The organism is Clostridia bacterium (genome assembly GCA_028698525.1).
Lineage (GTDB): Bacteria > Bacillota > Clostridia > JAQVDB01 > JAQVDB01 > JAQVDB01.
Genome location: JAQVDB010000001.1, coordinates 1 through 57,671, shown reverse-complemented (window position 1 = coordinate 57,671; position 57,671 = coordinate 1). Strand labels below are relative to the sequence as shown.

Sequence of the window (57,671 nt, the reverse complement as noted above, 5' to 3'; positions counted from 1 at the left end):
CATAGTGAAATGACAGCCCCTGAATTGGGCATGACCGATTTATGTTATGCTCCACCCTTTTCAGGGGCTTGGGATGCTGTAAATATTGCTTGTAATGCGGTGAAATAGATGGGTTTATAAGGAGCTTACTAAATTATGAAGTTAAAAATTGTAATTTTTCTAGTAATTTTTATGTCAATAATTGCTGTATTTTTAGTTTTGCAAAACAACTGGGTAAAAGTATCCAGATATAGAATAAATGTTCTTGGATTGCCTAAAAAGATCAGCGGATTTAGGATAGTGCATATCAGCGATTTACACGGTAAATATTTTGGGGTGAATAATAAGCGTTTAGCGAATATCATAAAAAAGCAGAATCCGGATATGATAATCTGTTCAGGCGATATGATCAATTCTCAAGGTGATGATGGTTCAGCTTTTATAGATTTATTGGATTGTTTGGCAGGCAGCTGCCCGGTTTATTGTTCGCTAGGGAATCATGAACAGATGGTGAGATATAGAAACGTTCAATTATATGACGAATTTGCAAAAAGGATAGAACAGACAGGAGCTTGTTTATTGGATAACACCGAGGTTCAAGTGAATATTAAGGGATATAATATCAAAATATATGGTTTTACCTCCAGGTTATACCATTATTCAAGTAGTGATACTATATATTTGGAAGGAAGTGCATTAAATAGAGGATTTATAAGAGACAGCTTAGGTGAGCGGGACTATAAAGATACAACTATATTGCTAGCCCATGACCCTAAATGGCTGGGTGCATATGCTGACTGGGGTGCTGATATTATATTTTCAGGGCATATACATGGCGGGGTTATAAGAATCCCCTTTAAAGGAGGTCTTTTATCCCCTGATATAACTTGGTTTCCTAAATATGACAGTGGCATATATCAACTAGGGCAAAGTATTATGCATGTGAGCAGGGGATTGGGCAATTCCATAATACCTTTTAGAGTTTTTAATAGGCCGAATGTTGGTGTTGTTATATTGGAATCAAATTAAACTATATATGATTTTGAAAAGGATGATATGAATGAAAAGGATAGTTGCATTTACAGGAGCGGGGGTATCCAAGGAAAGCGGGATACCTACATTTCAGGAAATGGGAGATATCAGAAATAAGCTAACCAGAGGTTATTTTAATGAAAATCCTGTTGAATTTTATAAGCTGATGCTAAAAATGAAACAAACAATTGATAAGGCCTATCCTAACAAAGCGCATAAATCCATTGCAAGACATAAAATTCCTGTTGTGACAATGAATATAGATGGTCTTCATAAAAAAGCAGGTAGCCAACAAGTGATAGAAGTACACGGTAATTTGGATTTTTTATTGTGTAAAAGGTGTAGAAAGAAGTATGATTTTTCTTATCTAAATAATTCAATTTATTGTGAAGATTGTAATTCGTTGCTCAATCCTAATGTGGTATTGTATGGAGACATGATATATAGATATATTGATGCTATAGATTTGATAGGTTCTGCCGATGAGCTTTTGGTGGTAGGTACTTCTTTTTATACATCTACTTCGTCTGATTTTGTTGGGAGAGCAGAAAGGGCTGGAATAAAGGTGAAATTGATAAATAAGGATGCACAAAAACAGGTGCCCGAGTATTTAGAAAAAATCTTTGGCTGATAAATTGATTTTTAAATGTAAATAAGGGTAGAAATGATGTAGCAGCAGACTAAATAAAAGAAAGGGATGAGGTTATTTTGCAGATTAATGCTTTGACAAAACTCAATTATGGGGTGTATATTGTAAGCTCGGCTAAAGAAGATAAATTAAACGGACAGATTGCTAATTGTGTTTTTCAAGTAACTGCGGAGCCGGCAGTTGTTGCAGTGAGTATAAATAAGGATAATCTTACTCACGAGTACATCCATGAAAGCGGATGTTTTTCATTATCAGTACTCAATACAGAAGCTGATTTTAAGTTTATTGGCAAGTTTGGATTCAGGTCGGGAAGAGATATCGATAAGTTTGAGGATACTGAATTCAAGGAAGGTGTTACAGGATGTCCTATAGTTACTGAAAGATGTTCAGCTTGGTTGGAATTTAAGGTGGTTGATACTATGGATGTTGGAACTCATACTTTATTTTTAGGGGAACTGGTGGATGCGGAGATTTTAAAGGATGTCCAGCCAATGACTTATCAATATTATCATGAAGTAATCAAAGGTAAATCGCCTAAAAGTGCACCTACGTATATAGACAAGTCGCTGTAGTTAAATAGATGCATAAGTTTTATAAGTAATAAACGATCCCTAAAGAAGGCAAATATGCGGGAAATCTAGAAGAGATATAGAGTTTGAAGTTAATTTGAATGCAATAGGGTGCGTGAAGAGCAAGGGGCCAAGACACGGAAATATGTTCTTAATATGAGAGTTATGTTTCTGATATAATAAATTCAAGATAACTTTAAAGGAGGAGGAAAGAGGATGAGCTATAATTTGAATGTAATTGATGCTACCCCGGAGAATTTTAAGAGATTTGGCTTTTTACTGGAGAAGCCTGAAAGGGAACCGGATGGCGGTGACGACACCTTTAATTGGTGGAGGGATGTGATAAACTATCAATTGCCCGACAATGTTTTTTATGGTTTTTTAGAGTGTTTTCCCCAAGACAAAAAGACTGTGAGCAAATTTGAACGTCATTTAAACACATCAGAGACCTTAGTAGTATTAGAAGGAGATGTAATACTTGCTCTTGTAGAGGCGGATAACGAAAAAGAAGAGCCGGATTTGGATAAACTCTCTGCCGTAAGGGTAAAACAGGGAACGGTTGCTGTTTTGGGTAAAGGCGTTTGGCACTTTGCTCCTATTCCTGTGGACAAAGTGAGCAGGGTTATGGTTATATTTGAAAAGGATACCGACAAAAACGATTTATATTTGGTGGATTTAAAAGAGCAAAAAGGAATTGAATATGAGATAGTATAATAAAAACGCACAGGCTTTTCCAGTCTGTGCGTTTTTATAGCTTTCATTTTTTAAGCAATCCGATAGAATTAAATAATTTCAATAGTTTATCCCCTTGAGGCATAAATTCAAAGTCTTCTCTAGTTATTGCTCCTATTATAGGTAGTAATAATATATAAATAATTATTCCTATTACTATAGATAATATAGTGGCCATTGTATTGCTATTCAACGTGTTGAAGAATAATTTGTAAGAATAAATAACTCCCAATGTCATTATAAAAGCAGAAATAAGTGGCTTTATTATCAAATTCACCAAATTAAATTTGATATTTATGCTTTTTGCTACATCTATAAAATTCAATAGGGCGTAAACGAAATAACACACTACAGTACCAATTGCAGCCCCGTTTATATTAAGTGAAGGGATGCCTACCAGTATGTAATTTATGATTATTTTTGCAGCTCCGCCGACAGCTAGATTTTTCACGGGATTTAAAACTTTTCCCACTCCCTGAAGGATGGCTGTAAGAGTTTGCGCTATGCATAAGAATATCACTCCTAAAGAGAGGTATTTTAGCAGTTTGGTGTTTATTAAAAGAGGATTCTCTACCGCTTTTTCAATCTCAAATGCCCTGCTGTAAAGCAGAGTCAGTATTGGTTCAGCCAATACAAAAAGCCCTAAAGCTGCAGGTATGGCAAATAATACTGCTATTCTTGTACCTTTCTCTGTTCTGTCCTGAAGGCTATCATAATCTTTGAGTACATTTGCCTCAGATATAGCAGGTACCAGGCTGACGCCTAAAGCGATGGTAAATACCGGAGGAAAGTTTATCAAAGTGTTTGCATATCCGGTTAAAAATCCATATAATGTAGTTGCTGTTTTCTGACTATATCCTATTGAAAGCAGCCTTTTTGGGATTACCATCAGATCGATGATGTTTACCAATGGCATGATCGCTCCCCCTAAAGTAATCGGTATAGCAATTTTTAAAAGGTTATATATAATTGTTTTTGTCTCTTCACGATAGGAAGTTCTGTCATTTTTATTTATGTTTTTATATATTTCATTTCTTTTTTTGTTGTATATTATAATCAATACTACCAGTGCGAGAAACTCACTTATTATTATACCTATTACAGCTCCTGTAGCACCAAATTCTGGACCTTTTGGCAGCATAATATATGCTAAAAGCAGACCAAATATAACTTTTCCAATCTGTTCGGTTATTTGTGAAATAGCGGTGGGAGTCATTATTTGCATTCCCTGAAAATATCCCCTATATGCAGACATTGTGGAAACAAAGAATAAAGCAGGCCCCATACCCATTATCGGATAAAGGGGTTTCCAACTTCCTATATAAATACAATATAATGGGGCGATAATACCGATTAACAGCACTGACCCAATTAATCCTAACAATGTCAGAAGTTTAAATGATACCTTAAAAACTCTGTGTGCTTCTCTATTTTTATTTAAAGCGATATTTTCTGATACTAGTTTTGCTATAGCTGTGGGCAACCCGGAAATATTGAGCATCAATAGGGCAACATAAAAGGGATATGCCATCTGATAAAGGCCTATACCTTCCCCACCCAGTATATTGGCTAGAGGTATCCTAAACGCAACCCCTATGATTTTTGATATTATTCCTGCTGCAGCTAATATAAAAGCTCCTTTTAAGAATGATTTTTTTGCCATCGAATTGTTTCCTCCTAATTATCAAATAGGCTGTTTACATTATATCAGAAAATAGAATTTAGGGTAACAGCTTTATTTATTATTAACCAGAATTTAGAAGTTAATACAGCTCAAAAGGATATGGTATTTGATATTATCTTATTTACCATAATATTAAAGTTAAAGCATAGTCAATTTGATTTTTGATCTAGTTTTCATATAATATAATTAAAATATGTTTTTCAGATGTTGGTACCTAATGAAAGGATTAAATGTATATAAAATAAATATATGGAGGTGCTTTGAATGAAAAGTTATAGAAAAGAACTATGGTTTAGCACTAGCAAGAGGAGGGAGTTTATAAATATAACTCCTGAAATTGAAAATTGCCTCCAAGAGAGCGGCATAAAGGAAGGGTTGTTATTGTGCAATGCCATGCATATAACTGCAAGTGTATTTATCAATGATGACGAATCAGGGCTACATAGAGACTTTGAACGTTTTCTGGAAAAATTGGCACCGGAAAAACCATATGATCAATATGATCACAATGGGTTTGAGGATAATGCGGATGCCCATCTAAAAAGGACAATAATGGGCAGAGAAGTGGTGGTTGCTGTAACAGAAGGTAAGTTGGATTTTGGGCCCTGGGAACAGATCTTTTATGGAGAGTTTGATGGAAAGAGGAGGAAGAGGGTCCTTGTAAAAATTATAGGGGAATAGCTACATTAAATAAAAAAGCGAACTTTATTTTTTAAAGTTCGCTTTTTTTATGCTTGATTACAAATTTAATCAGTTAGTGTTGTTTCCACTATTTGGATGCATTATGAGTTAATGTTAAGCAAATAATTATATTAGAGCTTGACTACTACAAAAATGCAGAAATGGAGATGGATTATGTTATACATAATTCTTGTTGTTTTATTAGCAGTTTTTGCGATGTTCCTATTTATATTTAATTATATAAACACTAGAAAGAATATAATATATGAAAATAGTATAGAGCAATCTATTAAAGATATACAGCTAAACCTGGATGAGCTACAGGTTCATGCAAGGCAATTGGGTCAAAAGCACAAAGTATCTAAAAATATAAGGACTAAGGTTAATCTTTTAAAGAAGATATCCAGCCTGAAGAAGGTCCTTATAAATACATACAGGCATATCAATAAAGATGTTAAAAATGAGAAATATATAGTTCCTGCAGCAGAATGGTTTTTAGATAATTTCTATGTCATTGAAGAACAGGTAAACCATATAGAGCAGAGTCTGTCGCAACATTATTACAAAGAACTGCCCAAATTAGTATCTGGTCCTTTCAGAGGATATCCTAGGGTATATGCTATAGCTACTGAAATTGTCTCTCATACTGATGGACATATAGATGATGACATCCTATCCTGTTTTATAAATTCTTATCAACAGGAAAATGTGCTTATAAGCAGTGAAATATGGGCTTTTGCCATTATGATTAGGATAGCTTTGGTGCAAAACATAAAGGTAATATCTGATAGAATAGCTAAAATGCAGGACCAGAAAAGAATTGCAGATGAGCTGATAGATACAATACTCAACAATGCAGGCGATGATGAACACAAATTAAAAATTTCCATTGAACAACATGTAAGAGATATAAAAAAGCTGGATTCTGCTTTTGTTGAAAGACTGCTTCAGCATCTGAGGGATGAGGGATCGGAAGCAGCCCCGATATTAGAATGGTTGTATGATAAACTGACTGATCAGGGTATATCAGCCGAATATATAATAAAGTCGGAACACAAAAAACAGACAGAAGATCAGATTTCTATAGGAAATTCAATTACCAGTCTAAGATTTTTAGATTCTATAGATTGGCATAAATATTTTGAAAAGTTTAGTACAGTGGAAAAGATATTATGTAAAGATCCTGATGGAATTTATTCCAACATGGATTTTGAGAGTCGCAATTATTACAGGAGTAATTTGGAGAAGATATCTAAGAAGGCCGGGGTTTCTGAAATACAATTGGCTAGAAAAGCTATAGAATGTGCTGCATCAGCCCATGAACACCAAGACATAGAAAATGGGCGAGGGCATGTAGGGTATTATATTATAGGTGATGGTAGAGAAATACTAGAGTCAGCTATCGGATATTTACCGATATGGCCAGTCAGAGTTTGGAGAAGTTTTTCTAAACATATGGACATCATATATGTATTATCTATACTTTTACTTACCAGTTTTATAACTTTTATTATGGCAGACTATGCCTATAAAAATAATGTAGGTAATAATATATTGGTTGTAATTGCTGCTATAGTATGTTTGATACCTGCCAGTGATATTGGGGTGAAACTGATAAATTGGCTTGTAACCTCTATATGTCAACCTTGTTTTTTGCCTAAGTTGGAATTGAAGGATGGAATACCCGAAGAGCTGGCTACAATGGTAGTTATACCTACTTTGCTGTCTGATAGAAATAGGACATTAGAACTTATGGGACAGATGGAAACTTATTACTTATCAAATAGAGAGGATAATTTATTTTTTGCTATTCTGGGAGACTATTTAGATGCTCCGTGCAAAGATATGGCTGCTGATCAAAAGATAATAGACACGGCCATGAGTCAAATAAAAAGGCTTAATGATAAATATGCTAAAGACGATAAAGATATATTTTATTTGTTCCATAGAGAAAGGCTATGGAATGATTCAGAAAATATCTGGATGGGCTGGGAGAGGAAACGAGGCAAGTTGATAGAGTTCAACCGATTGATGAGAGGTGATAATACTACAACCTATACAATCAAGAGCGGTGATATAGAGAAGCTTCCTAAGATAAAATACATCATAACTCTAGACTCAGACACACAATTACCCGGAGAGACTGCAAAGATATTGATTGGAACATGCGCACATATATTAAATAGACCTGTTTTGAACGATGAATCAACCAGGGTTATTGATGGATATGGCATTTTACAACCTAGGATAAGCATATCCATTACAAACGCCTATAGTACAAATTTCTCTAAAATATATTCGGAACAGGCGGGTGTTGACCCTTATACTACTGCAGTTTCAGATGTGTATCAGGACCTTTTTTGCGAAGGAATATTCACAGGGAAAGGCATCTATGATATTGATGTATTTCAAACAGTATTGGATGGTAAATTGCCTGAAAATGCTATATTGAGTCATGATTTGCTGGAAGGTTCTTATGCAAGGACGGCTTTGGTAAGCGATATAGAGTTGGTGGATGGATATCCTTCAAAGTATAACTCTTATTCAATGCGTTTACATAGATGGGTAAGAGGCGACTGGCAGGTTTTACCTTGGCTTTCAAGGTGGGTAAGGGACGAAAAAGGGAAAAAAATAAGAAATCCAATAAACACGATAAGCAAATGGAAGATAACGGATAATCTAAGAAGGAGCTTACTATCCCCTACATTGGCTTTGCTTATCATATTAGGCATTGTTTTGCTTCCAGGATCACCATATGTTTGGGTTATCTTTGCATTGGTTACTGTGGCAATGCCTATTTTTAGCGGAATGTTAAACGCAATGAAGGTTAAAGAAAACAGGATGGGATTTTTCGAATTAGTATCAGAAGTTTTTTCTGATATTAAAAATGTTCTGATTCAAGTTATATTGAGTATAATTTTTCTGCCTTATCAGTCATATTTGATGGTGGATGCAATAATTAGAACAATCGGAAGATTGTATTTTACAAAAAAGAATATGCTTGAATGGCAGACTGCAGCTGATGCAGAGAGAAAACTCAAAAATGACTTGCCATCCTTTATATACAAAATGTGGCCTGCTCAAATTATAAATGCAATATTTTTAGTTCTAGCTTATTTTTCAGGAGGGCATAAATTTCAAGTTGCATTACCTATATCGGTGTTGTGGGCAGTTTCGCCCTACATAGCTTATTGGATCAGTCAACCGTTAAAGGAGCAAGAGGTTAGACAACTTAATAAGGAAGAAGTGGAGCTTGTCAGAAGGCTGAGCAGAAAAACATGGAGATATTTTGAAGACTTTGTGGGAGAGCAAGATAATTGGCTTCCTCCCGATAATTATCAGGAATATCCTAATGTAGGAGTAGCACACAGGACTTCTCCTACCAATATAGGTTTATGGCTTACATCTATATTAAGTGCCAGAGATATGGGATATATCAATACTACTAAAATGGTGGAATTGCTTGAAAATACTTTTAATACCTTGGGCAAACTTAAGAGATGGAGAGGACATTTTTATAATTGGTATGACACTGTCAGTATAGAGCCTATGAGGCCGTTTTATATATCTACAGTGGATAGTGGCAATTTGGTAGGCTATCTGATTGTACTAAAAAATGCCCTTAAGGAATATATGGATAAACCATTGTTGGACGATTCATTGATAAAAGGAATTCAAGATGCTGAAATGATTTTGGCGCACCAATCCGATGATCAATCATTTGACCACACAATAAGTTGGGATTTTTTAAAAAGAGAAGGTAAGAGTATCGGTGATTGGTATCAATATTTAGAAGATCTAGACCATCATTATAGAACAATCGATGTACAGGGCAATAGCCAGATATGGAAAGATAAGATTTTAGAATCTATAGATGCTATAAAACAAGAGATAGATTTATTTTTTAATTGGATAAATGAAATTGAGCAGCTGCCAATGGAATTGATTGAAGCCAAAGCCATACTGGAAGATTTAAGCAAGCAAACATCCTTAAATATAATATCAGAGGATCTAGAGTGTGCTATACAGAAAATAGAAGAATATGAAGAACAAAAAAAAGATTTAGTTCCGTTTAAAGATGGATTAAAACTGTCTTTAGGACGGGCAAAGCGCATAAGACAGCATATGAATGCTATAATTGGTAAGATAGAGGCGATAGTTGAAAGCACAGACTTTAGGAGTCTATATAATGGGGAAAGGCAGCTTTTTTCTATAGGCTATAACCTTGAAAACGAACAATTGACCGATTCATATTATGATCTTTTAGCATCAGAAGCAAGACAAGCCAGTTATATTGCTATTGCTAAAGGAGATATATCTCTTAAGCATTGGTTTAGATTAAATCGTCCTATCACTAAATCCGGAAAACATAAGGCATTGGTTTCCTGGAGCGGGACAATGTTCGAATATCTGATGCCATTGCTTGTTATGAAAAATTATAAATATACTCTACTGGATGAAACCTATAATTCTACAGTGTTTTTTCAAAAAAAGTATTCAAGTGCTAGGAAGGTTCCCTGGGGGATATCTGAATCGGCTTTTTATGCATTCGATATGTATATGAATTATCAGTATAGAGCATTTGGAATACCGAAACTGGGTTTTAAGCATGGATTGATAGATGATCTGGTTATCACTCCATATGCTACAGTATTAGCCCTGATGGTGAATGCCCCTATGGCATGTGAAAATTTAAAATTATTGATTGAACAGGGTATGGAGGGGGAATATGGGCTATATGAGGCCATTGATTACACCAAGGAAAGAATACGAAAGGGACGAGATAAAGAGATTGTAAAAAGCTATATGGTGCATCATCACGGGATGATTTTTTTGGCATTGAATAATTATTTTAACTCCAATACAACGCAAAACAGATTTCATTCAGAACCTATGATAAAAGCCCAAGAGTTGTTATTACAAGAAAAGATACCGGATATTGATACGTTTACCAAACAATACCAGGAAGACAGCATTGATATTGAAAAGATACATCAAGAAGATGTATGGGTTAATAGGAGATTCAAGACACCATATACTATTTTTCCGGAAGCCCATATATTGTCAAATGGAAAATATATGACGATGATTACCAACAGTGGTGCAGGATTTAGTGCCTATCAAGATACTGCTGTAAGCAGATGGAGAGAAGATAGTACCCGGGATAATTGGGGTTCATTTATATATATACAAAATTTAAACTCTAATTCGGTATGGTCTGCAACTGTTCAACCCTTCGGATATAAGCCCGAGAGATATAGGGTGAATTTTTATTCAGATAAGGTTGAGTTTTTTAGGAAGGATGGAAATATTGATACAAAGACAGAGATAATAGTCTGTCCTCAGAGTAATGTTGAAATAAGAAGAGTGACCCTGACAAATCACAGCGAATACAGCAGGGTGTTTGATGTTACCAGTTATTTTGAGGTTGTGTTGTCTACTTTTGATGCAGACAATGCGCATCCGGCATTTAACAAACTTTTTGTAAAGACAGAATACATGCAGGAGGGTGAAATTCTTTTAGCAAACAGAAGACCTAAATCAGATGCCGAGGAAAGTGTGTGGCTTGCTCATACTCTAGTTCTTGATGGGAGTGGAATAGGGGATGTTTCATATGAGACAGATAGAGAGAAATTTATAGGTAGAGGAAGAACTCTTGAAAACCCTATATCCATGGAACCGGAACGTCCACTCTCCAATACAGCAGGTGTTGTGGTAGATCCTGTAATGAGCATGAGGCAAAGGTTGAAGATTGAATCAGGAGGAACAGCAAAAATATCCTTTATCACAGCAGTTGAAGAAAAAAAAGGAAAAGTAATTGAAACTATAAGGAACTATAAAAATCCTGCAGCAGTGCAGAGGAGTTTCGAGATGGCATGGACCAGAAGCCAGATAGAGATGCATTATTTAGGGATCTCTTCAAATCAGGCCAGCAGTTATCAGAGGCTGGGAGCCAGGATTATGTATATGACACCGGAGATACGAGCAAGGGCTGAATATATCAAGAAAAATATAAAAGCACAACCAGCGCTATGGGCTTATGGTATATCCGGGGATTTGCCCATAATGGTTATAAGGGTGAGCAGTACAGAAGATATAACTATGGTCAAAAAGTTTTTATTAGCCCATGAATATTTGAGGATGAAAGGATTGAAGTATGATCTTGTTATTTTAAATGAGCATGGTAGCAGCTATGAACAACCTGTGCAGGAGAGACTGATGGATATCTTGAATACATCTCATGCACGTGAACTTTTAGATAAGGATGGAGGGGTGTTTTTAAGACAAATTGAGCATATTGAAAAAGAAGATTTAAACCTTTTGCTTTCTATTGCTCGTGTAGTTTATTCAGCTGATGCAGCAACATTAACACAGCACCTTAAATCAAAGATGTTGGATAAGAAATTACCGGAAAAATTAAAGCCTAAAAAGGAAAAGAGAGCATATAATGTTACTGTAATAGATAGACCAAAGCTTGTATATTATAATGGCCTGGGAGGCTTTAGCGAGGATGGAAAGGAATATGTTATAATACTGGAAAAGGATAAAAACACTCCTTCACCATGGAGTAATGTAATATCCAATCCTTCATTCGGCTGCGTTGTAACGGAATCAGGACTTGGATATACTTGGGCCGATAATAGTAGACAAAACAGGATAACACCCTGGAATAACGATCCTGTATCTGACCAGGCAGGCGAGGTGGTCTATATAAGAGATGAAGATACCGGTCAAGTATGGACTGTAACGCCTTTACCTATAAGGGATAAAGAACAATATACTATAAGACATGGACAAGGATATACCGTATATAAGCATACATGTTACGGAATTAGCCATGAAAAGACTGTGTTTGTGGCAGAAAATGATCCTGTAAAGATTTGTTCAATTAAAATGAGCAATATATCCGGTGAAACAAGAAGTATTTCATTGACATATTACGCTGAACTGGTGATGGGTGTTAATAGATCCGATAATCCTCAGTTTATTACAACAGAGTTTGATAATGATTATAAAGTTTTGATGGTGACCAATCGTTATAACGAAGATTTTAAGGATAAAATCTCCTTTTTGAATGTGCAACATGGAGGAGAGATAAGTTATACAGGCGATAGAAGCGAATTTATTGGAAGAAATAGAAACATTAGAAATCCATCTGCTATGTCTAGAATAAGGCTTTCAGGGAGATGTGGTCCAGGCTACGATCCATGTGCTGCATTACAGACAAAGGTAGACTTGAAACCGGGAGAAGTTAAGGAAGTAATATTTTTACTAGGTGAAGCAAAAGACAAAGAACAGATCAGGAGATTAGTCAAGCATTATAATGCATCCAATTCAGCGGAGGAGCTGTCAAAAATAAGGCAAAAGTGGAGCGATTATTTGTCAAAGGTGCATATCAACACACCGGATGAGAGTATGAATATATTAATAAATAATTGGTTGCTGTACCAAGTTATATCCTGTAGGCTGTGGACAAGATCTGCTTTTTATCAATCCGGTGGAGCTTATGGTTTTAGAGATCAGTTACAAGATGTGATGTCTCTAATCTATGCATCACCTGATGCAATAAGAGAACATATACTGATGTGTGCAGCACATCAGTTCATAGAAGGAGATGTGCAGCATTGGTGGCATTCTGAACAGAACAAAGGTGTGCGGACAAAAATATCTGATGATTTGCTATGGTTGCCCTTCGTTGTTGTGGATTATATAGATACCAGTGGAGATTATAGCATCCTGGATGAACAGGCACCATATTTGGAATGTGAGCCATTAGAACCTGAACAAAGTGAAATATACACAATACCTTTTATTTCTGAACAAAAAGGCTCTATCTATCAGCATTGCATAAAAGCTATAGAGAGATCTTTGGAGGTAGGCCCACACGGTTTGCCCCTGATAGGATCAGGTGACTGGAATGACGGTATGAATAATGTTGGGGTAAACGGATTGGGTGAAAGTGTATGGCTAGGATGGTTTTTGTATATTACTTTAAGGGATTTTAGCCGGTTATGTGTTAAAAAAGGCGATGTGGAAAGAGCTCAAAGGTATCAGGATATTGCTCAAAAACTCATCCAGAATATAGAGGAAAAAGCTTGGGATGGCGGTTGGTATAGGAGGGCATATTTTGATGATGGTACTCCCCTAGGTTCGGAAGAAAATTCTGAATGTAAAATTGACGGTATAGTACAGTCTTGGGCAGTTATGTCTGATGCTGCTAAACCGTCCCGCACCAGAGAAGCCATGAGAGCTGTGGAACACTATCTTATTAAAAAGGAAAACGGTATGATATTGCTATTTACACCTCCCTTTGATACTTCACCCCTAGAACCGGGATATATCAAAGGCTATGTCCCAGGTGTAAGAGAAAATGGTGGACAATATACTCATGGAGCAGTGTGGACTGTGTTAGCATATGCCCATTTAGGTGACGGTGATAAGGCAGGGGAGCTTTATAATATGTTGAATCCTATTAATCATTCAAGGACGATTATTGAACACTCCAGGTATAAGGTGGAGCCTTACGTGATGGCAGCCGATGTGTATGCCACAGAACAGCAGCAAGGCAGGGGAGGGTGGACATGGTATACGGGTTCAGCCAGCTGGATGTATCGTGCAGGAGTTGAGTGGATAGCAGGGCTTAAAAAGCGAGGAAATGCGATGATTATTGATCCCTGCATTCCCAAGCATTGGAAAGAATATGATATCAAATACAGGTATAAAAATTCTGTATATAATATACATGTAACAAATGACCAAGGCGTATGTAGAGGTATCAAGGAAATGTATATAGATGGACAGCCTCAACCGGACAATACTATAAATCTGTATGATGATGGAAAAGAACACCATGTAAAAGTAATAATGGGTGATGATGGCAATAGGGAATGACAAGATGCTCTATATATTTAGTAGTAAAAGGATTAGACCATTGTCCCATATTTCTAAAAATAAAATAAGGGGATTTAAAATATCCCCTTATTTTATTCTGGTTGAGCCATGCCGTTATTTGCCATAAAATTTGCTATTCCTTCCCCGTGTTGTTGTTCCTCTTTTTGTATGTGTTGAAGAGCCTGAGCTATATTGGTGTTTGTAAAATCAAAAACAGCATCGTTATAGGTTCCGGATACAAACTTCTCCGTCATGAGCATGTCCTTGCATAATTCTGCATCGTTTACCCCACTCATGGCTGACTGCAGCGATGAGTTATTATTCTGTATCGGTTGAGGTTGTTGCTGTTGACTGCTGTTTGGCATTCCCTGGAAATCGCCGTTTAAAATTTGGTTTATGGTATCATAGTGATTTTGTTCCTGTGAAGCATATGAGTTAAAAAGGTCTTTTAATTCTTGATTTTGTGTTTGATTTGCATAGTTTAAATATTTCTGAATGCAAATTTGTTCATGTTCTTTTTGTTCTTTGAGCACATTTATTTGTTTATCATTCAATGAAATGTTCATATATACACCTCCAATATTTATTGTTGATAAAGACGTTAAAAATATTCACAGATAATAATTTTGTAAAGAAATGAAAAGAATATATAACGATGATTATGAAAAAATTAATCAGTATTCCCTAATTTACATTTCATAAAAACTAAACTATTGATAAGAATAATATTAGGAGGCGATGTGAAATTGGTAAACAAGAAAAAAATAATATATGTTTTTTTATTGATTTTTTTGATATCTGCGTTTATGACTGGTTGTATGAACGCTAGAAGACCTGCTCCGGACACTACACCGCGAACGCCTGATACCACTGAAAGAACCAGATATTATTATGATGACACAACACCTCGGCGTCCTGATACCAACTATTATGATAGAGACATAACCGATGATAGGATAAACGATAGAGTAGATGATGATAATGTTTATGATGCAAACACAAAAGCAAAGCGTATAGCAAGTCAGATTACCAAATTGAAGGATGTGGAAAAGGCAAGTGTTGTACTATCAGGAAATACTTGTATTGTGGGTGTGGAGTTGGATTCAAAATTAAGAGACAGAATGACTGAAACGGTTAAGGAACGAATCGAGACAAAATGCAAAAATGCGGATCCTGCAATAAAAAGAGTAGTTGTTTCGGCGGATCCAGATATATTTGACAGGTTGAAGAGTATGGCTTCTGACATAGAGAAGGGCAAACCATTAAGTGGTTTTACCGAAGAAATAGATGAAATAATAGACAGAATAAAGCCTCAAACAAGATAATAGTATATAGGCATGACTGGAATCAAGGCCCGCTTTATTAATCTAGCTTTAAATAAGCGGGCTTTGATTATATAGTTATTTTTAAAGGGATAAAAATTTTATTACTAATAAATGTTGAAGAGATAAGGATAAAAGTATAGAATGTTGGTATATTATGGCTGTACAAGTTTTTTAGTAAGGAGGATAAATTAATGGATATTTACCAGATATCGAAAGGTATAAATTTGTTTGTGATACCAAAGAAGAAATTTAAAACTGTAGAGGTTAATTTTTTTATCGAAAGTGAATTGGATGATAACTATACAAAGACTGCCTTACTGCCATATGTATTGAGAAGAGGCTCTCGTAAATTTACTAATTTAATTGAGATAGAGAAATATCTTGAAGAATTGTATGGAGCCAGATTCAGGTATGGCTTGCTAAAAAAAGGAGAAAGGCAAATAATAAATTTTGGGATGAGTGTAGCCCATCCTGAGTTTATTCCGGATAATGAGGATTTAATCGGGAAATCAGTGGAATTTATTTGGGATATAATATCTGATCCTTTAACTCATGAAGGAGCTTTCAATGATAGTTATGTAGAACAGGAAAAGGAGAATTTAGCTCAAAAGATATCAGGACTGATAAATGATAAGATAGCTTACTCAATCGAAAAATGTTTTCAGAACATGTGTCAAGGTGAGAGATTTGGCAAATTGATTTATGGAGACAAGGATGAACTTAAATCCATTGATTCTAAAAGTTTATTTGAACATTACCGTAATTTAATGGATTCAAATCCAATTTATATATTTATAGTGGGAGATGTATTGCCGGCTGAAGTATATGATACTGTAAAGAGGATAATAAGGGTGGAAAGAAAAAGCATCAAAATCATTCCTGACGAGATTTCGAAAAAACTGGTGCAAGAGCCTAAATACATAAATGAAGTGCTGGATGTGAATCAAGGGAAGCTATGTTTGGGATACAGGACTAACATCAGCCTGAAAGACAATAACTATCCTGCACTGGTATTGTATAACAGTATATTAGGAGGAGGTCCTCATTCCAAGCTTTTTTTAAATGTCAGGGAGAAGGCCAGTCTTGCATACTACACTTTTTCTAGGATTGAAAAGTTTAAAGGTCTGATGATTATAGGGTCGGGTATAGAGGTTGATAACTATAAAAAAGCCCTTGAATTGATAAATGAACAAGTAGAGCATATGGGACAGGGCAATATAACCTTTGAAGAGATAGATGCAGCTAAAAAATCTTTGATTAATTCCTATAAATCTATCAAAGATGATGCAGCTCAATTGACAGATTATTATTTCAGCAATCATCTTAAAAATGTTCAATGTACTTTAGATGATGCTATTGAGAAAATAGAAAAGATAAGCTTAAATGAAATAGTGAAGGTAGCAAGCAGTATAAAACAGGATACAATATATTTTTTGACAAACAAAGGCAGGGAGGGTGAATAAGATGTTTACTCAAGTTGAAAGTGATATTCTCAAAGAAACTATTTATTACAAACGACTAGATAACGGTCTTAAGTTTGTATTTATGCCTAAACCGGGCTATACAAAAAAATATGCCATATATGCAACTCAATATGGATCTATAGATAATAATTTTGTGGTTCCGGGGGATAACAACCCTACCAAGGTTCCTGATGGCATAGCCCATTTTTTAGAACACAAAATGTTTGAAGAAGAGCAGGGGAATGTATTCGATGATTTTTCAAAATATGGAGCCTCTGCCAATGCTTTTACCAGCTTTAATATGACTGCATATTTATTTTCTTGTACCGATAATTTTTATCAGAATTTAGACACTCTTGTAGGGTTTGTTTCCAGGCCATATTTTACACGAGAAAATGTTGAAAAGGAAAAAGGTATAATAGGGCAGGAAATAAGGATGTATCAGGATAGCCCTGAGTGGAGGGTGTATTTTAACCTATTGAATGCGCTATACAAAGACCATCCCGTCAAGATTGATATCGCAGGAACTATTGAAAGCATTGCACAAATAGATAAAGATGTATTATATAAATGTTATAATACTTTTTATAATCCGGGCAATATGGTGCTTTTTGTAGTAGGAGACTTGGACTATCAAGCATTGCTGCAACAACTTCAGACTAGCATCAGCGATACTCAACATGTTTTTCAGGAGATAAAAAGGTTTTATCCTGAAGAACCGGACAGTATAAACAAAAAGGTTATAGAGCAGAGATTGCAAGTATCAGTTCCCCTATTCAACATGGGTTTTAAAGAACAAGAATTAGGGATATCAGGAAAAGAGCTTCTCAAAAGACAAATTTCAACCGACATATTGCTTGAAATGTTGTTAGGAAAGAGCTCTGAACTCTATAATAAACTGTATGAGACCGGGCTTATAAATAATACTTTTGATAAAGAATATGTTGGTCAAAAAATATATGGGCATACAATTATTGGAGGAGAATCTAAACAACCCCGAAAAGTAGAAAATGAAATTTTGAATCATATAAAAAAGGTGAAAAAGTCAGGATTAGATTATAATTATTTTGAAAGAATAAAGAAAAAGATGTTCGGGGATTTCTTGAACAGCTTCAATTCGGTAGATTTTATAGCTTATAATTTTGTTTCTTATTATATGAACGATATTAGTTTTTTTGATTATTTGAAGGTACTGCAGGATATTGATATTGATGAAATAGACCAAAGATTAAACGAGCATTTTAATGACGACAACCAGGCTTTATCTATAATAATGCCTATATAAGTTGCTGTTTTGCAATTTCACAAAAATCTAACTTTTAAGGGGTGATAGGTATATGACTGGAGTTGCTTTTGAAATATTTGGCATTTCTATCTATTGGTATGGTATTATTATTGCAACTGCGGTGGTGATTGGCCTATATATTGCTATGAAGGAAGCAGAGAGGCTGGGGCATAATAGTGAGTTGATATTGGACTTTTGTTTGATAGCCATTCCTCTATCCATATTAGGTGCTAGGATCTATTATGTGATATTTAAATGGGCATACTACTCCCAGCATCCCCAAGACATCATTAAGATATGGCATGGTGGTCTTGCGATATATGGAGGGGTTATAGCGGGCATAATAGTATCCATATTTTTCAGCCGGAGGAGAAAGATAAGTCTCTGGGAGCTGGTGGACATACTCACTCCTAGCTTGATATTGGGACAGGCTATGGGAAGGTGGGGTAATTTTTTTAATCAAGAGGCATATGGATATCAGGTGACCAACCCATCCTTGCAATGGTTTCCTTTTGCAGTGAAGATAGGGGAGAATTGGCACTTAGCTACATTTTTTTATGAGTCTATCTGGGACTTCGGGGTGTTTTTTTATTTGATATGGCTTAGAAAGAGGAAAAAGATGAAAGGTTCTGTATTTCTTGCTTATCTGATACTTTACCCCCTTGGGAGATTTTTTATAGAACCTTTGAGAACCGATAGCCTGATGTTTGGTCCTTTCAGAGTTTCCCAACTTTTAAGTTTGATACTTATAATAATTGCATTGATAATATTTTTTATTAAAAAGAGGTACCATCATTCAAAAGATGAACAAACAGAAGCTTAAAATAGCAAAAAAAGAGATAGTTAGAAGCTATCTCTTTTTTTGTTATTTTAAATTAGGCTTTAAGTCTCAATTTAATAAAATCTATTAAAATTTTTTTTAAAATGAAGGAATTTAAGAAAATATATAGAATTAAACAATTAAGTGGTTGAAAGTGGCACGAAGTGGTAGTAAAGTATAAGTGGGGGGTGAAAACATGTTCATTGGGGAGTACAATCATTCGGTGGATGCCAAGGGAAGGGTAATTATTCCTTCTAAGTTCAGGGACAACCTTGGTGAAAAATTTGTGATAACCAAAGGATTAGATGGATGTCTATTCGTATACCCCAATGATGAATGGGAAATGTTGGAGAAAAAATTAAAGTCATTACCTCTCACTAATAAAAATGCAAGAGCTTTTGTTAGATTTTTCTTTTCAGGCGCTTCAGAATGTGAGACTGATCGTCAGGGAAGGATATTAATACCTGGCAACTTAAGAAGCTATGCGAAATTGGACAAGGATGTATCGATAATTGGAGTTTTGACAAGGGTGGAGATATGGAGTAAAGACGTTTGGAGAGAATATAACAGTGATGAAAATTTAAGCTATGAAGAGATAGCTAATAATATGGAGGAATTAGGAATTTGATTTGGACGGTGAAACATCGTGACTTTTAAACATATACCGGTTTTGCTCCATCAAACTGTAAAGGGTCTGGAATGTGGCCCAGGTGATACCATAGTTGACGGTACTACAGGTGGAGGAGGACATTCATCAGAGATCATAAAGAATATACTTCCTGGAGGGAGGTTGGTCTGTATAGATAGGGATATTGAAGCTATACAGGCAGCTAAAAAGCGTTTAGAAACATATAGTGGAAATATAGTATATGCAAATGGTAATTTCAAGGATATAAAGAATATATTAAAATCTCAGGATATAGAGGGTATAAATGGTGCAATACTTGATTTAGGGGTTTCTTCCTATCAGATAGACAATATTGATAGAGGTTTCACCTATAAAAGTGAAGCTCCTCTTGATATGAGGATGGATAGAAGTCATCCTGTGAAAGCATCAGATGTGGTAAATCAGTACAGTAAACAGCGCCTTGCTGACATAATAAAAAGGTATGGTGAAGAGCGTTGGGCATCTCGAATAGCTGAATTTATTGTTGAGCACAGACAGCAAAAAAGGATAGAGACTACAAGTGAATTGGTGGATATCATAAAGAGGGCTATTCCGGTTAGGGCAAGAATCACTGGTGGACATCCAGCCAAGAGGACTTTTCAGGCAATCAGGATTGAAGTGAATCAAGAGCTCAAGATATTAGAGCAGGCGATAAAGGATATAGTAGATGTGCTTAAACCCGGTGGGCGGTTGTGCATAATAACATTTCATTCTTTAGAGGACAGGATTGTAAAAAATACTTTTAAGATGTTACAAAACCCATGTACATGTCCGCCTGAATTTCCTATATGCGTTTGTGGCAAACAGCCGGTGGTAAAAGTTATTACCAGCAAACCTATTATACCGTCTGAACATGAAATAGATAATAATCCTAGAGCAAAAAGTTCAAAGCTAAGAATATGTGAAAAAATATGATGCGTTCTAAATACAAAAGAAGGTGAATACAATTGTTAGTAGCAGAAAGACAACAGTATAGCCATGAGTACTATAGGGAAAATCAAACCACAGAAAGTCAAAAGAAAACTTCAAAGCCTAAAAAAGTAAACAGGGTAAAGCCGGTACTGGCTATTTTGGTTTGTTTTGCTATGGTATGTTTTTATTTTACGCTCTATGCAAGAAGTATCATGGCTTCTCATCAATTATCTATTTTAAACAATCAGTTGGAGCAGGAAATAAAAAACACTGAATATTTAAAGACCCAGCTGATAGCAAGCTATGATATGAGGGAGATAGAGGATATAGCAATAAACCAATTGGGAATGCAGTATCCGGAATCTTATCAGATAGTATATGTGGATTTACCTGTTGAGGAGTCTGATGCAGAGGATACAAAAGTTGCCCTGGTGGAAAAAACAGATAGATATGGAAAGAATGTAGAAAATATAGTTAAAAGGTTTTACAATTTATTTGATTGACCTCGTAGGCGGGGGTGATTTTTTTTGACAGAAATAGGTATGACTCATAAGAAGAGGTTATTGATAGTTTTACTAGTTATTACACTTATCTATATTTTATTGACAGGAAGAGTAGCGTGGGTTCAACTGGTCAAAGGTCCGGAATACCAAAAAAAAGCGATAAGTCAGTGGACTAAGGAGTTTCAAGTCAATGCGAGACGAGGAACTATATATGATAGAAGTGGTAAAGAGATACTGGCTAAGAGTATAGATACAGAAACTTTGGTGGCCAGTCCCAACCAGATCTCTGATATAGATGAAACTGTTGGGCATTTAACAGATATATTGGAGATGGATGCTAAATATATAGAAGATAAGCTATCCCAGAAAGACAAGGCCCAGGTGTATATCAAGAGGAAGCTGGAAAAGCCTCAAACAGATAAAATCAGAGAACTCAAGATAAAAGGTGAGTTAAGCGGAATATACCTTATACCGGATAAGAAAAGGATATATCCCAATAAAAGTCTAGCTTCCCATGTGGTGGGATTTACCAGTGATGACGGAAAAGGGTTGTCTGGGGTGGAGCTTTTTTATAATGAGTATCTTGTAGGATCCCCAGGGTGGATTGTTACAGAAACTGACGCTAAGGGAAGAGAGATAGATTCGCCGGATAGTTTTATACCTCCTAAAGATTACTATGACTTGATATTAACTATAGATAAAAAAATACAATATTTTGCAGAGAGGGAACTGGAAAAGGCGGTCTTAAAGAGCAAGGCTAAAAATGGTATGGTAGTTGTGATGGATCCAAACAATGGTGATATCCTCGCATTGGCAGCAAAGCCTGATTATGATTTAAATGATCCTAGAAAGGCACCGGACAAGGCCACTGAAGGCAGTTGGGATGGTTTGAGTGAACAGGAGCTTTTAGATGAATGGATGCGGATATGGAGGAATCCTATAATATCAGATACATATGAACCTGGCTCTACTTTTAAGATAGTTACTTCAGCGGTGGCGTTGGAGGAGGGTGTTGTTAAGCCTGAGGACCAATTTTATGCTAAAGGATATGAGCTAGTATCCGGGAGAAGAATAAAATGCTGGAGATCCGACAGACCGCATGGTCAACAATCTTTTACTGAAGGTGTGATGAATTCTTGCAACTGTGTATTTATGCAAACGGCATTTAGGTTAGGGAAAGAGAAGTTTTATAAGTATTTAGATGCATTTGGGTTTGGTGAAAAAACCGGTATAGATGTTACAGGCGAAGCAGAAGGGCTTATACAAAACATAGAAAATGTAGGAGATGTTGAATTAGCTACCATTTCTTTTGGTCAGGGAATATCTGTAACACCATTACAATTAGTTTCTGCGGCGTCAGCAGTAGTGAATGGCGGTGTTCTTGTAAAACCAAGAGTTGCGCTAGGTGTCATAAATAGGGAACAGAATAACAAAGTTGAATATTTTGAGCCACAAAAGGTGAGAAGGGTTATTTCAGAACAGACTTCAAAAACAACTAGAGAGATACTGGAAAAAGTGGTATCCGACGGTACCGGAAAAAATGCTTATTTAGAGGGATATAGAGTAGGGGGCAAAACAGGAACAGCTCAAAAAGTCGAGGATGGCAAATATGTAAGTGGTAAATATATATCTTCTTTTCTAGGGATAGCCCCTATGGACGATCCAAAGGTGGTAGTGCTTGTTATATTGGATGAACCTGGTGTTTATCCGTATTTTGGTGGTACTGTGGCAGCTCCTGTTGTGCGTGAAATAATCAAAGATTCTCTGATGCATTTAGGTGTTCAGCCTGAACTGACTGAAGATGAAATTGCAGATAATGCAAAGACGAAGGTAGAGGTGCCAGAAATAAGAAATTTATCTTACGAGGATGCAATAAAAAAGTTGAAAGAGTCTAAACTTGAATATATAGTAGAAGGTGATGGGAATACTGTTGTTGAGCAGATCCCAAAAGCAGGTGCAAAAGTTGCAGAGGGCACTAAGATACTTGTATATCTTGATATGAGCACAGAAGGGGACAATATGCTTAAAGTTCCTGATGTTAAGGGTAAATCTATACTTGATGCTAGCAAAATCTTAAATGCTGAAGGTCTGAAATTGAAAATCAATGGCAGCGGTATTGCTGTTAGCCAGAATCCTCCTCCGGGAACAGAAGTTTCGCCTGGTTCTGTTGTTGAGGTTGAGTTTGAAGTTCCCGGCGAAAATATAGAATAGCACAAAGCATATAATCACCACTTGATACGGAAACTAAAGATAACATGGAGGTAAAAAATTGAATATCAAAGAATTGTTCCAAGGCATAGGCGTGATTCAAATACAGGGAGATCAAACAACAAAAATAGATGGGATAACCCATGACTCAAGAAAAGTGCAAAATAATTTTTTATTTATATGTATAACAGGTTTTGTAAGTGATGGACATGATTTCATTTCCCAAGCTGTAAAGAATGGAGCAACTGCAATAATGGTAGAAAGAGATGATGTGGATGTTCCAGAAGGGATAGCGCGCATAAGAGTATCTGATTCAAGAAAAGCTATGGCCTTAGTGTCTAAAAGAATCTATGGGGCACCAGATGAAAAAATGAAAATCATAGGTATAACGGGTACTAACGGGAAGACTACAACTACATACTTGATTAAGTCCATACTGGAAAGTGCAGGCGAGAAAACAGGAATTATAGGTACAATCAGCAATATGATAGGAGATAGGGAAATTCCGGCTAGTAGAACTACTCCTGAAGCACCTGAACTTTTCTATCTACTTGATAATATGGTGAGAGAACGCGTAAATTGTGTTGCTATGGAGGTCTCATCACATTCTCTTGAATTAAATAGGGTGGAAGGTTGTAGATTTGAGGTGGGGGTTTTTACTAATTTAACTCGTGATCATTTAGATTTTCATAAGACTTTTGAAAACTATGTTGCTGCTAAAGCTAAGTTATTTAAGCAAAGCAAAAAGACCGTTATAAATATAGATGATAAATACAGTGATAGAATATTAAAGGATTTAAATAGTCGATTAATCACATATGCAATCCATAAAGATGCTGATGTAACAGCTGACAATATTTCTATAGACGAGAAGGGCGTTAGATTCAAGTTAAAAACCGGGGATGATAGTGCTGACATCGCTATGAACATACCCGGAATTTTTACTGTATACAATGCACTTGCAGCAGCTGCCGCTTGTTATGCAATAGGAGTAAACATATCTGATATAAAAAATGGGTTGGAAAATGTAAGGAGTGTTCCTGGTAGGTTTGAAGTGATTGAGAATGATAGGGATTATACTATATTGTTAGATTATGCACATACCCCCGATGGATTGGAAAATATCTTAAAAACGGTAAATGAATTTGCTAGGGCTAGGATAATTACGCTTTTTGGTGCAGGTGGGGACCGTGATGCCACAAAGCGGCCTGAAATGGGTAAAATAGCTGGAAAATATTCCGATCTATGCATAATCACCTCAGATAATCCTAGGACGGAAGAACCTATGGAAATAATCAGACAGATAGAAAAAGGTGTTAAATATGAAGGGTGTGAATATGTAATAATCGAAAACAGGTTAGAAGCTATAAAGTACGCATTAAATATTGGGAAAGAAAATGATGTGATAATTTTGGCAGGTAAAGGACATGAAAACTATCAAATATTGAAGGATAGGGTAATTGAATTTGATGAAAAAAAGATAGTGAGAGAATTGTTAGATAAGGACGATATTTAATTAAATTTTAATACATAGTTTTATATACAATACTTATATACAATGATAGTATATATTATAATATACAAAGACTACAATAGACAGTTTTAGGAGAGGAGCAGGTATCATGCAGACAGTTGTGTACTCTATCATTGTTGCATTTTTTATTTCTCTTTTATTGGGGCCTATTATCATACCTATATTAAAAAAATTGAAGTTGGGTCAAAATGTAAGAGATGATGGACCGGAAAGCCATTTAAAGAAATCAGGTACACCCACTATGGGGGGTGTGATAATCATTATCTCTTTTTTGGTAGGTACTTTTTTATTTATTAAAGGGGAGTGGGAACTTACTTTAGCAGTTATTTTAATCACCTTTTTTTATGGTACTATAGGTTTTGTAGACGATTTTATAAAAGTTGCGATGAAAAGATCATTAGGTTTGAGAGCCTATCAAAAACTGGTTGGACAGATAGGAATTGCAATTATTTTTTCAATATATGCATATGCAAATCCGGAAATAGGAAGTAAGATATTAATACCTTTTACCGATACTTATTGGGATTTGGGTATATTTTTTATTCCGTTCACAACATTTGTTATTGTAGGCACTGTAAATAGTGTAAATCTTACTGATGGATTAGATGGTCTTGCCACCACTGTTACATTGATTATCTCTGCTTCATTTGCCCTTGTATTCAATGCTGTTGCAGAAAAAGCGTTTGAAACAGGCAATATGTTATTGGCAACTGATATGAAGAATGTAGCGGTGGCAGCAGGTGCTCTCACCGGCGCTTGCCTTGGTTTTTTGAGATTCAATACATACCCTGCTAAAGTTTTTATGGGGGATACCGGTTCGCTGGCATTAGGAGGTGCTATAGCGTCTATGGCGGTGGTACTAAAAGCCCCTCTGTTTTTATTGATATTTGGTGGTATTTATGTCATAGAAGCGGTATCGGTAATATTGCAGGTTATATACTTTAAATTAACTGGAAACAGGATATTTAAGATGAGTCCGTTGCACCATCATTATGAACTTTGTGGCATGCCTGAAAGTAGGATAGTAACATTTTTCGGTGTGGCTACGGTAATACTTTGTTTAATAGGTCTACTGGCGATAAATATTTAGGATAGGATGATTCATATGGATTTTAAAAACAAGCAGATACTTATTGTAGGACTTGCAAGAAGTGGAATAGCTGCTGCCAAGATATTATCCGAAATGGGAGCGAATATATTTGTCAGCGATATTAAGGAGCAAGAACAACTTTTATCAGAGATGAATCAGCTTAAAGACTATAACATACAATTTTATTTGGGTAAAATGCCTGACCCGCTTATAGATAAGGTAGATATCATAGTTTTAAGCCCAGGTGTGCCATCTGATTTACCGTTTGTAAAAAAAGCCTTGGACTTAGGAAAAGAAGTGATAAGTGAGGTAGAGGCTGCTTATAGAATATGTCCTGCCCCCATAATTGCAATAACAGGTACTAATGGGAAAACCACTACTACTTCGTTGATATATGAAATATTTAAAGCAGCGGGAGAAAATGCTTTTTTATCAGGTAATATAGGGGTACCTATGATAGGGCAAGTTGAAAAGGTTGATAAAAAAGATGTAGTGATAGCAGAAATAAGCAGTTTTCAGCTGGAAACAATAAAGCATTTTAAACCTAAAATCAGTGCAGTTTTAAATATAACTGAGGATCATTTAAACCGGCATAAAACATTGGAAAATTATCTAAAAGCAAAAGCTAAAATCACTATAAATCAGACAGAGGATGATTTTTTAATTATAAATGAGGATGACCCTAGATTGAAATTGATAAAGGGGCTGAGCAAGGCCAGGGTTATACCTTTTTCCCGTAAAAAGATTTTAGAGACGGGTGCTTTTATAAAAGACGATAAAATAATAATGGGATATGACGGTAAAGATCAGGTTATTTGCAAAGTAAGCGATGTATCCATCCCCGGGCTTCATAATCTAGAGAATGTATTGGCTGCGGTAGCAGTTTCATCTGTGTTTAAAATAGGAGCATCTACAATTAAAAGTACGTTAAAAACATTTCCAGGCGTAGAACATAGGCTGGAATTTGTTGATCAGATAAATGATGTGATATATATAAATGATTCTAAAGGGACTAATCCCGATGCTTCTATAAAGGCATTACAATCAGTGGATAGGCCGATAGTATTGATAGCAGGAGGCATGGATAAGGGAAGTGATTTTGCTGAATTTTTGATTGCTGGAAAAGATAAAATAAAACATCTCATATTGTTGGGAGAAACTAAAGATAAGATAAAACAAACTGCCCATGAGGTGGGAATTAAAAGTATAATTGTTGTAAATACTTTAAAAGAAGCGGTGCAACAGAGCAGTAAGGTCTCCAAGAGTGGAGATGCTGTGCTGCTTTCACCTGCTTGTGCCAGCTGGGATATGTTTGACAGTTTTGAGGAGAGGGGTAGAGTTTTTAAGCAAGCGGTAAGTAATTTGAGGAGGTAAAGCCTTAATGTCAGTTAAAAATGCTTGTGACTACACTATATTACTAGATGTGTTTTTGCTTTTAGCGATTGGGGTAATTATAGTGTATAGCTCTAGTTTTTATTATGCATATATAAATTTTAATGATAGCGCATACTTTTTAAAAAGACAGTTGCTTTGGAGCCTTATAGGTTTATTTGTTATGATATTCATGATGAATTTCGATTATTGGAAGTTAAGAAAACTATCAAAGCCTGCTCTTATTATAAGTTTTTTCCTATTAGTTGTTGTATTTGTATTGGGATTAAAAGGAGAACATGAATCCCATGGTGCTACTAGGTGGATAAGGTTTGGCGGGGTTGGAATCCAGCCTTCAGAAGTAGCCAAAATATCTATGATAATTTATTTAGCTTCTAGCCTAGATAAAAAGGGGGAAAAAATTAAAAGTTTCAAGAAGGGATTAGTTCCTTATCTTGTGGTGCTATCTGCTTTTTTCGGATTAATACTATTACAGCCTGATTTAAGTACAGCAGTGACTTTGGCTACTATAGTTTTTATAATGTTGTATATATCAGGAGCTGATATGAGGCATCTAGTGCCCATAGCAATTATTGGATTTGCAGCAGCAGCATATTTTGTGACGTCAGAGGATTATAGAATGAGAAGATTTTTGGCATTTATCGATCCATGGGCTGATCCTGGTGATACAGGTTATCATATTATCCAGTCGTTATACGCATTAGGATCGGGAGGTCTATTTGGTACCGGTCTTACAGGGGGAAAGCAGAATTTGCTATATTTGCCCGAAGCTCATACCGACTCGATTTTTTCTATATTAGGGGAGCAGTTGGGGTTTGTAGGATGTGCTTTGGTTATATTGTTATTTATTATATTGATATGGAGAGGAATAAAGGTAGCGGTAAATTCACCTGATATGTTTGGATGCCTGTTGGCCAGTGGGATAGTTTCACTGATAGGTGTTCAAGCAGCCATAAACATAGCAGTAGCCACTTCTAGTATTCCTCCTACCGGAATCCCACTGCCATTTATAAGTTCAGGGGGTTCATCCCTTGTGATCACTTTAGCGGGTATGGGTATATTATTGAATATTTCAAAATATGCAAAATTGGATAGGGGTTGAAACATTGAAAGTAGTTATAGCAGGTGGGGGTACAGGCGGTCACATCTATCCGGGAATCGCCATAGCCAAATATCTCCAATCAAGGGATAAAGATATTGATATTATTTTTATAGGCACTCGAAAAGGTTTAGAAATGGACTTGGTGCCGAGAGAAGGGTATAAGTTAGAATTGATAAGTGTTAGCGGATTTGAAAGAAAGATCAGCTTTGATACATTGTTGACTGTAAAAAAAGCGTTTAAGGGGTTATCAGAGTCCAAGAGAATATTGAGGCAATTCAAGCCGGATATTGTGATTGGAACCGGTGGATATGTCTGTGGGCCTGTAGTTTTTAGTTCATGGCTGATGGGTATTCCTGCTATCATCCATGAGCAGAATGTTATCCCCGGTGTTGCCAATAAATTATCAGCTAAATTTGTTAAAAAAATTGCCATAAGCTTTGAGGAAAGTAAAAAATATTTTAAGAATAAATCAAAGCTGGTATATACTGGGAATCCTATCAGAGGGGAGATACTGAAGGCGGATAGAAAAAAAGCCTTGGCTAGCCTTGGCTTATCTGAAGATACGCCTATTATTATGTCAGCAGGGGGAAGCAGAGGTGCAAGGCCCTTAAATGAAGCTATGGTGGATTTAATAGATAAAAATATTAAGCGAAATAGGCGATACCAGGTAATAATGTCCACAGGGAAGAATCAATATGAGCATGTTTTAGGGATGTTAAAGGATAAAAAGATAGACGTTGATAAAACAAAAAACATAAGGGTGCTTCCTTATATTTATGAGATGGAAAATGCTCTTGCTGCATCTGATATTGTTATATCCCGTGCAGGGGCGATAATGCTTTCTGAGTTGACAGCTTTAGGCATTCCGTCGGTTTTGGTACCTTCGCCCTATGTAGCTAATAATCATCAAGAATATAACGCACGTGCATTGGAAAAAGCAGGTGCTTCTATTGTTATATTGGAAAAGGATTTAAAAAATATAGATTTGGAATCTAAAGTTTTCCAAATGATAAATAATGATAAAAAGCTTAAATTTATGAGATTTAACAGTCAAAAATTAGCTTGTACAGATGCTGATGAAAAAATTTATAATATAATAAAAGAGATAACTCTGTAACTGATGTTCATTCTAAGTAACACCTTCAGTGCTGATGCATAGTATAATATATAATAAAATATTTATGCATCCTTGGAGGTGAACATGTGCATGGGACAGTTGATGATTGAGGGTGGAAACAGGCTGCAAGGTGAAACTAGCATATATGGTTCAAAAAATTCTATATTACCTATAATAGCAGGGTCCATACTGAACAGGTCAGAGAGTGTGATCCGTAATGTTCCACGGCTTTCCGATGTCTGCTATATGGTAGAAATCATAAAGAGGATTGGTGCAAAAGTAAAATGGGATGACGATGTATTGATTATAGATTCTTCGGGCATAAGCGAACACGAACTGCCCAATGAATTAGTAAGAAAGATAAGATCTTCCATTGTTTTGCTCGGTCCCATGTTGGCTACAATCGGAAAGGTAAAGATTACCGGGTATCCAGGGGGATGTGAAATTGGGCCTAGGCCTATTGATTTGCATATAAAATCTCTAAGAAAGATGGGATATTCCATCGATGATCTGCAAGGTACTGTGTATGGAGAAGCAAAAAATCCTTGTGGATGTGACATACATCTTGACTATCCTAGTGTGGGAGCTACAGAGAATATAATGCTTGCTTCGGTGGCGATAAAAGGGGAAACCGTAATAAGAAATGCTGCGAAAGAGCCCGAGATAATGGATTTACAGAACTTCCTTAATTCTATGGGTGCAGATATAAAAGGAGCAGGCACGAATACTATTGTTGTGACAGGTGTGACAAAATTACATCCTGTAGAACATACCATAATTCCTGATAGGATAGTTGCAGGAACTATTATGGTTGCGGCAGCTATAACTAAGGGGAAGATTACCGTTAAAAATGTGATAAATGAGCATATACAGCCTGTAATAGCAAAGCTGATGGAATGTGGATGCAATATAGATGTTTACAAAGACTGGATAGTAGTTCAGGGGAATGAGACTGTAAAAGCAACTGACAGGATCTTAACATTGCCTTATCCAGGATTTCCTACAGATATGCAGGCTCAAATGGTATCTCTTTTAAGCATTGCCGATGGAACAAGTGTGGTGACAGAGACAGTTTTTGAAAACAGGTTTAAGCACGTTCAAGAGTTAGCTAGGATGGGTGCGGATATAACCATAGATGGCAGAACTGCCATTATCAATGGGGTTGATTCTCTCCAAGGAACAAAGGTTTGCGCTAGAGATCTGCGAGGAGGCGCTGCTATGGTATTAGCAGGTCTAGCAGCTAGAGGCACAACTATTGTTCAGAATATAGAATATATAGAGAGGGGATACCAGGATTTGGATGAACAGTTGATTGAATTGGGTGCAGATATATCGAAGATTGGATAAGTTACGAATCGAGATTAAAATACCGGATAAAAGCACCAACCTTACACTTAGTGAAATTGGAGTTGGTACATAAACATGAAAAATACTAGAAAAAAGACCATGCATTCCAAACATGTAAGAGCAAGGCATTTTTTTTCAATAGCAATAATAGTGATTTTAATGCTCATTTTACTTGTTCTCACATTTAATACCGGATTTTTTTCTATTAAAGAAATAAGCGTATCAGGTAATCAAAAAATAGTATATAATGAAATTATTAAACTATCAGGTGTTGGTTTTAATGATAATATTTTAAAAGTAAACAAAAAAGTTATAAAAGAAAGGTTGGAAACTAACCCTTATATATCGGTGCAAAGTATAAAAAGGAAACTGCCTGATAAGCTTATAATAAATATAAAAGAAAGACAAGAAAAGTGTATAATACCATACCTAGGCTCATACGTTTTTTTAGATGATGAAGCTAGAGTTCTGAAGATAGAGGAGTTTGTAGAGAATATAGACATACCTATAATGACAGGGATCAATATTTCCAGCTTTACAATAGGTGAAAAAGTTGATTTTGAGCAGCGTGAAAAAATAGCGCTTTTGACTGATATAATGTCATCACTTGAAAAGGCTGATGTGAGCAGTTATATATCTGAAGTCAATGTATCTGATATGAGAAACATTGTTATATTTACAGTTGATGGCACTGAAGTACTGGTTGGTGATGACAATGATCTTTTTTGTAAATTTTCTATGCTTATGTCGGCACTTGAGGATATGAATTTAAGGAAAGACAATTCTGAATATGTTTTAGATATAAGTGTTTGTGGACAAGCAGTGCTAAAACCTAAAAATGAATAGGAGTTATAAGATGAAAAAAGATAGGCTTGGGCAAATTTCAATAATGTTTATTTGTATTATTTTAGGGTTAATGCTAGCTGTTCAGTTTAAAAGTGTGCAAATGGTTGGGGGAAATGTTTCGGTACAAAAAATACAGCAATTATCTGAACAACTTCAAAAAATGAATGATGAAAATAGAGCATTGAAAGAGCAGGTAGAAAACTTCAAGGAAAAAATGGAAGATTTTAATATGGCTTTAAGCGATACTGATAAAGCTGCTGAAGTATTGCACAAGGACCTGAAGATGACGAAGATGCTAGCGGGGTTGGTCAAGGTAGAAGGTCCAGGAATTATTGTTGCATTGGATGATAAGGATAGTAAATTATCCTTTGAGGAGGATGGAGAAATAGAATATATGCCTAACATAATATCCCATGAAGACATATTAAAAGTGGTGAATGAGCTGAATGCAGCAGGTGCTGAGGCTATATCTGTCAATGGAGAAAGAGTGGTAGCCAATACCGAAATAAGGGAGGCAGGCGCTTATATAAATATAAATGCAAGATCTTATTCAAAGCCTTTTGAAATAAAGGCTATAGGGAGTCCACAGGATTTAGAAAAGGCATTGATCATGAAAGGCGGAGTAGTGGATTTTTTAAGCTCATGGATAGATATATCCATAAAAAAGGTGGACAATCTAATAATTGAAGAATATACAGGAAACATTGAATACAAATACGTACAGCCTGCTACAGAGGATGAAGGATGATGTATGATAAAACCGATATTAAAAAGAGCAAAACAGCCTTTCTCACCATAATTTGTGTTATTTTGGGGATGTTGATATCCCTAAATATAACTGATATGAATATAACTACCAGCAGGAGTGATATGATCACTGTAGAAAGAACCCAAGAGATTTTAGGAGAAATAAATTCTCTTAAGGCAGAGAATGAGAAATATTTAAATCAAATAAAGGATTATCAAACACAAATAGATAACTTACAGCTTAAGGCATCTAAAGTCAATAAAGGAACAGAAGCTATCCATAAAGAATTACAACAAGCAAAAATAGTTGCTGGCCTTGCAGATGTTGAAGGACCGGGTATAGAGTTGATATTGAGCGATGCAGAGAGAGAGTTGTTTCCTGGGGAAAATGCTTCCAATTTGATAGTCCATGATAGTGATCTTATAAATATTATAAATGAGCTTAAATCTGCAGGTGCAGAGGCAGTTTCTATAAACGGCCAAAGGGTGATTTATAATACCAAAATAAGATGTGGAGGGCCTATTATTATTGTAAATAACTATAGATTTGCTCCACCATATGTGATCAGAGCTATAGGTGATGTTGAAAGAATGGAAAAAAGGCTGAAACAAGAAAGTGGTTTGTATGACGCATTTATATTTTATGGGCTTAAAATAAACTTGAAACGGGTAGATAATATGCGTATAGATAAATTTGATAGGGATTTTAATTTCAAATATGCAAAACCAGTAATGGAAGAGGGTGAATGATTTGTTGCTTCCCTTGATAGGAATTATTATAGGTATTTTGATTGGCTTATATATTCCCATAGATATACCTACAATATATTCGTCTTATATTTCTATAGCTATACTTGCTGCTCTTGACTCTGTTTTTGGTGGAATAAGAGCTAATCTTGAGCGAAATTTTAAGACTGATGTCTTTATAACCGGATTTTTTGGAAATGCGTTTCTTGCAGCAGGGCTTACCTATATCGGAGATAGATTGGGAGTGCCTATATATTTAGCTGCTGTATTTGTATTTGGGGGTAGGTTGTTCCAAAATTTTGGAAAGATACGCAGGCATTTCCTGGATTCAATAAAAAAATAATAATATTGGTTTTATAAAAAAGGATATCCAACATATATATAGAATTTTATTATTAATATCAACATTAGTGTATGTTTATTAAAAATCAATTAATAGCGAGCAGATAAGCGGTTGGGAAATGATGTATGATTAAATGCTTTATAGCTAAAGGGGGACTACGTCTAGTAATGGATAAACTAATTGCCGGATTAGATATAGGCACTTCAAAAGTGGTAGTATTGATAGGTGAAATGAATAAAGATAATAGCCTCCAGGTAATAGGTGTTGGAAATAGCCCATGTTCTGGTGTCAAAAAAGGTGTGGTTGTCGATATAGACGAAACTGCAGCCGCTATAGTAGATGCAGCAAACCAAGCCCAGAGGATGGCAAATGTTGAAATAGATTCCTTGTATGTAAGCATTGCTGGTGGCCATGTTTATGTCGCTAAAAACAGAGGTATCATAGCAGTATCTGGTGAGAACAAAGAAATCGGGGAAGATGACATTAAAAGGGTATTAGAATCTACCAAATTAATTTCTTTGCCTGCAGATGTGGATATAATAGATGTTCTGCCTGTTCAGTACATAGTGGATGGATATGACGGTATAAAAGATCCTACCGGTATGTCCGGTGTAAGGCTGGAGATGGAAGCAGATATAGTATTGAGCAAGAATACATATATCCAGAATTTACTTAAAAGTGTTGAGCATGCAGGTTTTGGTATAGAAGAGATAATAGTTGCACCGTATGCTACTGCCAGTGTATTGCTTACTCAAGATGAAATGGAGCTAGGTACCGTATTGGTGGATGTTGGGGGAGATTGTACCGATATATCTGTATTCTATAAAGGCAGGATGCTATATTCTTCTTTGCTTCCTGTAGGGGGCAACCATATAACCAACGATCTATCTGTAGGCCTTAAAATACCTTACAAGGATGCGGAAAGCTTTAAAATGAAATATGCTTATTCAAATACTTTGGCTGTTCAAGAAAAGGATCAGAGTATAAATATAGTTGAGATAGATACAAAAAGGGAAATAAAGGTCAGCATAGAGCTATTTATAGAAATAATAGAAGCTAGAATCCAAGAGATATTTGCCCTTGTATATAACGAGATAGATAAATCCGGTTATTTACAAAAGATATCTGCAGGCGTAGTGTTGACTGGTGGTGGTCTTTCCTTTATAGAAGGCATTAGAGATACTGGAATGCAGGTGATGGGGATGCCTGTCAGAGTTGCGGCACCAGACATTATAGGTATCTCTAGCCCTATATATTCTTGTGCTGTTGGTAATGTTTTTTATTCTTTTAACCGATATAATAGAATGAGGACAACAAATGATGAAAGGATGGGTAAACAGGATAAAAAAAGAGAAAAAGAAGGCTTTATAGCTGTTATAAAAGAAAAATTCAAGGAATTTTTTAGTGATTTTTTTGATTAAACAAACGCTCATGAAAAGGAGGTCTTAGTGTGATTGACTTTGATGTTGATGTTGAACAATTTGCGCAAATAAAGGTAGTAGGTGTGGGTGGCGGTGGAAGCAATGCAGTAAATCGTATGATAGAATCCGCGCTCCATGGAGTAGAATTTATTGCAATAAATACCGATAAACAGGCATTGTTTTTATCAAAGGCAAATCAGAAAATACAGATTGGAGATAAGATAACAAAAGGGTTGGGAGCAGGTGCAAATCCGGATATAGGGCAAAAGGCTGCTGAAGAAAGCAGAGAAGAAATACACCAGGCATTGGATGGTGCAGATATGGTTTTTATAACTGCTGGGATGGGCGGTGGAACAGGGACAGGGGCTGCTCCTATAGTAGCTGAACTTGCTAAAGAGATAGGTGCTTTGACTGTGGGTGTTGTAACAAAACCTTTTACATTCGAGGGAAGAAAGAGAATGGTTCATGCTGAAAAAGGTATTACTGAATTAAAAGAAAAAGTAGATACACTGGTAACCATTCCAAACGATAGGTTGCTTCAAGTTGCTGAGAAAAAAACCTCTATAATAGATGCTTTCAAAATAGCAGATGATGTTTTAAGACAGGGTGTGCAAGGCATATCAGACCTTATAGCAGTTCCCGGATTGGTTAACCTGGATTTTGCAGATGTTAAGACTATAATGAAAGAGACGGGTCTTGCCCATATGGGGATTGGTAAGGCAAGTGGAGAAAATAGGGCTATGGATGCTGCAAAACTAGCGATACAGAGCCCGCTGCTGGAGACTTCCATCCAAGGTGCTAAAGGGGTTCTTTTGAATATTACTGGTGGTGATAATTTAGGTTTATTTGAAGTGAATGAGGCTGCTGAACTTGTTGCAGAAGCCGCTGATAATGATGCTAATATTATATTTGGTGCTGTGATTGACGAACAGCTAAAAGATGAAATAAGGATTACTGTTATTGCAACCGGCTTCGACCAGGACACTGTTTCCCATGATAATGAAAGGGTGGACAGGGCAGTCAAGAAAGCTATAAACGATTTGGATGACTTAGATATTCCAACGTTTTTAAGAAAGAATAGAAACAGATAAAACGACAAAAGAAATTTCTTTTGTCGTTTTATTTTGTGTTACCTGAAACAAGGTTTGACATTTTTTTGTATAGGCATATTGTATAATTGATATTATAAAATCTGTTAGCGGAAGAAGGTTATTTTATGTGCATAAAGTTTATTTAGACGTGCTTTTCATCCAAAATATCATAATGAATTATATAATATTATGGTCTGTAAAAAAACTTATGAAAATCAGAACATCAGACATAAGATTGATTGCTGCATCAGCTTTGGGTGGAGTTTATGCGATATTTGCTCTATATCCAAATTTTGAATTATTAATGAATGCCCCAACTAAATTTATCCTTTCACTTTTAATGGTTTTAATAGCATTTTCCACACATAATTTAAGTGAATATTTTAAAGTTTTAGGCGTTTTTTACCTCATGACATTTGTATTTGGAGGAGCTGCCTTTGGTCTATTTTATTTTACTAATGTGGGTATAGTTTTAAAAAACGGGATATTCTATATACATAGCTTTCCTTTTAAACTGCTTATGGTTTCATCTATCTTTGCATGGCTGATAGTCAAATATTCTTGGATTCACATAAAGAAAAAGCGTTTAAAAGGCAATTTTTTGATGGATATTATTATATATTTCGATCAAAAACAAGTAGCCCTTGTTGCGCTATTGGATACAGGAAATTCTCTGAGCGATCCTTTATCCGATCTGCCCGTTATAGTAGTTGAATTTGAAAAAATGAGGGATTTGATACCTCAGGATATCCAACTTATTTACGAGGATAACAATCAGGATGATTTGGAGAAAGTTACTGATATTATAGCTAACTCTCAGTGGGTATGGAGGTTTAGAATGATTCCTTTCAGTTCTTTAGGCAGTAAAAATGCTATGTTGATTGGTTTTAAACCGGACAAAGTAAGAATGATGTATAAAGACAAAAAAAAGGACATAAAAGATATTATTATTGCAATCTATAATGGTAAACTCAGCAGTGATTACAGTTATAGTGGTTTACTGCATCCTGAAATATTGGATTAGCATTTAGGGGGGTGAGCATATTGACAAAATTTTATGTTAAAGCCAAGCTATTATATAATTATGTGTTGATAAAATTAATAAAAAAAATAAATCTGATTTTTTATATAAGTGGTAGTGAGGCACTTCCTCCTCCTTTGAGCAATGACGAGGAAATATTCTTGATCAATAAACTAGATGGAGGAGACAAAGGAGTAAAACGAGTTTTAATTGAAAGGAATTTGAGGTTAGTTGTATACATAGCAAGGAAGTTCGAGAATACTGGCATAGGGATAGAGGACCTGATTTCTATAGGTACTATAGGTCTTATAAAAGCTGTAAATACCTTTGATCCCAACAAAAAGATAAAGCTTGCAACATATGCATCAAGGTGTATTGAAAATGAAATATTGATGTATTTACGACGTAATTACAAGATAAAATCTGAAATATCCTTTGATGAACCGTTAAACATAGACTGGGATGGCAATGAACTTCTGCTTTCAGATATACTAGGAACAGAAAATGATCAAGTTTATCAATTTATTGAAGATGAAGTGGATAGGGAACTTCTGGGGATAGCTATGCAAAAATTGACCAACAGAGAGAAAAAGATAATGGAATTAAGGTTTGGTCTCAGGGGACAGAAGGAAAAAACTCAAAAAGAAGTGGCAGATATATTAGGAATATCTCAATCTTATATTTCCAGACTTGAAAAGAGAATTATCAAGAGGCTAAAAAAAGAAATAAGCAGAATGATTTGATTTTACAAACTTTGCTTGTCAGCATTCTAGGAATAAAAATCCCTTTTTTGGACATAATGAAATATGAAGGTGATATAGCGTAAAGGGACGGAGGGATATAATGCTGATAAACAAAGTAGAGATTTGTGGGGTAAACACTTCTAAACTTCCTGTTCTTACAAATGAAGAAATGAAAGCATTGTTTAAAAGAATGCACAACGGAGATAAGAGTGCAAGAGAAGAGTTTATCCGAGGAAATTTAAGGCTGGTATTGAGTGTGATTCAGAGATTTAACAATAGAGGAGAATATGTGGATGACTTGTTCCAGGTTGGTTGTATAGGACTGATAAAAGCGATAGATAATTTTGATTTATCTCAAAATGTTAAATTTTCCACATATGCTGTTCCGATGATAATAGGAGAAATCAGAAGATATTTAAGAGATAATAATTCCATTCGCGTAAGCCGATCGTTGAGGGATATTGCATATAAAGCTCTGCAGGTCCGTGACCAATTGATAAATAAGGAATCTAAAGAGCCTACCATTACAAAGATTGCAGAAGAGTTAAAGATCCCTAGGGAAGAAGTAATTTTTGCTCTTGATGCTATACAGGACCCTATATCGTTGTTTGAGCCTATATATCATGATGGTGGGGATGCAATCTATGTCATGGACCAGGTAAGCGACGAAAAGAATCAAGATGAGAACTGGTTGGAAGGTATAGCTATACGGGAGGCCATGAGAAAATTAAATGACAGGGAGAAATTGATACTCACATTGAGATTTTTCGAGGGAAGGACACAGATGGAAGTAGCCGAAGAAATAGGAATATCTCAGGCTCAGGTCTCTAGATTAGAAAAAACCGCATTAAAGCATATGAGAAAATATGTATAAAATAAGAGGATGACAGGCTGCACAAAAGTCTGTCATCCTCTCTTTATATCGAGATTAGTCATTAACCCTGTTTATAAAACATATACATAGAGTAAATAAAATATATAGGGTGATGTTTAATGGTAAAAAACTCTGATATACGCCAAAAAGAAGTGATCAGTATTAAAACTGGCAGAAGACTTGGATATATAAGTGATATAGAGTTTGACCTTGCAAAAGGGACGATCAAGTCCATTGTAGTTCCTGGACCAAACAAAATTAAAGGATTGTTCGGAAGGGATAACGATTATGTGATACCTTGGGAAAATATTAAACAAATAGGGGAAGATGTGATTCTTGTTGAAGTAGATGAAAGATATTTAAATAATATGCAAGATAGTTCTAAAAAGAACGGATTTATTTGATTTATAGACTATACTCAGTTTAAAATACTAGATTATTTTATTAAAAGAAATGTAATCATGTTATAATAATAATGCATGATTATTTTTTTATGATTTTTGTAATGCAAATGAATTATCTGATTAAGGAGGAAAACAAGATATGAAGTGTCCCTTTTGTGGTTGCAGAGAAAGCAAGGTGGTAGATTCAAGGCCAACAGATGATGGAGACACCATACGCAGAAGGAGAGAATGCGAATCCTGTGAAAAGCGGTTTACTACATACGAGAAGATAGAGAATATTCCTATAATGGTAATAAAAAAAGATGGAAGAAGAGAGGCTTTTGATAGCTCAAAGATAATGAACGGCCTGCTTAAAGCTTGTGAAAAAAGGCCAGTGCCAGTGGATAAGATGGAAGATATTGTTCAAGATATAGAGAAGAGAGTGTACAATTCTCTGAAAAAGGAGATTACTAGCAATCAAATAGGAGAACTGGTAATGCAGAGATTAAAGGACTTAGATGAAGTGGCATACGTGAGATTTGCCTCGGTTTATAGACAATTTAAAGATATAAATACATTTATGGGAGAACTGGAGAAACTGATTAAAGAGAATAATGGAGGGTAAGAGCTTGATAAAAGGTTTCACTGAAAATAATTATAAGGGCTTGGTATACTATACGATACCTCTATTCGAGGAGACTGGATTGGTGAAGCATTGTTTTACCAGCAGATTGGGTGGTATCAGCGATGGAGAATGTAGTTCACTGAATTTAGGATTTAATAAGAAGGACACGAGACAAAACGTATTAGAGAATTTTGAGAGGATATGTGAAGCCATGGATATTTGTACTCAAGACCTAGTTCTATCCGATCAGATCCATGATGACCATATAAAGTATGTGACTGAAAAAGATAGAGGGAAAGGCATATTTAATCCTAAAGATTACAGCGGGGTAGACGCATTGATAACCGATAAAAAGGGCATAGCACTTGTTACATTTTATGCAGATTGTGTTCCTTTGTTTATATTGGACCAAAAGCAGAAAGCCATAGGGTTGGCCCATGCAGGGTGGAAAGGCACCCTCAAAAGAATAGGACAGAAGACCTTGGGTAAAATGATGGAATTATTTCAAACCCGTCCTAAAGATTGTTTGGTGGGAATAGGGCCTTCAATAGGTAAATGCTGTTTTGAGGTTGATAATCATATTGCCAGTCTATTTAAAGGGGAATTTGGCGATTTGGATGTGATTGATAGAAAAAGCAGTCAGAAGTGTAATATAGATTTATGGACGATAAATGCAAATCAGTTTGTTGAAAAAGGTGTTTTGCCTTCCAATATAATCGGCGCCAAAATTTGTACAAAGTGCAATAAAGACATATTTTTTTCTCACAGAGGGGATAAAGGTAAGACAGGGAGCCTGGCAGCTTTCATGCAGTTGATCTAGACATGAGGAGGATACCTATGCAAAAGAATACTATATTAGCTGTTGATGATGAGATACATATTTTGGAGTTATTGAAATTCAACCTTGAGAAAGAAGGCTATGATGTGTTTTGTATAGAAACTGGAGAGCAGGCCCTATCTTATGTATCAAGGGATAAGCCTGACCTTATAATATTGGATATAATGTTACCTGGGATTGACGGGATAGAAGTATGCAAGCAGATAAAGAGCAAAAAGGAAACTGCCCTTATTCCTATAATAATGCTGACAGCTAAAAGCCAAGAAGTAGATAAAATACTTGGACTGGAGATCGGCGCAGATGACTATATAACAAAACCTTTTAGTGTGCGGGAGTTGATTGCAAGGGTAAAGGCGGTATTGAGGCGGTTTAGGGCCCATGAAAGATGCCAAAATCCTGAAATTATAAAAATTGGGAACATAAGCATAGATGTCAGCAATTATGAAGTTTATAAAGAAGGGCAGAATGTTCAATTGACCTTAAAAGAATTTGAGCTTTTAAAAATCCTGGCATTGAATAAAAACAAGGTGTTGACGAGAGATCAGCTTTTAAACCGAATTTGGGGTTATGATTATTATGGAGAGACTAGAACTGTGGATGTGCACATAAGGCACTTGAGGAAAAAGATAGAGGATGGTGACGGCAACCCTAAATATATTCATACTGTAAGGGGAGTGGGTTACAAGTTTGATTATAAGGATGATAGCCAGTGAGGCGTAAAATATTCATCACGTACATCATACTGATACTTTTTGCAGTGGCTATAGTAGGTAGTTATAGCATCTATATAAATCAGGTTGTATTTAGAGAGAATATAAAGCAAAGATTATTGACCAATGCTAAACTGATACAATATGAGTTGTCAGAAAAGTCAGATGGACATGTAATCGATATACAGGCAATAGCAGATAGATATTCGGAATTGACAGGAGCTAGGGTCACTATAGTTTATCATGATGGAACTGTATTAGCTGATTCATCTCGGAATGCAGCTGATATGGACAATCACGCTGATAGACCTGAAGTAAACAATGCACTAAATGGGAAAGCAGGCGAAAGCATAAGGTATAGCAGTTCATTAAAGACTGATATGATGTATGTAGCTTTGCCTGTTAGAACACATAATAATATAAAAACTGCGATAAGGCTAGCCATGTCACTTAAGGAAATAAATCATACTAGCGGTAGCATCATATGGTCTATAGTGTTGGCCATTATTGCAAGTTTATTAGTATCCTTGATACAAGCCTCTTTGTTTTCCAAGAGCATCACCGAACCTATTCGCCGGTTAAGCGATGCATCTAGAGTTATAGCCCGAGGAAACTTTGAAAATAAGATTCAAGTAAAAACAAATGATGAAATAGGAGAATTATCTGACAGCTTTAACCAGATGGCTGACAGGTTAAAAGTTACTATGGATCAGTTGAATCGGGAAAATATAAAATTAGAATCAATATTGTCCAGTATGGTAAATGGAGTATTAGCTGTAGACAATTCAAAGAATATATTGCTTGCAAATGGTGCACTGAAAGCGTTATTCAGTATAAGAGAGGAAATAGTAGGCAAACAGTTTATACAGGTAGTCAGAAGTGATTTAATAGATAGCATGATAGATCAGACGTTGGTAAACGGAGAAGTTAATGCTGTAGAAATGAGTTGGAGTAAAGGGGAGTTTAAACAATTAAAGGTGAGTGTAGCACCTATACAGAGGAATGGATTAGAAGGGGAAGTAACAGGAGCTGTGGTGCTGATACAAGATATCACTGAATTGAAAAAATTGGAGCAGATGCGAAAAGATTTTGTAGCTAATGTGTCTCATGAGATTAAGACTCCACTTACCTCTATAAAAGGATTTGTGGAGACTCTTAAAAATGGTGCTATAGAAGACAAAGATGTGAGCATGAAGTTTTTAAATATAATAGATATTGAAGTTGAAAGATTGACTAGGCTTATATCTGATATATTAGCATTGTCTGAAATTGAACGCAGCAGAGTAGTGGAGAGCGGGAAGAAAGTAGATGTGGGACATGTTATAAAAGATGTGGTGGATGTGTTAAAAGAGCAGGCTGGCAATAAGAAGATAGCCCTTAAATATAGTTTTGATGAAGGGGTATCAATTTGCTCCAGCAAGGATAGGATAAAGCAGTTATTTTTGAATTTAGCTGACAATGCAATAAAATATACCCCGGAGGGCGGCAGTGTGTTTATTAGTGCTCATAAAAAAGATGGATTTGTTACTATCAAGGTTGAAGATAATGGAATAGGTATAGACCAAGAGCATATACCTAGATTGTTTGAAAGATTTTATAGAGTAGACAAAGGCAGATCCAGAAATCTTGGCGGGACCGGGTTGGGTTTGGCGATTGTAAAGCATATTGTGGCTTCATTGAACGGCAACATTGTAGTTGAAAGCAAAAAAGGAAAAGGGACTTCTTTTATTGTTAATATGCCGGAGGGTTTGGTTTAAAAATACCAAACCCTTTTTTAACGTGGATTTAACATAATGTTTATCTACCATTAACATATCGATGATATATTCTATTCAAACAGTATATGGATAATAGACTTTGAAACAATAGTTGTAGCATAATTCAAAAGTTTATTATTCTCAAAATTGGGGGATGAGAAATGTTAAAAAAATTATTTAAGTTGAGTTTATTTTTATTGATGGGAATATTTGTGTTTGGATTGTTATCCGGATGCGGCACTGGTGTTGATGATGATCAAGAACAGGATGCTGTTGGGGATCAGAACGATGATCGAACAAGTGGGCTATCAGGCAGTTTTACAATCGCAGGGTCTACCTCTGTACAACCCCTATCTGAAGAACTGGTAAAAGAATTTGTTAAACTGAATCCAGATGTGCAAATCGATGTTAATGGAGGCGGCTCATCGGCTGGGATGAAATTGGTCAGTGAAGGAGGTTGTGATTTAGGGGCAGCCTCTAGGAATTTAAAAGATGAAGAATTGGCTGCTGGATTAGAACCTGTAGTCATTGCAAAAGACGGTATAGCAATAGTAGTACACAATGACAATCCAATAAGCGAGCTAACGGTAGAGCAAATAGCTAATATATATAGAGGGGAAATTTCTAATTGGAGCCAGTTGGGAGGAGAAGATTCTGAAATAACTATTGTAAACCGGGATGAAGCGTCAGGTACAAGAGGAGCTTTCCATGAACTGGTAGTAGGTGAAGAAAATGAGTTTACCCAGGATGCCATAATACAGTCATCGCAAAATGGGGTAAAGGAAGCAGTAAAGGGAGATAAAAATGCTATAGGTTATATATCAATGGGAATACTGGATGAATCAGTAAAAGGCTTGATCATAGAAGGTGTACAACCTAATGAAGAAAATGTATTGTCTGGGGACTATAAAATCGCAAGGCCTTTCAACTATGCTACTAATGGAAAACCTGATGGTTTGGTAAAGGAATATATCGACTGGGTATTGAGCGATCATGGGCAGGATATAGTCGCTAAGGAATATATCCCGATAAAATAAGCCTGCTGATGAGCAGGTTTGGTTTTTTGAGGTGTAAAACTAGATGATGAGGTGTTCTGATTTGAATTTAAAAGAAAGAATAATAAAAAATATATTGTTTTCATGTGCACTAGTGACAGCATTATCAGTTGTTTTAATAACAATTTTTATATTTAAAGAAGGCTTTCCTATTTTTTTTAAGGCGGGATTAGGCGAATTTCTATTTGGCACAAAGTGGCTGCCTACAGAAGGATATTTCGGTATTTTCCCTATGATAGTTGGTTCTGTTTATGTGACAATAGGTGCACTATTGTTGGGAGTACCTGTAGGGATTAGCTGTGCAATATTTTTGGCAAAGATAGCAAAGCCCAAGATGGCAAATGCAATAAGGCCTGCAATTGAATTGCTTGCTGGTATACCTTCTGTTATATATGGTTTTTATGGATTGATTGTTATAAGGCCTATCATAGCGAAATATTTCTCAGGCAATGGGTTTAGTATACTGACGGCATCTATAGTATTGGCAATTATGATACTTCCTACAATAATAAATATATCTGAAGTGTCGATAAAGGCTGTACCTATAGAATATGAGAGAGATTCTCTAGCACTGGGTGCATCTAGATGGCAGACTATTAAAAGAGTTATCCTTCCTGCTGCTAGAAACGGTATAATGACATCGATAGTATTGGGTCTTGGTCGTGCAATAGGAGAGACTATGGCGGTCATGATGGTAGCAGGCAATAGACCTATGATGCCGGATAGCTTATTTAATCCGGTCAGGACTTTGACTAGCAATATAGCAATTGATATGAGTTATGCTACAGGGGATCATCAAAGCGCCCTGTTTTCCACCGGAGTAGTGTTGTTTGTATTTATAATGGTGCTAAATGCTATTGTAAACTTTATACCCAGGAAAGTGGGTGAATAGATTGAATAAGATCAGGCTGGGAGAGAAAATAGCTACTTTTATATTGTGGATAGTTTCTGCAATAAGTGTTTTTATATTGATTGCGATAATAGGCCATATAATGATACAGGGTATTCCTCATATAAACTGGGAGTTTCTAACCGAGGAACCAGAGAATATGGGAAAGAGTGGAGGAATATACTCTATAATCATTTCAACGATTTATATTGTAGGAATATCACTTGTTATCTCCGTCCCCATAGGCGTTTGTGCTGCAATTTATTTGGCGGAATACGCAAAAGAAGGGAAAGGTGTAAGGATCATTAGATTTACTATTGAAACTTTGGCAGGGATCCCTTCAATTATCTTTGGATTATTTGGTATGGTGTTTTTTGTTTTATTTTTAAAGCTGGGATTGTCTGTCTTATCGGGAGGATTGACATTGTCACTTATGATTTTGCCTACATTGATAAGGACATCAGAAGAGGCAATCAGATCTGTTCCAAGGGAGTATAGGGAAGGAAGTCTAGCACTAGGAGCTTCAAAGTGGCAGACGATAAGCAGAGTCGTTCTTCCTTCCGCACTGTCAGGTATAATCACAGGGATAATACTAGGTATAGGTAGAGCTGTAGGAGAATCAGCAGCATTGATGTTGACTGCAGGAGGGACATTAGGGATACCGAACAATGTTTTGCGTCCAGGAAGAACTATGGCTGTACACATATATATTATGGCTTCAGAAGGGTTGTCTATGCAAAACACTTATGGAACAGCAGCGGTATTGATAATTCTCATCATGATTATAAATTTTGCAGCAAATAGGGCGATGAAAAAGATGATAGCTATAACATCAGTTAGGGGGCAAGCAAAGAATGGATAACAACAAGATTATAATTGAAAAAATGAATTTATTTTATGGGGATTTTCAGGCATTAAAAGATATAAATGTAACAATAGAAAGCAACAAAGTTATAGCATTGATAGGACCTTCAGGATGTGGTAAATCAACTTTCCTTAAATCAATAAACAGAATGAATGATCTTGTAGAAAATGCAAGAATAACGGGCAAAATATTGATAGATGAAAGAGATATATTCGAAGATTTTGATGTGATAGAGCTCAGAAAAAAAGTAGGAATGGTGTTTCAAAAGCCTAATCCATTTCCTATGAGCATATATGATAATATCGCATATGGCCCTAGAGTGCATGGCATAAAAGCCAGAAATAAATTAAATGATATTGTTGAAGCAAGTTTAAAAAATGCTGCGTTGTGGGATGAAGTAAAAGACAGATTGAATGGAAATGCCCTTGGACTGTCCGGCGGTCAACAGCAGAGACTTTGTATAGCAAGGGTGCTTGCGGTGGAGCCGGAAATAGTATTGATGGATGAACCTACATCCGCCCTTGACCCGATATCTACAGGAAAGATAGAGGAACTTATTGAGAACCTTAAACACAAGTATACTATAGTGATTGTTACCCATAATATGCAACAGGCAGGGAGGATATCGGATTATACGGCATTTTTCCTGATGGGTGAAGTGGTAGAGATGGGAAAGACCCAGGATATATTTTATAAACCTAAAGATAAAAGGACAGAAGATTATATTACCGGAAGATTTGGTTGAAAATCGGGAGGGATATTATATGAGTGCAAGAGTTATATATGACCAAGAGCTAAAATGTTTGAAAAATAATATATTAAAGATGGGCGCAGCGGTAGAAAATAGAATACAAGAAGCCATAAAGGCATTAATAAAAAAAGATATAAATCTGGCACAACAAATATTGCAACAGGATGAACAGATAAATAAGATGGAAGTGTATATTCAAGACAGGTGTGTAAAGCTGATCGCAACTCAACAGCCTTTGGCAGGAGATTTAAGGATGATAACAACTGCATTAAAGATAATCACCGATTTGGAGAGGGTAGGAGATCATGCTGTGGATATTTCTCAAATAGTTTTTAAATTGGCTGATGAGCAATATATAAAGCCACTTTTAGATATTCCTAGGATGTCCCAGCTGTGTATTGAGATGCTCAGCCGCTCGCTGGATGCATATGTGAAAAACGATATAGAGTTATCAAAAAAGGTGTGTCTTCTAGATGATGAGATTGATGGATTATATGAGCAGATATTGAGAGAGCTGCTTATTATAATGATGCAAGATGCTAAAACTATCACGCAAGCTACCTATTTTCTGCTCATTGCAAAATATTTGGAAAGGGTTGCCGATCATGCAACAAACATAGCAGAATGGGTTATATACAATGTGACAGGGAAACAGGAAGATCTAAATAAATAAGCCTATGGAATGTGTAAGTTCCATAGGCTTATTTATTTCCGGAAATATGGAAAAAGATAAAAAACGCTATTGAATATATATAAAACATTATGGGAAATATAATTATTACAAAAAGATAATTGAGGTGGTAATAGTGCCAATTGGTTTGCTTTTGCTAGTTGTAATTGCAATTTTAGTTTTCTTTGGAGTGGCGCACAGGGTTTTGGATAGGTTGAGATTAAGTGACAAAGGGGCATTGCTTTTTTTGGGTGCTTTTATTATTGGGAGCTTTATTCCAGATATACCTTTAGGTAATAAATTAACGATAAATATAGCAGGTGCTGTAATTCCTTTGATACTTGTTATATATCTTTTTGTAAAAGCAGGAACAGGAAAAGAAAAATTGAGGGCTATACTTGCAAGCATTGTTGCCGGTGTTGCTGTTTTTTTCAGCGCTAAACTTTTGCCTGCAGAACCGGAGGCTATATTTATTGATCCTCTTTATGTATACGGAATAGTAGGCGGAGTTGTAGCATATATTTTTGGGCGCTCTAGGAGGAGTGCATTTATCGCTGGGGTATTAGGTGTCATGATAGCAGATATCGCTCAAGCCGTGATAAATTATACCAAAGGTATTCCCGGTCCCTTGAGGCTTGGAGGTGCAGGAGTGCTGGACGCAACAGTTATTTCAGGGCTGATTGCAGTGCTTCTTGCAGAGGTTGTAGGGGAAATAAGGGAAAAGATGCAAGGTGGAACAGATAAAAAAGATATGGACTATGAAAATGCTGAATTTGCCAGTATGTTGGGCACAGATAAGGATAAGATTAAGCCCTTCAAAAATAGAGATAAAAGGAGAGAAGGTGAGGATGATTAAAAAGACAATAGCATTTGTATTATTGATGATTACTATTCTATTTTGTATTGGTCCTTACGATGCCCACGCCGATGATTGGTTTGAAGATGGATATGGATATTATACTGTTTATAAAGATGATGGAAAAGTACTCTTTATGATTGCAAGCCAAGTTAGCGTAGGCGATGAATATATAAGCGGGGATAATAAAAGCTATGAGATATATAAGGTAGATGACAATCAAAAGGAGGCATATGCAAAATATATTGAAGACATAAAACTTCCGGAGATAGATTTAGATGAAATATTGCCCTCGGCAGCACAGAAAAAGGGCACTGTAGTGTTATACTGTACCCATAGTGATGAATCTTACGTGCCTACTGATGGCACAGAGAGTAAAGAACATAAGGGAGGTATATTTGAGGTTGCCCGTTCTTTGAAGAAAGGATTTGAAAATAACGGAGTAGATGCCATACTGGATGAAACAGTTCATACTCCCCATGATGCAGGTGCATACAGGCGGTCGAGGAGGACGGTTGCAAATTTGCTTAAAAATAAACCGGATGCTATATTCGATGTGCACAGGGATGCAGTGCCCAAAGAAGCCTATGTTAAAGACATAGAAGGTATGCCCGCTACCAAGGTGAGGTTGGTAATAGGCAGAAGAAATCAAAACAGCAATGCAAACAAACAAGTTGCATTAAAGATTAAATCGGTTTCTGACAAGATGTATCCAGGACTAGTAAAGGATATATATATGGGAGAAGGTAATTACAACCAGGAGATTGCCCCCAGAGCTCTTTTGTTGGAGATGGGAACATATTCTCACAAGAGAGAGAGAGCAGAAAAATCAGCGGAAATGTTTGCAGATGTAGCTACTGCTGCGCTATTCGGGGGTACTACCAAACGTGCTGAGACAAAGGAGAAACCGGGAGTGGACAGGGAGGAGGACATTTCTGCAATAACTAAAAGCAGTAAGGGAGCTACTAGCGGTATATTTTGGGTTATTTTAATATTGGTTGTTGGTGGAGGCCTTTTCCTATTCTTAAGTTCAGGCAGAAAAGAGTTTAGATCCAAGATTTCAAAAATGACTAAAGAGGAGTTTGCCAATTTTCTAGGTAGAAGAAAAAATCCCAAAGAATAGGATGGGACAAAAATGGATAGTGTTGAAGAGCTGATTATTTTCGGTATAGTAATGGGTACATTTGCCAGGTTTTATTTACTAAGGGTTGATTTTAGACAGTATCCCAGTTATCCTCAAGGATATGTAATACATCTTACTATCGGTATGATTGCAGCGGCGTTGGGGGCAGTGGCATTTCCCGCTCTTATCAAAAAAGAATACACAGCTGTTACTTTTTTAGCAGTTGCACTTCAACAGTTCAGAGAGATAAGAGGAATGGAGAGGGAAAGCCTAAACAAGATAGAAGAAACAGAGCTCATCAAGAGAGGAACAGCTTATATAGAGGATATTGCAAAAACATTTGAAGCAAGAAATTACATTGTATTGATAACGTCCTTGGCTACTTCTATAATGATTTACCTGACACACAGTGTGGCTATAGGAATATTGTCAGGTATTGTAGTTGTTGTTTCACTCAAAAAGATAATGGACAAGACTACTATAGGGCAAGTGGCAGATGTGAAGAGAGGGGATATCAAATTTATCGGAGCCCTATTGAAGATAGATGATATAGTGATGATGAATGTTGGGCTCAAAGAAGCTAGGCAAAAGATAATGGAAAAAGGTGTAGCTATATCAATAAAGCCTAAAGATGACAATACAAGAATTACTCTAGGTAATATAGGACAAAGGCAGGCAATAGTTCATGATATTTCAGTATTGTTTGGAATACTGAAAGAAACTGATGAACCGGAATTTTCTTCAATAGCAAAAAGAGATCCAAAAACCGGAGATGTTGCAATATTTATAATACCCAAAGAGCCGGATATAGATTTGATAATAGAAGCAGTTAAGAGATTACCTATTTTAGAGAGTGCAAAGAGGTATCCATTATTTTCAGAGACTGGAAGGAAGGCTGCTGACTAGTCTTGAAGGAAGGAAAATTGAAATATGGATGTAGGCATTAAAAAATCAATAGTTGCAGTTGTTACTACCCATCCCGATAAAGTAGGAGCAGGGGGAGTACCTTGTTTTTATGCAAAGGATGAAGAGGAAATGGAAAAAATCGCGATGTATTTAACAAGGATAACTTATGGCATGGTACATGATCTAGAAAATGGTGTTTATATTATAGTTAAACATTAAAATAAAAGGTGGGAAATATTGAAGATAATATATTCTAGCTATTTTGGAAGCTATTTGCCGGTTGTTGCATCAGCAATGCACTTAGATATACTGACTCCTTTTGTGCTCCCCACCTTTGAACAAATTTTTGGTTTGCCATACTTTGGGCCTAAGTATTCAAGGATGTACGGCAATTTTTTTTATATAGGGATGGATGAGTACAACAACGAGGTATATACTATAGGGTGTAAGAATTTATCCGATGTAATGCAAAGAGCACATAAAAGCATATCTTCTTTTTTTAATTTAGATGATATACAATATTATGATATAGATGAGGGTGAAATGGGCAAAATCAAAATAAGGATAGCTGAGAATCTTTTATTATTACAGACTACAAGTGAAATATCGGAACGCATTATATACAGTCATATAAAAAACAGATATTTAAACATATCAAAGACCGTCCTAAAAGTAAAAAAAGAGATTCAGGAGGTCGAATAAATGTATATTTTCTATGCTTGCTACGGCAGTGCTCACACATCTATAACTGCTGCTAGCATTCACTTGGGATATTTGCCTGATGACCATGTACCATTAGCTGATGAATTTAATAAAGTTCCTTTTTATGATCAGATGCCTCCAGAGAAGATTGGTAGCCCTTTATATATGGGGATAGATAGCTATAGAAACCAAATATTTTCTATAGGAATGAAGTCTTCGCGGAAGATTGTTACCAATTCAATATATAGCTTATTGAACATAAATGGTGTTAAAAAAAATATCATAATAATAAATTCGTTAATTGATTTAAATTTATTTACAATGACGGGAGGTTTTATGTCCAGAAGAATGAACTGGGTTTTGATAGGTAGACCTCTTACTGTATACGGAATAAGAAAAAGCTATAGAAAGCTTGTTGATCTGGTTGAAAGTGTGAAAAACACAGTAGCCATGCATGGTAGATAGTAAGAGGAAAGTCAACTAAATGGGCAATAATCTCTTTAGATTGGCGATTTTAAATAAATTCAGGCTTTGACCTAAAACCAATTTGTATTTATAATATTCTTTGTCAGTAAAAATTCCTCGATAGCTCAGCGGTAGAGCATCCGGCTGTTAACCGGAGGGTCGTAGGTTCGAATCCTACTCGGGGAGCCAAATTCGGGCCTTTAGCTCAGTTGGTTTAGAGCAACCGGCTCATAACCGGTAGGTCCGGGGTTCGAGTCCCTGAAGGCCCACCATAATGAAAAGCTAGATATATGCATATATCTAGCTTTTTATTTTATATATACAAATAAGATTGGGTGAAAACATGAAATTACCTGTTAGATTAGCAGCCATAGCCAAAAATGTAGGAATCTGCGATACAGTGGCAGATGTGGGTACTGATCATGCCCTCATTCCGATATATTTGATCCGGCAAAAAGTTTGCAAAAAAGTGATAGCTACCGATATAAATTACGGTCCCCTTGAAAAGGCACAAGTAAATATTAAAAAATATAACTTGCAAAATATGATACAATTGAGAAGAGGAAACGGACTCAGCGTTCTTGAAGGGGAAAAAGTTGACTGTTTAGTTATTTCCGGAATGGGAGGATTATTGATAAAGAAGATTTTATCAGAAGGTAAAGATATCATCAAGTATGTGGGCAGGTTGGTGTTGCAACCTAATGGAGCGGAGTACGAACTAAGAAAGTCTTTCTATGATATAGGTCTTAGTATAGTTGATGAGCAATTAATAAGGGACAGAAGCAAGTATTATCAAATAATTGTGTGCCATCCCGGAAATATGAAAAAATATGATTTTATAGAACTGGATATTGGTCCGAAGATCATTCAAAAAAAAGATCCCTTGCTTGAAGATTTTCTGGTTTTTAGAATAAGTAGAATAAATCAGGTTTTGAATAGTTTGGAAAACGTTAAAGATGATGATTCTGTAGTGAAGATAAAATATTATGAGAATTTATTAAATTCTTATAAGGAGGTATTGAAATGGGTTGCGAAGCAAGCAGAGTGATTGAAATTTTGGAAGAAATCGCACCTTCATATCTTGCAGAGAGTTGGGACAACTCCGGATTACAGATTGGAAGCCGTGATATAAAAGTTGCAAAAATTATGGTGGCACTTGATTTAACCTTTGGTGTAGTTCGTCAGGCTGAACAAGATGGTGTGGATATGATTGTTACCCATCATCCCTTTTTGTTTGATGGAGTCAAATCTATCGACTTGGATACCTTTACAGGAAAACTCATATCTAGGATAATAAAAAACGATATTGTTGTTTATTCAGCTCATACCAATTTAGATATTGCACCTGAAGGGGTGAATCAACAACTTGCGAATATATTCAAACTGAAGGAAACCCAACTGTTATATGAGACATATTCAGAAGAATATTTTAAGTTAGTGGTTTTTGTGCCGGAAGGATATCAGGATGATGTGAGAAGTGCCATTACGGAACAAGGAGCAGGCTGGGTTGGTAATTATAGCGGCTGTACGTTTCAAATGTCAGGAATGGGGACTTTTATTCCTATGCAAGGAACCTCCCCTTTTATAGGAAAACAAGGGAAGCTGGAAAAAGTTAAAGAATATAGGATGGAAACGATAGTCAGAAAAAGAGATTTATATAAGGTCATAGATGCCATGATAAAGTCTCATCCATATGAAGAGGTTGCATACGATGTATATCCTTTGAAAAATAAATTAAATACATATGGTCTAGGGAAGATAGGAAAAGTTCATCACATAATGAACTTAAAAGAGTATGCAGAGTTTGTAAAGAATCAATTGAATATTAAAAGTTTAAATGTTGCAGGCAATATGGAAAAAAGCATAAAAAAGGTAGCTGTATGCGGGGGCAGTGGTTCCAGTCTTATAGATTGTGCAGTTTCAAAAAATGCAGATTTGTTTATAACGGGAGATATAAAGTATCATGATGCTCAAAGAGCAGTAAATTCCGGTTTATGCATAATAGATGCGGGACATTATAATACAGAGGTTATCATACTGCCTTTTTTGATCAATTATTTAAAAAAGTTTTTTAAGGAACAGGCACTGGATGTAGAAGTTGTTGGTTATTCTGGTGATGAACAGATAATTTATAATTTGTAATATCAATTTATATTTTCCTAAAATTTGTTTTTTTGTTATAATATATTTATATAATGTTTATTTTTATTTTTAAAAATGATTTTTTATGAGTTTTCGTTTTTCTTGTATACATGTTGTTTAGAGGGTGACTTGAAGTATCACCCTCTTTATAGATTTAAAAAAAATTCGGCACTTAAAATTTTCTAGGGAGGGGTATAGCAATGAAACAAGCAAATTTGCTTTTTAGATATCAAACTTTAGACGATATGCTTTTAAAGTACAATAAACAAAAAGAAGAGTCTGATAAAAGAAAAAAGCTGCTAAAATTAAAAAAGTATTTAATAATACAAAACCGTAAATTAAAATCTATAACCAGCGAGGTAGATGATAAGAATAAAGTCTATAGAAAGATCAGCAGTGTGGTAGAGGATCTAACGTATAATCTAAAAGGTGACCATGAACGGCTTTATAGTGGTGAAATTAGCGATATCAAGCAATTGGAACATTTACAAAATAATGCTGAACGATATAAAAGGGAGATAAACAACAAGGAAGAAGAGCTTATCAATTTGATTGATCAGATAAAAGTTATGGAAGATAATATTAACAAAATAAGGGTGAAAATGGCCAAAGGTAAAAAAGAATATATGAAAATAAATAAATTGCATAAGCAAGAAATGGGCACAATAAATAGCAAAATAGATGAGATAAAAGATGAAATGGAGAAGGTGGAAAAGAAAATAGAGCCAGAGTTATTAAAGAGATATAAAAATGCTCGAAAGTTTAAAAAGATTGTGGTGGCAAAACTAAAGCAGAATAAATGCAGCGGATGTAATATGACTATTCCTTTTGCATTGATAGACAAATTGAAAAATGAAGATGAAATTGTGGAATGTGAAACCTGTGGCAGAGTAATCTGCATAGAATAATAAATAAATTTTTTTGACAAATAAATTTCTTTGTGTTAAAATTAAATTCCTGAAAAAAATGCGAGTAAGTCAGATGGTCGCGTCTTTATAAGACGAGGAAAGTCCGAGCTCCATAGGGCAGGATGCTGGGTAACACCCAGTGAAGGCGACTTTAAGGAAAGTGCAACAGAAATATACCGCCCCATCACCGGGGTAAGGTTGGAAAGGCGAGGTAAGAGCTCACCAGCGGTCAGGCGACTGATCGGCTATGTAAACCCCATCCGGAGCAAGACCAAGTAGGAGGAAAGAACGTGGCGGCCCGTCACTTCCTCGGGTAAGGTTGCTGGAGATGTTAGGCAACTAGCATCCTAGATAGATGACCATCTAATACAGAACTCGGCTTATAGACTTGCTCGCTTAACATTTCAACCTCAAGGCATATTGCCTTGAGGTTTTTTGTCGTGTGCCTGGTATAGCGAAAGTCTACTATGGGCTTGGTAGTAGGAACCGTTGAATCATAGGAGAACAAGCAAATAAAAATTACCGAGAACACGTTAGAATGCAGAAAACAGAACAAAGGCACCATCGTCAACTGCGGGAATAGTGTGGAACATGAAAGGCGCAGGTGAGTCGATAAGATGAAACAGATGGACTTCTACAGTAAATCAATCTATGCTAATAAAAATCCTATCAAGGACAATTAAAGACAATAGAATTATATCGCTTATCTAGAAATTATTAGAGGAATGTTCATAAAGAATAAAGAAAAGAAGGAAACTACAATAACTAGGCTTAATCAAGAAAGATACCTAGGATATACTTTACTTCAAATTGGCAGGCATGAAGAATATCACGAAATCTATTTATGAATGATTAAGAAGAATTCGGATTATAATATGGAAAATGTGGAAGAAAGCTAGAGTAAAGTTTAAAAATATTCAGAAAATAGGAGTGGCAAAGAAAGTTAAGTTTTCTTAAATATTACCTTGAAGTTAGAGTCTAAACTATGAAATCGCCGTATACGTGAAATTTACGTAAGGTGATGTAGGAGATAGATAAAATGATTATATATCTCCTACCCGATTATGATCACAGAGATGGAATTATTGTACACATAATATATAATAGAAATAAATGGTGTAAGATAAAACAACGGGTGTATAAATCAGATGATAAAAAGCATAGAAAATGGAAGTTGATATAATAACTCAAAATAATGATAGGTCTTTGAATTTTATTTTCGTTATTCAAATAAATAAGTAATATTTTCGAAAACGTTCTTGATCTTTTCTGTTTTTTTCGATAAAATCATAATAGAAGCTGACTATAGATATCCATTAATTAAAAAATACTGAAAGATTTAAAGCTTATAAAAGGAAAGGAGAAACATGTGGTTAGATTAAAAGATATTGCAGAAATAGCTGGAGTAACCGTATCCACCGTTTCTAAAGCGTTGAGAGATAGCTCCGATATAAATAAAGAAACTAAATCAGAAATAATCAAAATTGCTAAAGACTTGAATTATAAATTTAAAACGCCTGAAAAAAAATTAACAAACGGACTCGGAATTATAGGAGTAATATGCCCTGAAGTTACAAGTAATTATTATTCTCAAATCATAAGTATAATCGAGGAAGAAGTAAGGAAAGAAGGATATATTTGCATAATTGGTTTTACAAATTTTAAGACAAATGATGAAAGATACTATCTAAAACATTTAATAAACGCAAATGTTGAAGGGATTATTTTTATAACCGAGAGTTCTGACGTTGAAAATATTTTATTGGAACATAAAAAGCATGCTTCTATACCTCTTGTCCTAATTGCGCAAAATACAGAAACTAAAAAACTTGATTGTATAAAAATAGACGATGAGTATGGTGTTAGGTTAGCTGTTGAATATTTAATCCAATTGGGGCATAAAAATATTGGCTATATTGGAGATGAATTATCAAATACAAGGCTGAATATATTTATGAAAATTATGCGTGAAAATAAAATGCAAATAAACAAAAAGTATATCAAGGTAAGCGAAGAAAGATTTCAAAAATGTGGTTATGAATTAATGAATAATATGTTACTCGAAGATGATGTCCCAACGGCTATTTTAGCTGCATATGATGACATTGCTATAGGAGCAACAAAAGCCATTTTCGATAAAGGTCTCATAGTGCCTGATGATATTTCAATATTAGGTATAGATAACGCAAGAGTATCATCTTATTGTCGACCAGAACTTACAACTATAGCAGGTCCAGTAGAAGAAATGGGGAAAATTGCTGTTAAGCTCCTATTTAAAAAAATTAAAGAGAGCCAATACAATGTGATTCAGAATGTAAAACTTTCACCAAGGTTAATTCAAAGAAAATCTACAATAAATAAAAGATAAAGTATAAATCAAAAAACAATTATGCATATTCATATTTTCGAAAAGGACAAACCCTAAAAACAGAAATAGCTATATATTTTCGAAAATACTATTGACATTCAAAAATTGCTATATTATACTATATATGTAATTGCCAATCTACATATTGTACTAAATTATTCGATGATTATTGTAATTAAAACATTTTATAATTATGTCTTACAAACAAGTAAAGCTTTTTTAATTACAATAAAAATTTGTTTCCTAAATGTCGTAATTCACATCAATTTTGATAGGATGATTTTCATATCAAGTAATCTAATTATAAGCATAGACAAATAAATCAAAGATCTTGCATTAATCTATTTGGCTACAGGAATATATTTAGCAAGTTTATGGTAAAGAATTAGAATATTAACAATTTTTAATAAAGTGAAAATAGTATGGATAATTTTATCGTTTAGTCTAGTCAGTTTTTGAAATATTACACTATCGATCTAAATTGACACAGCAAACAAATATGCTGAGTATTCCGACAATATAACTCAATAAAATTATTAGAAACTCTAAGCAAAGACTTAAAAAAGAAATTCCTTGATTATAGATTTACTGATTTTAAAATATTTTAAAAAGAGTTAAAGTTGATATCAATGCTGATGAGACCAATATAAATTAGTGTGGCAACGATATATAAAGGGTTTAAGATTACCGTCTTTGACGGAAATAAATAAAAAATAAAAATGATTAAGGAGGGTTTTAATGAAAAGGGTAGTTGCGTTATTAATTATGCTTATCGTGGTAATTAGTATGTTTACAGGATGTGCAACAACTACTTCTGATTCTCAGGGATATGTCGCTTACTA

General features: G+C 35.6%; 53 protein-coding genes, 2 tRNA genes and 1 other RNA gene (1 of these 56 running past the window's edge). 54 read left to right on the top strand and 2 right to left on the bottom strand.

Annotated elements, in window-relative coordinates:
- The 5 genes from PHP06_00280 to PHP06_00260 form a co-directional block, all read left to right on the top strand.
- Positions 1 to 108 carry the end of a CoA-disulfide reductase gene (locus PHP06_00280; GenBank protein ID MDD3838996.1) on the top strand. It extends 1,224 nt beyond the left edge of the window, so the window shows 108 of its 1,332 coding nt (coding positions 1,225-1,332); its start codon lies beyond the left edge, outside the window; the stop codon is at positions 106 to 108.
- Positions 109 to 135: 27 nt separating this feature from the next.
- On the top strand, positions 136 to 1,008 hold the full coding sequence (locus PHP06_00275; GenBank protein MDD3838995.1) for a metallophosphoesterase: 873 nt from the start codon (positions 136 to 138) through the stop codon (positions 1,006 to 1,008).
- Positions 1,009 to 1,039: 31 nt separating this feature from the next.
- Positions 1,040 to 1,642 carry a transcriptional regulator gene (locus tag PHP06_00270; GenBank protein MDD3838994.1) on the top strand — a complete coding sequence of 201 codons (603 nt, stop codon included), beginning with the start codon at positions 1,040 to 1,042 and terminating at the stop codon, positions 1,640 to 1,642.
- Between the two features lie 77 nt (positions 1,643 to 1,719).
- Positions 1,720 to 2,232, top strand: a complete 513-nt coding sequence (locus tag PHP06_00265) for a flavin reductase family protein (GenBank protein ID MDD3838993.1) — start codon at positions 1,720 to 1,722, stop codon at positions 2,230 to 2,232.
- 213 nt (positions 2,233 to 2,445) lie between these two features.
- Entirely contained in the window at positions 2,446 to 2,943 is a 498-nt protein-coding gene (locus tag PHP06_00260; GenBank protein ID MDD3838992.1) for an ureidoglycolate lyase, read from the top strand.
- Positions 2,944 to 2,986: 43 nt separating this feature from the next.
- Here the strand turns inward: PHP06_00260 and PHP06_00255 are convergent, their stop codons facing one another.
- The gene (locus PHP06_00255) at positions 2,987 to 4,624 is read right to left on the bottom strand and encodes a polysaccharide biosynthesis protein (GenBank protein ID MDD3838991.1); all 1,638 of its coding nucleotides are present in this window, start codon (positions 4,622 to 4,624) and stop codon (positions 2,987 to 2,989) included.
- A 285-nt stretch (positions 4,625 to 4,909) separates the two neighbouring features.
- On the opposite strand from PHP06_00255, the gene PHP06_00250 reads away from it, so the two are divergent.
- Positions 4,910 to 5,326 (top strand): secondary thiamine-phosphate synthase enzyme YjbQ, encoded by a 417-nt coding sequence (locus PHP06_00250; GenBank protein MDD3838990.1) that lies wholly within the window; start codon positions 4,910 to 4,912, stop codon positions 5,324 to 5,326.
- A 174-nt stretch (positions 5,327 to 5,500) separates the two neighbouring features.
- The gene (locus tag PHP06_00245; protein ID MDD3838989.1) at positions 5,501 to 14,218 is read left to right on the top strand and encodes a glucoamylase family protein; all 8,718 of its coding nucleotides are present in this window, start codon (positions 5,501 to 5,503) and stop codon (positions 14,216 to 14,218) included.
- A 92-nt stretch (positions 14,219 to 14,310) separates the two neighbouring features.
- Here the strand turns inward: PHP06_00245 and PHP06_00240 are convergent, their stop codons facing one another.
- The gene (locus tag PHP06_00240; GenBank protein ID MDD3838988.1) at positions 14,311 to 14,784 is read right to left on the bottom strand and encodes a spore coat protein; all 474 of its coding nucleotides are present in this window, start codon (positions 14,782 to 14,784) and stop codon (positions 14,311 to 14,313) included.
- Between the two features lie 180 nt (positions 14,785 to 14,964).
- Here PHP06_00240 and PHP06_00235 point away from each other — a divergent pair, with 180 nt between their 5' ends.
- The 47 genes from PHP06_00235 to PHP06_00005 all read left to right on the top strand — a co-directional run bounded on the left by PHP06_00235 (position 14,965) and on the right by PHP06_00005 (position 56,829).
- A complete protein-coding gene (locus PHP06_00235; protein ID MDD3838987.1) occupies positions 14,965 to 15,543 on the top strand; it encodes a YhcN/YlaJ family sporulation lipoprotein in 579 nt (192 codons plus the stop codon).
- A gap of 191 nt (positions 15,544 to 15,734) precedes the next feature.
- Positions 15,735 to 17,006 carry a pitrilysin family protein gene (locus PHP06_00230; GenBank protein ID MDD3838986.1) on the top strand — a complete coding sequence of 424 codons (1,272 nt, stop codon included), beginning with the start codon at positions 15,735 to 15,737 and terminating at the stop codon, positions 17,004 to 17,006.
- Position 17,007: 1 nt separating this feature from the next.
- A complete protein-coding gene (locus PHP06_00225) occupies positions 17,008 to 18,291 on the top strand; it encodes a pitrilysin family protein (GenBank protein MDD3838985.1) in 1,284 nt (427 codons plus the stop codon).
- A 52-nt stretch (positions 18,292 to 18,343) separates the two neighbouring features.
- On the top strand, positions 18,344 to 19,114 hold the full coding sequence (gene lgt / locus PHP06_00220) for a prolipoprotein diacylglyceryl transferase (GenBank protein ID MDD3838984.1): 771 nt from the start codon (positions 18,344 to 18,346) through the stop codon (positions 19,112 to 19,114).
- A gap of 193 nt (positions 19,115 to 19,307) precedes the next feature.
- The gene (gene mraZ, locus PHP06_00215) at positions 19,308 to 19,739 is read left to right on the top strand and encodes a division/cell wall cluster transcriptional repressor MraZ (GenBank protein MDD3838983.1); all 432 of its coding nucleotides are present in this window, start codon (positions 19,308 to 19,310) and stop codon (positions 19,737 to 19,739) included.
- Between the two features lie 18 nt (positions 19,740 to 19,757).
- Entirely contained in the window at positions 19,758 to 20,693 is a 936-nt protein-coding gene (gene rsmH / locus PHP06_00210; protein MDD3838982.1) for a 16S rRNA (cytosine(1402)-N(4))-methyltransferase RsmH, read from the top strand.
- Positions 20,694 to 20,725: 32 nt separating this feature from the next.
- Positions 20,726 to 21,193 (top strand): hypothetical protein, encoded by a 468-nt coding sequence (locus tag PHP06_00205; protein MDD3838981.1) that lies wholly within the window; start codon positions 20,726 to 20,728, stop codon positions 21,191 to 21,193.
- 24 nt (positions 21,194 to 21,217) lie between these two features.
- Positions 21,218 to 23,404: a stage V sporulation protein D gene (locus tag PHP06_00200; GenBank protein MDD3838980.1), complete on the top strand. Its 2,187-nt coding sequence runs from the start codon at positions 21,218 to 21,220 to the stop codon at positions 23,402 to 23,404.
- Positions 23,405 to 23,462: 58 nt separating this feature from the next.
- On the top strand, positions 23,463 to 24,917 hold the full coding sequence (locus PHP06_00195; protein ID MDD3838979.1) for a UDP-N-acetylmuramoyl-L-alanyl-D-glutamate--2,6-diaminopimelate ligase: 1,455 nt from the start codon (positions 23,463 to 23,465) through the stop codon (positions 24,915 to 24,917).
- Positions 24,918 to 25,023: 106 nt separating this feature from the next.
- Complete coding sequence (gene mraY / locus PHP06_00190) at positions 25,024 to 26,025, top strand: phospho-N-acetylmuramoyl-pentapeptide-transferase (protein MDD3838978.1); 1,002 nt, start codon at positions 25,024 to 25,026, stop codon at positions 26,023 to 26,025.
- A 15-nt stretch (positions 26,026 to 26,040) separates the two neighbouring features.
- Positions 26,041 to 27,399: a UDP-N-acetylmuramoyl-L-alanine--D-glutamate ligase gene (gene murD / locus PHP06_00185; protein ID MDD3838977.1), complete on the top strand. Its 1,359-nt coding sequence runs from the start codon at positions 26,041 to 26,043 to the stop codon at positions 27,397 to 27,399.
- 7 nt (positions 27,400 to 27,406) lie between these two features.
- Positions 27,407 to 28,519: a stage V sporulation protein E gene (gene spoVE / locus PHP06_00180; protein ID MDD3838976.1), complete on the top strand. Its 1,113-nt coding sequence runs from the start codon at positions 27,407 to 27,409 to the stop codon at positions 28,517 to 28,519.
- A 4-nt stretch (positions 28,520 to 28,523) separates the two neighbouring features.
- Positions 28,524 to 29,636: an undecaprenyldiphospho-muramoylpentapeptide beta-N-acetylglucosaminyltransferase gene (murG, locus tag PHP06_00175; protein ID MDD3838975.1), complete on the top strand. Its 1,113-nt coding sequence runs from the start codon at positions 28,524 to 28,526 to the stop codon at positions 29,634 to 29,636.
- A gap of 90 nt (positions 29,637 to 29,726) precedes the next feature.
- Positions 29,727 to 30,983, top strand: a complete 1,257-nt coding sequence (murA, locus tag PHP06_00170; protein ID MDD3838974.1) for a UDP-N-acetylglucosamine 1-carboxyvinyltransferase — start codon at positions 29,727 to 29,729, stop codon at positions 30,981 to 30,983.
- 75 nt (positions 30,984 to 31,058) lie between these two features.
- Positions 31,059 to 31,829: an FtsQ-type POTRA domain-containing protein gene (locus PHP06_00165; protein ID MDD3838973.1), complete on the top strand. Its 771-nt coding sequence runs from the start codon at positions 31,059 to 31,061 to the stop codon at positions 31,827 to 31,829.
- Positions 31,830 to 31,839: 10 nt separating this feature from the next.
- Positions 31,840 to 32,577: a DUF881 domain-containing protein gene (locus tag PHP06_00160; GenBank protein MDD3838972.1), complete on the top strand. Its 738-nt coding sequence runs from the start codon at positions 31,840 to 31,842 to the stop codon at positions 32,575 to 32,577.
- The gene (locus PHP06_00155; protein MDD3838971.1) at positions 32,574 to 33,326 is read left to right on the top strand and encodes a DUF881 domain-containing protein; all 753 of its coding nucleotides are present in this window, start codon (positions 32,574 to 32,576) and stop codon (positions 33,324 to 33,326) included. The genes PHP06_00160 and PHP06_00155 overlap by 4 nt, the downstream gene beginning before the upstream one ends.
- 1 nt (position 33,327) lies before the next feature.
- Positions 33,328 to 33,666 carry a small basic family protein gene (locus PHP06_00150; GenBank protein MDD3838970.1) on the top strand — a complete coding sequence of 113 codons (339 nt, stop codon included), beginning with the start codon at positions 33,328 to 33,330 and terminating at the stop codon, positions 33,664 to 33,666.
- A 167-nt stretch (positions 33,667 to 33,833) separates the two neighbouring features.
- Positions 33,834 to 35,087 (top strand): cell division protein FtsA, encoded by a 1,254-nt coding sequence (ftsA, locus tag PHP06_00145; protein ID MDD3838969.1) that lies wholly within the window; start codon positions 33,834 to 33,836, stop codon positions 35,085 to 35,087.
- A 29-nt stretch (positions 35,088 to 35,116) separates the two neighbouring features.
- A complete protein-coding gene (gene ftsZ / locus PHP06_00140) occupies positions 35,117 to 36,178 on the top strand; it encodes a cell division protein FtsZ (GenBank protein MDD3838968.1) in 1,062 nt (353 codons plus the stop codon).
- A 127-nt stretch (positions 36,179 to 36,305) separates the two neighbouring features.
- On the top strand, positions 36,306 to 37,202 hold the full coding sequence (spoIIGA, locus tag PHP06_00135) for a sigma-E processing peptidase SpoIIGA (GenBank protein ID MDD3838967.1): 897 nt from the start codon (positions 36,306 to 36,308) through the stop codon (positions 37,200 to 37,202).
- Between the two features lie 20 nt (positions 37,203 to 37,222).
- Positions 37,223 to 37,942 carry an RNA polymerase sporulation sigma factor SigE gene (gene sigE, locus PHP06_00130; protein MDD3838966.1) on the top strand — a complete coding sequence of 240 codons (720 nt, stop codon included), beginning with the start codon at positions 37,223 to 37,225 and terminating at the stop codon, positions 37,940 to 37,942.
- Between the two features lie 100 nt (positions 37,943 to 38,042).
- Positions 38,043 to 38,816: an RNA polymerase sporulation sigma factor SigG gene (sigG, locus tag PHP06_00125; protein ID MDD3838965.1), complete on the top strand. Its 774-nt coding sequence runs from the start codon at positions 38,043 to 38,045 to the stop codon at positions 38,814 to 38,816.
- Between the two features lie 119 nt (positions 38,817 to 38,935).
- Positions 38,936 to 39,220 carry a YlmC/YmxH family sporulation protein gene (locus PHP06_00120; GenBank protein ID MDD3838964.1) on the top strand — a complete coding sequence of 95 codons (285 nt, stop codon included), beginning with the start codon at positions 38,936 to 38,938 and terminating at the stop codon, positions 39,218 to 39,220.
- A gap of 139 nt (positions 39,221 to 39,359) precedes the next feature.
- Positions 39,360 to 39,824: a transcriptional regulator NrdR gene (gene nrdR / locus PHP06_00115; protein MDD3838963.1), complete on the top strand. Its 465-nt coding sequence runs from the start codon at positions 39,360 to 39,362 to the stop codon at positions 39,822 to 39,824.
- 4 nt (positions 39,825 to 39,828) lie between these two features.
- The gene (gene pgeF / locus PHP06_00110; protein ID MDD3838962.1) at positions 39,829 to 40,644 is read left to right on the top strand and encodes a peptidoglycan editing factor PgeF; all 816 of its coding nucleotides are present in this window, start codon (positions 39,829 to 39,831) and stop codon (positions 40,642 to 40,644) included.
- Between the two features lie 17 nt (positions 40,645 to 40,661).
- Complete coding sequence (locus PHP06_00105; GenBank protein MDD3838961.1) at positions 40,662 to 41,375, top strand: response regulator transcription factor; 714 nt, start codon at positions 40,662 to 40,664, stop codon at positions 41,373 to 41,375.
- On the top strand, positions 41,372 to 43,129 hold the full coding sequence (locus PHP06_00100; protein MDD3838960.1) for an ATP-binding protein: 1,758 nt from the start codon (positions 41,372 to 41,374) through the stop codon (positions 43,127 to 43,129). Before PHP06_00105 ends, PHP06_00100 begins: the two co-directional genes overlap by 4 nt.
- 161 nt (positions 43,130 to 43,290) lie before the next feature.
- Entirely contained in the window at positions 43,291 to 44,166 is an 876-nt protein-coding gene (locus PHP06_00095; protein MDD3838959.1) for a phosphate ABC transporter substrate-binding protein, read from the top strand.
- 61 nt (positions 44,167 to 44,227) lie between these two features.
- Entirely contained in the window at positions 44,228 to 45,076 is an 849-nt protein-coding gene (gene pstC, locus PHP06_00090; GenBank protein MDD3838958.1) for a phosphate ABC transporter permease subunit PstC, read from the top strand.
- Between the two features lies 1 nt (position 45,077).
- Positions 45,078 to 45,935, top strand: a complete 858-nt coding sequence (gene pstA, locus PHP06_00085) for a phosphate ABC transporter permease PstA (protein MDD3838957.1) — start codon at positions 45,078 to 45,080, stop codon at positions 45,933 to 45,935.
- Positions 45,928 to 46,683, top strand: coding sequence for a phosphate ABC transporter ATP-binding protein PstB (gene pstB / locus PHP06_00080; protein ID MDD3838956.1), 756 nt, complete (start codon positions 45,928 to 45,930; stop codon positions 46,681 to 46,683). Before pstA ends, pstB begins: the two co-directional genes overlap by 8 nt.
- A gap of 19 nt (positions 46,684 to 46,702) precedes the next feature.
- The gene (gene phoU / locus PHP06_00075) at positions 46,703 to 47,362 is read left to right on the top strand and encodes a phosphate signaling complex protein PhoU (protein MDD3838955.1); all 660 of its coding nucleotides are present in this window, start codon (positions 46,703 to 46,705) and stop codon (positions 47,360 to 47,362) included.
- A 133-nt stretch (positions 47,363 to 47,495) separates the two neighbouring features.
- Positions 47,496 to 48,215: a DUF1614 domain-containing protein gene (locus PHP06_00070; protein ID MDD3838954.1), complete on the top strand. Its 720-nt coding sequence runs from the start codon at positions 47,496 to 47,498 to the stop codon at positions 48,213 to 48,215.
- Positions 48,208 to 49,338 carry a stage II sporulation protein P gene (locus tag PHP06_00065; protein MDD3838953.1) on the top strand — a complete coding sequence of 377 codons (1,131 nt, stop codon included), beginning with the start codon at positions 48,208 to 48,210 and terminating at the stop codon, positions 49,336 to 49,338. The genes PHP06_00070 and PHP06_00065 overlap by 8 nt, the downstream gene beginning before the upstream one ends.
- A 12-nt stretch (positions 49,339 to 49,350) precedes the next feature.
- A complete protein-coding gene (locus PHP06_00060; GenBank protein MDD3838952.1) occupies positions 49,351 to 50,244 on the top strand; it encodes a YIEGIA family protein in 894 nt (297 codons plus the stop codon).
- 24 nt (positions 50,245 to 50,268) lie between these two features.
- The gene (locus tag PHP06_00055) at positions 50,269 to 50,463 is read left to right on the top strand and encodes a hypothetical protein (protein MDD3838951.1); all 195 of its coding nucleotides are present in this window, start codon (positions 50,269 to 50,271) and stop codon (positions 50,461 to 50,463) included.
- Between the two features lie 18 nt (positions 50,464 to 50,481).
- Positions 50,482 to 50,946, top strand: a complete 465-nt coding sequence (locus tag PHP06_00050; GenBank protein MDD3838950.1) for a DUF3189 family protein — start codon at positions 50,482 to 50,484, stop codon at positions 50,944 to 50,946.
- Positions 50,947 to 51,411, top strand: a complete 465-nt coding sequence (locus tag PHP06_00045; protein ID MDD3838949.1) for a DUF3189 family protein — start codon at positions 50,947 to 50,949, stop codon at positions 51,409 to 51,411.
- A 114-nt stretch (positions 51,412 to 51,525) separates the two neighbouring features.
- A tRNA-Asn gene (locus tag PHP06_00040) sits at positions 51,526 to 51,600 on the top strand.
- 5 nt (positions 51,601 to 51,605) lie between these two features.
- Positions 51,606 to 51,683, top strand: a tRNA-Ile gene (locus PHP06_00035).
- A gap of 71 nt (positions 51,684 to 51,754) precedes the next feature.
- Positions 51,755 to 52,459: a class I SAM-dependent methyltransferase gene (locus PHP06_00030; protein ID MDD3838948.1), complete on the top strand. Its 705-nt coding sequence runs from the start codon at positions 51,755 to 51,757 to the stop codon at positions 52,457 to 52,459.
- Positions 52,435 to 53,553, top strand: a complete 1,119-nt coding sequence (locus PHP06_00025) for a Nif3-like dinuclear metal center hexameric protein (GenBank protein ID MDD3838947.1) — start codon at positions 52,435 to 52,437, stop codon at positions 53,551 to 53,553. Before PHP06_00030 ends, PHP06_00025 begins: the two co-directional genes overlap by 25 nt.
- 200 nt (positions 53,554 to 53,753) lie before the next feature.
- Positions 53,754 to 54,461 (top strand): C4-type zinc ribbon domain-containing protein, encoded by a 708-nt coding sequence (locus PHP06_00020; GenBank protein ID MDD3838946.1) that lies wholly within the window; start codon positions 53,754 to 53,756, stop codon positions 54,459 to 54,461.
- Positions 54,462 to 54,522: 61 nt separating this feature from the next.
- Positions 54,523 to 54,860, top strand: an RNA gene (rnpB, locus tag PHP06_00015) — RNase P RNA component class A.
- Between the two features lie 640 nt (positions 54,861 to 55,500).
- A complete protein-coding gene (locus tag PHP06_00010; GenBank protein ID MDD3838945.1) occupies positions 55,501 to 55,644 on the top strand; it encodes a hypothetical protein in 144 nt (47 codons plus the stop codon).
- Positions 55,645 to 55,830: 186 nt separating this feature from the next.
- Entirely contained in the window at positions 55,831 to 56,829 is a 999-nt protein-coding gene (locus PHP06_00005; GenBank protein MDD3838944.1) for a LacI family DNA-binding transcriptional regulator, read from the top strand.
- The last annotated feature ends 842 nt before the right edge of the window (positions 56,830 to 57,671 follow it).

Bases quoted from the DNA above. Each gene is read 5' to 3' on its own strand.
- PHP06_00275 (MDD3838995.1), top strand. From the start codon at position 136: ATGAAGTTAAAAATTGTAATTTTTCTAGTAATTTTTATGTCAATAATT.
- PHP06_00270 (MDD3838994.1), top strand. From the start codon at position 1,040: ATGAAAAGGATAGTTGCATTTACAGGAGCGGGGGTATCCAAGGAAAGC.
- PHP06_00260 (MDD3838992.1), top strand. From the start codon at position 2,446: ATGAGCTATAATTTGAATGTAATTGATGCTACCCCGGAGAATTTTAAG.
- PHP06_00255 (MDD3838991.1), bottom strand. From the start codon at position 4,624: ATGGCAAAAAAATCATTCTTAAAAGGAGCTTTTATATTAGCTGCAGCA.
- PHP06_00250 (MDD3838990.1), top strand. From the start codon at position 4,910: ATGAAAAGTTATAGAAAAGAACTATGGTTTAGCACTAGCAAGAGGAGG.
- PHP06_00245 (MDD3838989.1), top strand. From the start codon at position 5,501: ATGTTATACATAATTCTTGTTGTTTTATTAGCAGTTTTTGCGATGTTC.
- PHP06_00240 (MDD3838988.1), bottom strand. From the start codon at position 14,784: ATGAACATTTCATTGAATGATAAACAAATAAATGTGCTCAAAGAACAA.
- PHP06_00230 (MDD3838986.1), top strand. From the start codon at position 15,735: ATGGATATTTACCAGATATCGAAAGGTATAAATTTGTTTGTGATACCA.
- PHP06_00225 (MDD3838985.1), top strand. From the start codon at position 17,008: ATGTTTACTCAAGTTGAAAGTGATATTCTCAAAGAAACTATTTATTAC.
- lgt (MDD3838984.1), top strand. From the start codon at position 18,344: ATGACTGGAGTTGCTTTTGAAATATTTGGCATTTCTATCTATTGGTAT.
- mraZ (MDD3838983.1), top strand. From the start codon at position 19,308: ATGTTCATTGGGGAGTACAATCATTCGGTGGATGCCAAGGGAAGGGTA.
- mraY (MDD3838978.1), top strand. From the start codon at position 25,024: ATGCAGACAGTTGTGTACTCTATCATTGTTGCATTTTTTATTTCTCTT.
- murD (MDD3838977.1), top strand. From the start codon at position 26,041: ATGGATTTTAAAAACAAGCAGATACTTATTGTAGGACTTGCAAGAAGT.
- spoVE (MDD3838976.1), top strand. From the start codon at position 27,407: ATGTCAGTTAAAAATGCTTGTGACTACACTATATTACTAGATGTGTTT.
- murA (MDD3838974.1), top strand. From the start codon at position 29,727: ATGGGACAGTTGATGATTGAGGGTGGAAACAGGCTGCAAGGTGAAACT.
- PHP06_00165 (MDD3838973.1), top strand. From the start codon at position 31,059: ATGAAAAATACTAGAAAAAAGACCATGCATTCCAAACATGTAAGAGCA.
- PHP06_00160 (MDD3838972.1), top strand. From the start codon at position 31,840: ATGAAAAAAGATAGGCTTGGGCAAATTTCAATAATGTTTATTTGTATT.
- PHP06_00155 (MDD3838971.1), top strand. From the start codon at position 32,574: ATGATGTATGATAAAACCGATATTAAAAAGAGCAAAACAGCCTTTCTC.
- ftsA (MDD3838969.1), top strand. From the start codon at position 33,834: ATGGATAAACTAATTGCCGGATTAGATATAGGCACTTCAAAAGTGGTA.
- sigG (MDD3838965.1), top strand. From the start codon at position 38,043: ATGCTGATAAACAAAGTAGAGATTTGTGGGGTAAACACTTCTAAACTT.
- PHP06_00120 (MDD3838964.1), top strand. From the start codon at position 38,936: ATGGTAAAAAACTCTGATATACGCCAAAAAGAAGTGATCAGTATTAAA.
- nrdR (MDD3838963.1), top strand. From the start codon at position 39,360: ATGAAGTGTCCCTTTTGTGGTTGCAGAGAAAGCAAGGTGGTAGATTCA.
- PHP06_00105 (MDD3838961.1), top strand. From the start codon at position 40,662: ATGCAAAAGAATACTATATTAGCTGTTGATGATGAGATACATATTTTG.
- PHP06_00095 (MDD3838959.1), top strand. From the start codon at position 43,291: ATGTTAAAAAAATTATTTAAGTTGAGTTTATTTTTATTGATGGGAATA.
- pstB (MDD3838956.1), top strand. From the start codon at position 45,928: ATGGATAACAACAAGATTATAATTGAAAAAATGAATTTATTTTATGGG.
- phoU (MDD3838955.1), top strand. From the start codon at position 46,703: ATGAGTGCAAGAGTTATATATGACCAAGAGCTAAAATGTTTGAAAAAT.
- PHP06_00065 (MDD3838953.1), top strand. From the start codon at position 48,208: ATGATTAAAAAGACAATAGCATTTGTATTATTGATGATTACTATTCTA.
- PHP06_00060 (MDD3838952.1), top strand. From the start codon at position 49,351: ATGGATAGTGTTGAAGAGCTGATTATTTTCGGTATAGTAATGGGTACA.
- PHP06_00055 (MDD3838951.1), top strand. From the start codon at position 50,269: ATGGATGTAGGCATTAAAAAATCAATAGTTGCAGTTGTTACTACCCAT.
- PHP06_00045 (MDD3838949.1), top strand. From the start codon at position 50,947: ATGTATATTTTCTATGCTTGCTACGGCAGTGCTCACACATCTATAACT.
- PHP06_00030 (MDD3838948.1), top strand. From the start codon at position 51,755: ATGAAATTACCTGTTAGATTAGCAGCCATAGCCAAAAATGTAGGAATC.
- PHP06_00025 (MDD3838947.1), top strand. From the start codon at position 52,435: ATGGGTTGCGAAGCAAGCAGAGTGATTGAAATTTTGGAAGAAATCGCA.
- PHP06_00020 (MDD3838946.1), top strand. From the start codon at position 53,754: ATGAAACAAGCAAATTTGCTTTTTAGATATCAAACTTTAGACGATATG.
- PHP06_00010 (MDD3838945.1), top strand. From the start codon at position 55,501: ATGATTATATATCTCCTACCCGATTATGATCACAGAGATGGAATTATT.